The organism is Caulobacter sp. 602-1, assembly GCF_003931565.1.
Classification (GTDB): Bacteria; Pseudomonadota; Alphaproteobacteria; order Caulobacterales; family Caulobacteraceae; genus Caulobacter.
Window position 1 is genome coordinate 1 of record NZ_RRYI01000013.1, and the last position, 43,685, is coordinate 43,685.

The 43,685-nt window shown below is 67.3% G+C and carries 58 protein-coding genes and 1 pseudogene; 11 read left to right on the top strand and 48 right to left on the bottom strand.

Annotated elements, in window-relative coordinates:
• Together EIK80_RS26490 and EIK80_RS24540 are read right to left on the bottom strand one after the other, a co-directional pair.
• On the bottom strand, positions 1–138 hold a 138-nt coding region (locus tag EIK80_RS26490), incomplete at its 3' end, for a hypothetical protein (RefSeq protein ID WP_199743615.1).
• Between the two features lie 129 nt (positions 139–267).
• Positions 268–990, bottom strand: a complete 723-nt coding sequence (locus tag EIK80_RS24540) for an ATP12 family chaperone protein (protein ID WP_125159637.1) — start codon at positions 988–990, stop codon at positions 268–270.
• A gap of 53 nt (positions 991–1,043) precedes the next feature.
• On the opposite strand from EIK80_RS24540, the gene EIK80_RS24545 reads away from it, so the two are divergent.
• The 3 genes from EIK80_RS24545 (at position 1,044) to EIK80_RS24555 (ending at position 4,878) form a co-directional block, all read left to right on the top strand.
• Positions 1,044–2,477 (top strand): DUF1800 family protein, encoded by a 1,434-nt coding sequence (locus tag EIK80_RS24545; protein ID WP_125159638.1) that lies wholly within the window; start codon positions 1,044–1,046, stop codon positions 2,475–2,477.
• The gene (locus EIK80_RS24550; RefSeq protein WP_125159639.1) at positions 2,474–3,751 is read left to right on the top strand and encodes a DUF1501 domain-containing protein; all 1,278 of its coding nucleotides are present in this window, start codon (positions 2,474–2,476) and stop codon (positions 3,749–3,751) included. Before EIK80_RS24545 ends, EIK80_RS24550 begins: the two co-directional genes overlap by 4 nt.
• Positions 3,752–3,840: 89 nt before the next feature.
• Positions 3,841–4,878 (top strand): MerR family transcriptional regulator, encoded by a 1,038-nt coding sequence (locus EIK80_RS24555; RefSeq protein ID WP_125159640.1) that lies wholly within the window; start codon positions 3,841–3,843, stop codon positions 4,876–4,878.
• Between the two features lie 34 nt (positions 4,879–4,912).
• Here the strand turns inward: EIK80_RS24555 and EIK80_RS24560 are convergent, their stop codons facing one another.
• On the bottom strand, positions 4,913–5,908 hold the full coding sequence (locus EIK80_RS24560) for an RluA family pseudouridine synthase (protein ID WP_125159641.1): 996 nt from the start codon (positions 5,906–5,908) through the stop codon (positions 4,913–4,915).
• Complete coding sequence (crcB, locus tag EIK80_RS24565) at positions 5,905–6,288, bottom strand: fluoride efflux transporter CrcB (protein WP_125159642.1); 384 nt, start codon at positions 6,286–6,288, stop codon at positions 5,905–5,907. The genes EIK80_RS24560 and crcB overlap by 4 nt, the downstream gene beginning before the upstream one ends.
• Positions 6,289–6,452: 164 nt before the next feature.
• Here crcB and EIK80_RS24570 point away from each other — a divergent pair, with 164 nt between their 5' ends.
• Positions 6,453–7,685: a hypothetical protein gene (locus tag EIK80_RS24570; RefSeq protein ID WP_125159643.1), complete on the top strand. Its 1,233-nt coding sequence runs from the start codon at positions 6,453–6,455 to the stop codon at positions 7,683–7,685.
• Here the strand turns inward: EIK80_RS24570 and EIK80_RS24575 are convergent, their stop codons facing one another.
• The 10 genes from EIK80_RS24575 to EIK80_RS24620 form a co-directional block, all read right to left on the bottom strand.
• A complete protein-coding gene (locus EIK80_RS24575) occupies positions 7,686–8,195 on the bottom strand; it encodes a hypothetical protein (protein ID WP_125159644.1) in 510 nt (169 codons plus the stop codon).
• An 11-nt stretch (positions 8,196–8,206) separates the two neighbouring features.
• A complete protein-coding gene (locus EIK80_RS24580; RefSeq protein ID WP_125159645.1) occupies positions 8,207–9,022 on the bottom strand; it encodes an RluA family pseudouridine synthase in 816 nt (271 codons plus the stop codon).
• Positions 9,019–10,320, bottom strand: a complete 1,302-nt coding sequence (locus EIK80_RS24585; RefSeq protein ID WP_125159646.1) for a replication-associated recombination protein A — start codon at positions 10,318–10,320, stop codon at positions 9,019–9,021. The genes EIK80_RS24580 and EIK80_RS24585 overlap by 4 nt, the downstream gene beginning before the upstream one ends.
• Before the next feature lie 34 nt (positions 10,321–10,354).
• Positions 10,355–11,791, bottom strand: a complete 1,437-nt coding sequence (locus tag EIK80_RS24590; RefSeq protein ID WP_125159647.1) for a Do family serine endopeptidase — start codon at positions 11,789–11,791, stop codon at positions 10,355–10,357.
• 78 nt (positions 11,792–11,869) lie between these two features.
• Complete coding sequence (locus tag EIK80_RS24595) at positions 11,870–13,120, bottom strand: TCR/Tet family MFS transporter (RefSeq protein WP_125159648.1); 1,251 nt, start codon at positions 13,118–13,120, stop codon at positions 11,870–11,872.
• Positions 13,117–13,611: an SRPBCC domain-containing protein gene (locus EIK80_RS24600; RefSeq protein WP_125159649.1), complete on the bottom strand. Its 495-nt coding sequence runs from the start codon at positions 13,609–13,611 to the stop codon at positions 13,117–13,119. Before EIK80_RS24600 ends, EIK80_RS24595 begins: the two co-directional genes overlap by 4 nt.
• Positions 13,608–13,937 (bottom strand): helix-turn-helix transcriptional regulator, encoded by a 330-nt coding sequence (locus EIK80_RS24605; protein ID WP_125159650.1) that lies wholly within the window; start codon positions 13,935–13,937, stop codon positions 13,608–13,610. Before EIK80_RS24605 ends, EIK80_RS24600 begins: the two co-directional genes overlap by 4 nt.
• Positions 13,934–14,230, bottom strand: coding sequence for an MmcQ/YjbR family DNA-binding protein (locus EIK80_RS24610; RefSeq protein ID WP_233586929.1), 297 nt, complete (start codon positions 14,228–14,230; stop codon positions 13,934–13,936). The genes EIK80_RS24605 and EIK80_RS24610 overlap by 4 nt, the downstream gene beginning before the upstream one ends.
• A 35-nt stretch (positions 14,231–14,265) precedes the next feature.
• Positions 14,266–14,724 carry a VOC family protein gene (locus EIK80_RS24615; protein WP_125159652.1) on the bottom strand — a complete coding sequence of 153 codons (459 nt, stop codon included), beginning with the start codon at positions 14,722–14,724 and terminating at the stop codon, positions 14,266–14,268.
• A gap of 86 nt (positions 14,725–14,810) precedes the next feature.
• Positions 14,811–16,052, bottom strand: a complete 1,242-nt coding sequence (locus EIK80_RS24620; protein WP_125159653.1) for an ectonucleotide pyrophosphatase/phosphodiesterase — start codon at positions 16,050–16,052, stop codon at positions 14,811–14,813.
• Between the two features lie 169 nt (positions 16,053–16,221).
• Between EIK80_RS24620 and EIK80_RS24625 the strand changes: the two genes are divergently transcribed.
• The 4 genes from EIK80_RS24625 (at position 16,222) to EIK80_RS24640 (ending at position 19,179) form a co-directional block, all read left to right on the top strand.
• The gene (locus EIK80_RS24625) at positions 16,222–17,133 is read left to right on the top strand and encodes an ABC transporter ATP-binding protein (RefSeq protein ID WP_125159654.1); all 912 of its coding nucleotides are present in this window, start codon (positions 16,222–16,224) and stop codon (positions 17,131–17,133) included.
• Positions 17,133–17,960: an ABC transporter permease gene (locus EIK80_RS24630; protein ID WP_125159655.1), complete on the top strand. Its 828-nt coding sequence runs from the start codon at positions 17,133–17,135 to the stop codon at positions 17,958–17,960. The genes EIK80_RS24625 and EIK80_RS24630 overlap by 1 nt, the downstream gene beginning before the upstream one ends.
• A 2-nt stretch (positions 17,961–17,962) precedes the next feature.
• Positions 17,963–18,508 (top strand): sugar O-acetyltransferase, encoded by a 546-nt coding sequence (locus tag EIK80_RS24635; protein ID WP_125159656.1) that lies wholly within the window; start codon positions 17,963–17,965, stop codon positions 18,506–18,508.
• 104 nt (positions 18,509–18,612) lie between these two features.
• Complete coding sequence (locus EIK80_RS24640) at positions 18,613–19,179, top strand: hypothetical protein (RefSeq protein WP_233586930.1); 567 nt, start codon at positions 18,613–18,615, stop codon at positions 19,177–19,179.
• Between the two features lie 65 nt (positions 19,180–19,244).
• Here EIK80_RS24640 and rplQ read toward each other — a convergent pair whose 3' ends face one another.
• The 28 genes from rplQ to EIK80_RS24780 form a co-directional block, all read right to left on the bottom strand.
• On the bottom strand, positions 19,245–19,658 hold the full coding sequence (gene rplQ / locus EIK80_RS24645) for a 50S ribosomal protein L17 (protein ID WP_125159657.1): 414 nt from the start codon (positions 19,656–19,658) through the stop codon (positions 19,245–19,247).
• Positions 19,659–19,858: 200 nt separating this feature from the next.
• Positions 19,859–20,875, bottom strand: coding sequence for a DNA-directed RNA polymerase subunit alpha (locus EIK80_RS24650; RefSeq protein ID WP_047413138.1), 1,017 nt, complete (start codon positions 20,873–20,875; stop codon positions 19,859–19,861).
• A gap of 77 nt (positions 20,876–20,952) precedes the next feature.
• The gene (rpsK, locus tag EIK80_RS24655; protein ID WP_004616890.1) at positions 20,953–21,342 is read right to left on the bottom strand and encodes a 30S ribosomal protein S11; all 390 of its coding nucleotides are present in this window, start codon (positions 21,340–21,342) and stop codon (positions 20,953–20,955) included.
• A 12-nt stretch (positions 21,343–21,354) separates the two neighbouring features.
• Positions 21,355–21,723 (bottom strand): 30S ribosomal protein S13, encoded by a 369-nt coding sequence (gene rpsM, locus EIK80_RS24660; RefSeq protein WP_096032935.1) that lies wholly within the window; start codon positions 21,721–21,723, stop codon positions 21,355–21,357.
• A gap of 246 nt (positions 21,724–21,969) precedes the next feature.
• Positions 21,970–22,545: an adenylate kinase gene (locus EIK80_RS24665; protein ID WP_125159658.1), complete on the bottom strand. Its 576-nt coding sequence runs from the start codon at positions 22,543–22,545 to the stop codon at positions 21,970–21,972.
• Between the two features lie 136 nt (positions 22,546–22,681).
• Positions 22,682–24,037 (bottom strand): preprotein translocase subunit SecY, encoded by a 1,356-nt coding sequence (secY, locus tag EIK80_RS24670; RefSeq protein WP_125159659.1) that lies wholly within the window; start codon positions 24,035–24,037, stop codon positions 22,682–22,684.
• A gap of 232 nt (positions 24,038–24,269) precedes the next feature.
• Entirely contained in the window at positions 24,270–24,755 is a 486-nt protein-coding gene (rplO, locus tag EIK80_RS24675; protein ID WP_125159660.1) for a 50S ribosomal protein L15, read from the bottom strand.
• 185 nt (positions 24,756–24,940) lie between these two features.
• Positions 24,941–25,126: a 50S ribosomal protein L30 gene (rpmD, locus tag EIK80_RS24680; RefSeq protein WP_099579521.1), complete on the bottom strand. Its 186-nt coding sequence runs from the start codon at positions 25,124–25,126 to the stop codon at positions 24,941–24,943.
• A gap of 3 nt (positions 25,127–25,129) precedes the next feature.
• Positions 25,130–25,735 (bottom strand): 30S ribosomal protein S5, encoded by a 606-nt coding sequence (gene rpsE / locus EIK80_RS24685; protein ID WP_096051657.1) that lies wholly within the window; start codon positions 25,733–25,735, stop codon positions 25,130–25,132.
• 10 nt (positions 25,736–25,745) lie between these two features.
• Entirely contained in the window at positions 25,746–26,096 is a 351-nt protein-coding gene (rplR, locus tag EIK80_RS24690; protein WP_013078658.1) for a 50S ribosomal protein L18, read from the bottom strand.
• Between the two features lie 3 nt (positions 26,097–26,099).
• Positions 26,100–26,633, bottom strand: a complete 534-nt coding sequence (rplF, locus tag EIK80_RS24695; RefSeq protein ID WP_101719243.1) for a 50S ribosomal protein L6 — start codon at positions 26,631–26,633, stop codon at positions 26,100–26,102.
• Positions 26,634–26,651: 18 nt separating this feature from the next.
• Positions 26,652–27,050 (bottom strand): 30S ribosomal protein S8, encoded by a 399-nt coding sequence (rpsH, locus tag EIK80_RS24700; RefSeq protein ID WP_099579526.1) that lies wholly within the window; start codon positions 27,048–27,050, stop codon positions 26,652–26,654.
• A 10-nt stretch (positions 27,051–27,060) separates the two neighbouring features.
• Complete coding sequence (gene rpsN / locus EIK80_RS24705) at positions 27,061–27,366, bottom strand: 30S ribosomal protein S14 (protein WP_047413112.1); 306 nt, start codon at positions 27,364–27,366, stop codon at positions 27,061–27,063.
• A gap of 21 nt (positions 27,367–27,387) precedes the next feature.
• A complete protein-coding gene (gene rplE, locus EIK80_RS24710) occupies positions 27,388–27,945 on the bottom strand; it encodes a 50S ribosomal protein L5 (RefSeq protein ID WP_125159661.1) in 558 nt (185 codons plus the stop codon).
• Positions 27,938–28,252, bottom strand: coding sequence for a 50S ribosomal protein L24 (gene rplX / locus EIK80_RS24715; RefSeq protein WP_125159662.1), 315 nt, complete (start codon positions 28,250–28,252; stop codon positions 27,938–27,940). The genes rplE and rplX overlap by 8 nt, the downstream gene beginning before the upstream one ends.
• Positions 28,252–28,620 carry a 50S ribosomal protein L14 gene (gene rplN, locus EIK80_RS24720; protein WP_125159663.1) on the bottom strand — a complete coding sequence of 123 codons (369 nt, stop codon included), beginning with the start codon at positions 28,618–28,620 and terminating at the stop codon, positions 28,252–28,254. The genes rplX and rplN overlap by 1 nt, the downstream gene beginning before the upstream one ends.
• A 17-nt stretch (positions 28,621–28,637) precedes the next feature.
• A complete protein-coding gene (gene rpsQ / locus EIK80_RS24725) occupies positions 28,638–28,877 on the bottom strand; it encodes a 30S ribosomal protein S17 (RefSeq protein WP_099579538.1) in 240 nt (79 codons plus the stop codon).
• Positions 28,878–28,887: 10 nt separating this feature from the next.
• Positions 28,888–29,079, bottom strand: coding sequence for a 50S ribosomal protein L29 (gene rpmC, locus EIK80_RS24730; RefSeq protein WP_047413099.1), 192 nt, complete (start codon positions 29,077–29,079; stop codon positions 28,888–28,890).
• Positions 29,080–29,084: 5 nt separating this feature from the next.
• The gene (gene rplP, locus EIK80_RS24735; RefSeq protein WP_125159664.1) at positions 29,085–29,516 is read right to left on the bottom strand and encodes a 50S ribosomal protein L16; all 432 of its coding nucleotides are present in this window, start codon (positions 29,514–29,516) and stop codon (positions 29,085–29,087) included.
• A gap of 13 nt (positions 29,517–29,529) precedes the next feature.
• Positions 29,530–30,282 carry a 30S ribosomal protein S3 gene (gene rpsC, locus EIK80_RS24740; RefSeq protein WP_125159665.1) on the bottom strand — a complete coding sequence of 251 codons (753 nt, stop codon included), beginning with the start codon at positions 30,280–30,282 and terminating at the stop codon, positions 29,530–29,532.
• Positions 30,282–30,662, bottom strand: a complete 381-nt coding sequence (gene rplV / locus EIK80_RS24745) for a 50S ribosomal protein L22 (RefSeq protein WP_010919132.1) — start codon at positions 30,660–30,662, stop codon at positions 30,282–30,284. Before rplV ends, rpsC begins: the two co-directional genes overlap by 1 nt.
• Before the next feature lie 2 nt (positions 30,663–30,664).
• Entirely contained in the window at positions 30,665–30,943 is a 279-nt protein-coding gene (rpsS, locus tag EIK80_RS24750; protein WP_125159666.1) for a 30S ribosomal protein S19, read from the bottom strand.
• A gap of 3 nt (positions 30,944–30,946) precedes the next feature.
• A complete protein-coding gene (gene rplB / locus EIK80_RS24755; RefSeq protein WP_125159667.1) occupies positions 30,947–31,786 on the bottom strand; it encodes a 50S ribosomal protein L2 in 840 nt (279 codons plus the stop codon).
• 4 nt (positions 31,787–31,790) lie between these two features.
• Positions 31,791–32,087 carry a 50S ribosomal protein L23 gene (locus EIK80_RS24760; RefSeq protein ID WP_004616934.1) on the bottom strand — a complete coding sequence of 99 codons (297 nt, stop codon included), beginning with the start codon at positions 32,085–32,087 and terminating at the stop codon, positions 31,791–31,793.
• Complete coding sequence (gene rplD / locus EIK80_RS24765; RefSeq protein ID WP_125159668.1) at positions 32,087–32,725, bottom strand: 50S ribosomal protein L4; 639 nt, start codon at positions 32,723–32,725, stop codon at positions 32,087–32,089. The genes EIK80_RS24760 and rplD overlap by 1 nt, the downstream gene beginning before the upstream one ends.
• Positions 32,725–33,492 (bottom strand): 50S ribosomal protein L3, encoded by a 768-nt coding sequence (gene rplC / locus EIK80_RS24770; RefSeq protein WP_125159669.1) that lies wholly within the window; start codon positions 33,490–33,492, stop codon positions 32,725–32,727. The genes rplD and rplC overlap by 1 nt, the downstream gene beginning before the upstream one ends.
• A 13-nt stretch (positions 33,493–33,505) precedes the next feature.
• Positions 33,506–33,814 carry a 30S ribosomal protein S10 gene (rpsJ, locus tag EIK80_RS24775; RefSeq protein WP_004616952.1) on the bottom strand — a complete coding sequence of 103 codons (309 nt, stop codon included), beginning with the start codon at positions 33,812–33,814 and terminating at the stop codon, positions 33,506–33,508.
• A gap of 13 nt (positions 33,815–33,827) precedes the next feature.
• On the bottom strand, positions 33,828–34,031 hold the full coding sequence (locus EIK80_RS24780; RefSeq protein ID WP_125159670.1) for a hypothetical protein: 204 nt from the start codon (positions 34,029–34,031) through the stop codon (positions 33,828–33,830).
• Positions 34,032–34,435: 404 nt separating this feature from the next.
• Here EIK80_RS24780 and EIK80_RS24785 point away from each other — a divergent pair, with 404 nt between their 5' ends.
• On the top strand, positions 34,436–35,206 hold the full coding sequence (locus EIK80_RS24785) for a hypothetical protein (protein WP_125159671.1): 771 nt from the start codon (positions 34,436–34,438) through the stop codon (positions 35,204–35,206).
• A gap of 92 nt (positions 35,207–35,298) precedes the next feature.
• Here EIK80_RS24785 and EIK80_RS24790 read toward each other — a convergent pair whose 3' ends face one another.
• The 4 genes from EIK80_RS24790 to fdhD all read right to left on the bottom strand — a co-directional run bounded on the left by EIK80_RS24790 (position 35,299) and on the right by fdhD (position 40,587).
• Positions 35,299–36,141 carry a GIN domain-containing protein gene (locus EIK80_RS24790; RefSeq protein WP_125159672.1) on the bottom strand — a complete coding sequence of 281 codons (843 nt, stop codon included), beginning with the start codon at positions 36,139–36,141 and terminating at the stop codon, positions 35,299–35,301.
• A 112-nt stretch (positions 36,142–36,253) separates the two neighbouring features.
• The gene (locus EIK80_RS24795) at positions 36,254–37,399 is read right to left on the bottom strand and encodes a GNAT family N-acetyltransferase (RefSeq protein ID WP_233586931.1); all 1,146 of its coding nucleotides are present in this window, start codon (positions 37,397–37,399) and stop codon (positions 36,254–36,256) included.
• A 54-nt stretch (positions 37,400–37,453) separates the two neighbouring features.
• Positions 37,454–39,772, bottom strand: coding sequence for an FdhF/YdeP family oxidoreductase (locus EIK80_RS24800; RefSeq protein WP_125159674.1), 2,319 nt, complete (start codon positions 39,770–39,772; stop codon positions 37,454–37,456).
• On the bottom strand, positions 39,772–40,587 hold the full coding sequence (fdhD, locus tag EIK80_RS24805) for a formate dehydrogenase accessory sulfurtransferase FdhD (protein WP_125159675.1): 816 nt from the start codon (positions 40,585–40,587) through the stop codon (positions 39,772–39,774). Before fdhD ends, EIK80_RS24800 begins: the two co-directional genes overlap by 1 nt.
• A gap of 170 nt (positions 40,588–40,757) precedes the next feature.
• On the opposite strand from fdhD, the gene EIK80_RS24810 reads away from it, so the two are divergent.
• Positions 40,758–42,374, top strand: coding sequence for an FAD-dependent oxidoreductase (locus tag EIK80_RS24810; protein WP_233586932.1), 1,617 nt, complete (start codon positions 40,758–40,760; stop codon positions 42,372–42,374).
• 13 nt (positions 42,375–42,387) lie between these two features.
• Entirely contained in the window at positions 42,388–42,693 is a 306-nt protein-coding gene (locus tag EIK80_RS24815) for a UBP-type zinc finger domain-containing protein (RefSeq protein WP_125159677.1), read from the top strand.
• On the opposite strand, the gene EIK80_RS24820 is transcribed toward EIK80_RS24815, so the two are convergent.
• Together EIK80_RS24820 and tuf are read right to left on the bottom strand one after the other, a co-directional pair.
• Positions 42,690–43,316 carry a YdeI family protein gene (locus EIK80_RS24820; protein WP_125159678.1) on the bottom strand — a complete coding sequence of 209 codons (627 nt, stop codon included), beginning with the start codon at positions 43,314–43,316 and terminating at the stop codon, positions 42,690–42,692. The genes EIK80_RS24815 and EIK80_RS24820 overlap by 4 nt on opposite strands.
• A gap of 243 nt (positions 43,317–43,559) precedes the next feature.
• Positions 43,560–43,685, bottom strand: a pseudogene (gene tuf, locus EIK80_RS24825) (elongation factor Tu); the annotation flags it as partial.

A 43,685-nucleotide genomic window follows, 5' to 3' on the forward strand; every position in this document is an offset into this window, starting at 1 on the left:
GCCCTCGTCCAGCAGCAAGTCGATCCGCTCGCGCGCCGTCAGCTTGCCCTTGGCGTGCTGGGCGGCCACCCGCGCCTCCCCGCCGCCAGCCCTGGCCTGCTCGCGACGACGGTCGAGTTCCTCGAGAATGTGCTGCAACGCGCTAGCTCCCCTGCCCGGATCTTCATGCTGGTGGTTCGCCCACCTTAGAAAGCCAGCCCTAGCGGGGCCAGGGGGTGCAGGCAAGACGGACCTGGCGGCGCCGCGGAGTGCGGAAGGTCCCGCCCCCTAACGGAGCGCGGCGAACCAGCGGTCGATCATTTCGGCCTCGACCGCCAGGAACGCCACGCGGGCGGTCGCCTCGGCGTCCTCTCCCCACTGCTCGGCCTGGAACGCCTCCTCGAGGCGCGACAGATCCAGGGCCTTGCGGCCGGTCAGCCGGCCGGCGCGAACGGCCAGGGCCAGCACGGTCGAGCCATAGAGACCGGCGGCGAAGGCCACCCCCGCCAGGCCGAAGTCGTCCAGGGTCAGGGCCAGGGCCTCGACAGCCGCCAGGGTGGCCGGCGGCTGCGGCTGATGGATGATCCCGCCGACCGGCGTGAACACCAAGCCATGCTCGGCCTTGGCCCAGTCCAGGACCGCGCCCCACTCGCGCGCCTGGCGCTCGACCAGCGGCGTCGGGTGCTCGGCGCGATAGCAGAGGTGGTCGGACGCGGCGTAGGCGGTGATCTCCCCGGACACCTCGGCGCGGGTCTCGGCGATGCGGTCGATGGCCGTGAAGGCCAGGCGCGTAGCCGGCATCAGACTGTTGTCGATATACTCGACCTGGGCCTCCCACTCGGCGGCGATCAGATCGGCCAGGGCTTGGGTGGGCAGGATCAGCGGCTTCCTGGCCGGCGACCTGGGCGTGCGGCCGTCGAGCTGAACGGCGAAGCCCCCCTCGACCGGCGCCGCGGCGGCCGCCTTGTAGAAGCGCTTGGGTTTCAGCAGCAGCTCGGACTTGTCGGACACGGCGTGAACTCTTTTCCGGGCCGCGCGACGGAACGGCCAATGACCCGCGTTGAATGAGCAAGATCGCGTGTCAGCGCAAGGGAGAGCGCCGCTTGAGCCTACCGTCCAAGGACATGATGGCCGCCATCGCCGTCACCCGCTTCGGCCTGGGCGCCCGCCCCGGCGAGATCGACGCCGCCAAGGCCGATCCGCAAGGCTTCCTGATCGCCCAGATCCGCCGCGACGGCGCCGACGCCCCGCAGGACGGCGGCGAGACCTCGGCCCAGCGCTTCGAGCAGATGCGCGACTACCAGCAGCAGCAGAAGGCCGCTCGGCAGAAAAAGGACGGCGAGGCCAGCGACGACGCGGCCCTGCAAGCCGCAAAGGCCGCTCAGCTCGCCTTGCGGGACAAGGTCAATGCCGACTTCCTGGCCCGCGCGCGCCTGGCGACCAATACGCCGGCGGGCTTCCGCGAGCGCTGGGCGCTGTTCTGGGCCAACCACTTCACGGTCTCGGCCACCAAGCAGATCACCTCGGTGCTGATCGGCCCGTTCGAGCGCGAGGCGATCCGCCCCCACGTGTTCGACAGCTTCGAGACCCTGCTCGTCGCCTCGTCGACCCACCCGGCCATGTTGACCTATCTGGACCAGGCCCAGTCGATTGGTCCCAACAGCCAGATCGGCCTCCGCAGGCGCGGCGCCAGGGCCGGACTGAACGAGAACCTGGCCCGCGAGATCATGGAACTGCACACGGTCGGGGTCGACGCCGGCTACACGCAGAGCGACGTCACCGAGTTCGCGCGGGCCCTGACCGGCTTCTCGGTCGGCCGCGACAACGAGGATCGCCAGGGCCAGTTCGTGTTCCGCGACGCCGCCCACGAGCCGGGCGCTCGCACGATCATGGGTCGCCGATACGCCCAGGGCGACATCCAGCAAGGCATGGCGGTTCTGAAGACCCTGGCCGCCGACAAGCGCACCGCCCGCCACGTCTGCGGCAAGCTCGCCCGCCACTTCGTCTCCGACACGCCCCCGCCCGCCCTCACCGCGCGGCTGGAGAAGCGCTGGATGGACACCGGCGGCGATCTCGCCCAGGTCGCCAAGGCCCTGGTCGAAAGCCCCGAGGCCTGGGATCCGACGCCCGCCAAGTTCAAGACGCCCTACGAATACACCCTGTCGACCTGGCGCCTGATCGGGGCCGAGCCGTCCGCGATCGAACGCCTGGCGCCGATCCTCACGGGCCTTGGCCAGAAGCCCTTCTCGCCCCCCTCCCCCAAGGGCTGGGCCGAGGACGCCCAGACCTGGGCCTCCCCCGATGGCCTCATCAAGCGGATGCAGTGGGCCCAGGGCTTCGCCGCCGTGGTCGCCGACCGCACCGATCCCAACGCCCTGGCCGTCTCGGCCTTGGGCGCGCGCCTGACGCCCCCTGTCGCCAAGGCCGTGTCGCGGGCCGAGACCCGCAAGGAAGCCTTCGCCCTTCTCGTGATGAGCCCGGAGTTCCAACGCCGATGACCGCTCAAATCAACCGCCGCTCCCTGCTGGGCCTGGGCGCCAGCCTCGGGATCACCGTCAACTTCCTGGGCTCGCAGGTCTTCGCCGCCACGGAAGGCGATCTCGCCAGGAAGAAGCTCGTCGTCGTCATCTGCCGGGGCGGCATGGACGGCCTATCCGTCTCGCCGCCGGTCGGCGATGCGAACTACGCCAACCTGCGCGGCTCGATCGCCCTGAGGCCCGACCAGGTGCTGAAGCTGGACGACACCTTCGGCCTGCACCCCGAGCTGAAAGCCGTTCACGCCCTGGCGCTGAAGGGCGAGGCCCGCATCGCGCCCGCCATCGCCAGCCCCGACCGCGCCCGTTCCCACTTCGAGGCCCAGGACGTGCTGGAGACCGGCGCGGCCCATGTCTACGGGACCGAGACCGGCTGGCTGAACCGCACGCTGGAGGCTCTCGCTCCCGTCCGCAAGGTCGAGGGTCTGTCGGTCGGAACCACCGCCCCGTTGATCCTGCGCGGCAAGGTCCAGGCAGCCAGCTGGTCGCCCGGCAAGGGCGTCGACGAGACCGCCCGCCTGCCGACCCTGCTGCAGGACCTCTATCGCAACGACCCGATGCTGGGCCCGGCCTTCGCGCGCGGACTGGAGACCGAGACCATGGCCCAGACGGCCATGACCGCCCTCTCGGCCACGCCGGCCATGAACATCGCGGCGGCCTCGACGCCGACAAGGCCAGGCGCCGCGCGGATGTCGCCCACCATGGCCAACGACCGCCAGAACCGCGCCGGCGGCGAGGCGGCGCGAAAACTGGGCTCGACCCTTGGCGGCTTCATGATCCAGGCCGGCGGTCCCCAGATCGCGGCCATCTCGCTGGACGGTTTCGACACCCACGCCGGCCAGCTGGGCCAGATCGCCACCCGGCTGTCCTATATGGACGCGGTGCTGGACGGCCTGCATGCCGGGCTCGGCGCCGAGTGGAAGAACACGGTGGTCATCGCCGTCACCGAATTCGGCAGAACGGCCCGCGTCAACGGCACCGGCGGCACCGACCACGGCACGGCCTCGACGGGCCTCGTCCTGGGCGGGGCGCTGAAGAAAGGGGGCGGCGTCATCGGCGACTGGCCGGGGCTGGCCGACAACGCCCTGTTCGAGAACCGCGACACCGCCCCGACGCTCGACATGCGCGGCCTGTTCAAGGGCGTGCTGGCCGACCACATCGGCGTCGACCGCGCGATCCTGGAGCGCAAGGTGTTCCCCGACAGCGCGACGGCGAAGCCGGTCACGGGTCTGGTGTAGCTCGACGCCGCCGCCCGCTCGCCAGCCTCTTGACCCGGCCCCTGGGGCCGGTCCCATGGATAGGACGGTCAGCCACAGCGAGGCGAGTCATGCGTGCTTCCGTCGATGTCCTCAGCCCGTCCGAAGCGGCCCGCCATCTGGGCATTTCAACCAAGGCGCTTCGCCTCTACGAGGAGCGCGGCCTGCTTCACCCGACAAGAAGCGCCACCGGCTGGCGCGCCTACGGACCGGACCAGATCCGGCGCGCCGCCGAGATCGTCGCCCTGCGATCGCTGGGCTTCAGCCTCAAGCAGGTGGAACGCGTCGTGAGCGGCGTGGCCGACGGCCTGGAGCCCGCGCTTGGCGCGCTGCAGACCCGACTGGAATCGGAGTTCGACCAACTCAGTCAGCGACTCGAGAAAATCAGCGCCCTGAGGCGCGCCTTGGCGCAAGGCCGGGTCCCCGCGGTGCTGGACCTGGCGGGTTTGACGGCCGCTCCCGACACCCTGGTCGCGGGCTTCAATCTCCCGTGGCCTTGGGGCGGAGAATGGTTCGAGGCGCGCGGCGTTCGGGCGCTCAACTATATCGTCGGACCGCTCGGCAGCGGGAAGACGAGGCTGGCGCGGATGCTTGCCCAGCATCTGCCCGGCGCCCTCTTCATCGGACTCGATCGGATCGAGCGCCATGAGGAGACAAGGCGAGCCATGGAGGCCGACTCCGAGTTGCGCCAACGCGTAGAGGCGTCACTTGCGTGGCTCGTGGAAGACGGCGCGACCGAAGCCGACGCCCTGGTGACGCTCGTGATCCACCTGGAACGGGGGCGGTCGAATATGCTCGTCATCGACATGATCGAGCAGGGGCTGGACGAACCCACACAGCAGGCGGTGATCTCGGATCTGCGCCGGCGAGGATACGCGCGCCCGCCGCTGTTCATGCTGACGCGCTCCTCCAGCATCCTGGACCCGGCGGAAGCCACCCCGGATGAGGCGGTGATCTTCTGTCCGGCCAACCATGCGCCGCCCTTCATGGTCCGGATCACGCCAGGCGCGCCAGGCTATGACGCGATGGTCAGCTGCCTCGGGTCGCCCGACGTCCGGGCCAGGACCGAGGGGATGATCGCAATGATGCCCCGCCAGGAGAAAGCCTGAAGGGCCTTTCCCATGTCCTCCTGGGCCGACGGAACTACCGCCGCTTGGTCTGGCGGCGCGCGAAGGGTTCGGCGTCGGCCTCGTCTTCCGAGAAGCCGAACTTGCGGAAGCCTTCCTTCATCTCGGGGCTCAGCGGCGCCTCGATGTGCAGCATGCCGGCCGAAGGGTGCGGCAGCAGGATCGAGCGGGCGTGCAGCTGCAGCTTCAGCCCCTCCGACAGCGGCGCGGACTTGTCGTCGCCGTACTTGGGGTCGCCGAGGATGGGATGGCCCATGGCCTTCATGTGGGCGCGCAGCTGGTGGGTGCGGCCAGTGTGCGGACGCAGGGCCATCCAGGTGACGCGAGGCCCGGCCCGGCTGATGGTGACGAACTCGGTCTCGGCCGGCTGGGCGTCCGGGTCCTTGGGCTGGGCCGGCACCACCAGTTCGCGATCACCGACCCCGCGCTTGGCCAGGTGCAGCTCCATCACGCCCTCGGTCGGGTGCGGATTGCCGGCGACGATGGCCCAATAGGTCTTCTGCGCCTTGCGCTTGGCGAAGGCGCCCGACAGGCGCGCGGCCGCGGCGGGCGTCTTGCCCAGCAACAGCACGCCCGAGGTGTCGCGGTCCAGGCGATGGACCAGCCGCGGGCGATCGACGCCCTCGCCCCAGGCGCTGAGCAGCTTGTCGACGTGCTTGGTGGTCTTGGTGCCGCCCTGCACGGCCAGGCCGGCGGGCTTGTTCAGCGCCAGGACTTCCTCGTCCTCGTACAGCACCAGCGACTTGGCGTAGGCGATGTCGCGCGGCGACAGCTTGGCCTTGTCCGAAGGATCGGGTGCGTCGGGCAGCGGCGGCACGCGGATCTGGCTGCCGGCGGCCAACTTGGTGTCGGCCTTGGCGCGCGAACCGTCGACCCGGACCTGGCCCGAGCGGAACAGCTTGTTCAGCTGGATGTGGTTGAGGTGCGGCCAGCGTCGCTTGAACCAGCGATCGAGGCGGACCCCGTCCTCGCCGGCGTCGACGTACAGCGTGCGGACTTCCTTGATGCTCATGCGAAAACCTTGCGGGCGATCAGAAGGCCCGCGAACAGGGCCGCCAAGGACAGAAGCACGCTGGCGGCGGCATAGGAGAAGGCTGGCAGATAGTCGCGCTTCTGGATCATCAGCGCGGTCTCCAGCGAGAACGAAGAGAACGTCGTGAAGCCGCCCAGCACGCCCACGCCCAGCAGCACGCGCCACTGTTCGTTGGATCCGCTGCCGCGATGCGCCAGCCACGAGGCCAGGCACCCCATCAGGAAGCCCCCGGCGATGTTCACGGTGAAGGTGCCATACGGCCAGCCCGTCCCCATGACCCGCATGGCGCCGACGCCGACCAGATAGCGCGCGACCGAGCCGACGGCTCCGCCAGCGGCCACCAGAAGCAGCTTGTTCATGAACGCCTTATGCGCCGAGCTGACGCAGACGCCAAGCATCCAACGAAGTTCCCTTGATTTTCCCCGGTTTCTTTCACGGTAAACGCGTTTGGAAACCGTATTTCCGAACGACCGGTTAAGCGCGCTTCCCGCATTCTCCAGGGCGTATCAACAGCGCCAGACCCATGCCCTTCGACACCTCAACCTCTTCGGACGCGACCGAACGCGTGGCCCTCCCGGGCCCGGTGGCTCAGCGCCTGTCGGGCTCGGAGCTGGTCGCGCGCGGCTCGGTCAACGTGATCAGCATCAAGGCCATCCGGCACTGGGCCGGCGAATGGTGGAGCCAGAAGCGCGGCGACGTCTGGACCTATGTCGAGCTGAAGCTGAACGAGCATCTGGACCGCAACGACATGCGGGCCCGCATCTCGGACAGCGAATTCCTGATCGCCATGAACAACGACCAGGGCCTGGCCGCCCAGGCGACCAGCGTGCGGATCCTGGAAGACGTCCTGACCCATCTGCTGGGCGCCGCCTCGCCGAAGGACCTGGGCATCCGTTCGGTGATTGGGGTCGAGAACGGCGAGGCCGTCTGCAAGCCGATCGACCCGACCGTGATCCTGGCCGCCCGCGCCCGCCGCGACTCCGCACGCTCGCCGGTCCGTATCGAAGTGGATCCCGCTGACGAGGCCCGCCGCACCCCGGTGGCCTTCACCACCGCCGGCGGAGCGGCGCTGCGCGTGGACTTCACGCTGGAGCATGTGGTCAGCCTGCGTCGCAACATCACCACCGCCGTGCGGGTCGAGCCGATGGTCACCCACCTGGCCAGCGGTCGCCAGGCCTCGGCCCGCGCCCTGACCAAGCTGTCGGACCGCGATGTGGCCTTCATCGACGAGTCGACGCTGAAATACGCCTCGGTGTTCGCCCGCTCGGCCCAGGGCCACAACGCGCCCGAACTGATCCTGCCGGCCTCGTTCCGCACCCTGGGCACCCAGCGCGGCCGCGACCTGCTGACGGGCACAGCCGGCCTGTCGCTGAGCCTGCTGCGCGGCGGCCTGATGATCGAACTGGTCGATGTCACCCGCGGCACCCCCGCCGGCCGCCTGCTGGAAGTGGTCGGCCTCTTGCGCGCCCTTACCCGCGGCGTCATCGCCCGCGTGCCGCCGGACAAGGAGGCCCTGCGCGTGCTGCGCGACGCTCGTCTGGCCGGCCTGGCGCTGGACGCCTCCGACCTCTCCGGCGAAGCCGGCAAGATCGCCATGGAGATGATGGCCTTTGGTCGCGACGCCCGGGGCCTGGCCCCGATGACCATCCTGCAAGGCCTGCCCCAGGACGGCTATTTCGCCGCCGCCGAGACGGCCGGCCTCACCCACGCGGCGCTGCGCGCGAACTATCCGCTGGGCAAGCGGGCGGCGGCCTAACTAGACTCGCTGGCGTCCGTAGCCGACGTTCTTGACCACGTCCCGCGCGTCATAGGCGTCGCGGTCGCGCGGCGTCGGCCCCCTGCCGAACACCACCTCGATCGAGCGCGAGACCGCCGGGCCCGGGCCGAGATTGAAGCTCGTCCCCAGGCCGACGCCGACGCTCGATCGCCGCCCGAAGCTGGCCGAACCGCCGCCGACCGACACGCGCGGCCCACGGTCGTAACCGCTGATATTGGTCGAGCCGTCGGCGATCCGGAACCAGTCATAGCCGTCACGCAGGGCCAGCTCGGCGGCGCGCAACAGGGCATAGTCGGCGACCTGCGCCTCCTTGGCGCCCGGCCCGCCCTGGAAGGTGACGCGATAACGTCCGGCCTCCAGGCGATATTCCGAATAGCCGACGTCGTTGGGCGCGCCGAGCTGGGCGCGATAAACGGTCGGGGCGGTGGCGCAGGCGGCCAGCAGCAGGCCCGACAGGGCGGCGGCGATCAGGGGCTTGGCGATCTTCATGGCGAATATCCTCAGACCGGATCAACGGCCTCGGAACCGGGCTGTTCCGGAACCGCCAGATCCAGGGCCTGGAGCATGGCTTTGAAATCGGACGGAAGCGGGGCCATGACCTTGCGCTCGCCGCCCAGCGGGTGCGGGAAGGTCAGGCGCGCGGCGTGCAGCATCAGGCGCGGCACGGCCGCGCCGCCCAGCATCAGCGCCCCGCCATAGCGACTGTCGCCCGCGAGCGGCCGGCCGATGGACGCCATATGGACCCGCAGCTGGTGCATGCGGCCGGTGTCGGGCGACAGCTCGACCAGCGCGGCGACACCGTTGCTGGCCAGGGTGCGATAGCGGCTGCGAGCGGTCTCGGCGTCCGGATGATCGGGCGCGCAGACCCGCATATAGGCCTCGCGGCCGATCGACTCGCGGCGCAACGGGCTGTCGATCATGCCGCCCTTGGGCTCGGGCGCGCCCGGCGCGACGATGGCCAGGTAGGACTTGCGGAAGCGCTTGGCCATCATGGCCTCGCCCAGGAAGGCCGCGCCCGGCTTGGTCTTGGCCGTCAGGATCACGCCCGAGGTGTCGCGGTCCAGCCGATGGATCAGGCGCGGCCTGGCCTTGCCCGGCTTGGCGAACGCCCACAGCAGGTCGTCCAGCGTATGGGCCTTGATCCGCCCGCCCTGGCTGGACAGGCCGGCGGGCTTGTCCAGCACGATGATCGCCTCGTCCTCGTACAGCACCCATGACCGCGCCGCCTCGATCTCCTCGGGCGTCAGGGTGATCGGGCATTCGACGGCCTTGGGTTTGGCGACGCCGGGCGGACGGCGGAATTTCGGACTGCTCATTTGCCGTCCTTACGCACCTGGCTCCAGGCTTCCAAGCGCTCGCGCACCTTGGCTTCCGCGCCGACCGACTTGGGGTCGTAGAAACGCCGGCGCTCCATGCCGTCCGGGAAGTAGTTCTGGCCCGACACGCCGCCCTCGACATCGTGGTCGTAAGCGTAGCCGTCGCCATAGCCCAGCGACTTCATCAGCTTGGTCGGCGCGTTGAGGATATGCGACGGCGGCATCAGGCTGCCGGTCTCCTTGGCCGCGCGACGGGCGGCCTTGTAGGCGTTGTAGACGGCGTTGGACTTGGGCGCCGAGGCCATGTGGACCACGGCCTGGGCCAGGGCCAGTTCTCCTTCCGGCGAGCCCAGGAAGTCATAGGCGTCCTTGGCCGCCGTGGTCAGCAGCAGGCTGAGCGGATCGGCCGCGCCGATATCCTCCGACGCCATCCGCACCAGGCGACGGGCGATGAAAAGCGGATCCTCGCCGCCCTCCAGCATCCGCGCCAGCCAGTAGAGCGCCGCGTCCGGATCGCTGCCGCGCACCGACTTATGCAGGGCAGAGATGAGGTTGTAGTGCTCCTCGCGGTCCTTGTCGTAGGCCGGACGGCGCTTCTGCAGGAACTGGCCGAGCTGCGTCGCATTCAACGGGCTGTCGGTCCCGATCGAGAACAGGGTCTCGGCCAGGGTTAGCAGGTAGCGGCCATCACCGTCGGCCATGGCCACCAGCGCCCCGCGCGCCTCGGCGTCGATCGGCAGCGGCCGGTTCTCGGCAGCCTCGGCGCGTTGCAGCAGCTGGTCCAGCGAGTCCTCGCCCAGGCGCCTGAGCACGAAGACCTGGCAGCGCGACAGCAGAGCGCCGTTCAGCTCGAAGGACGGGTTCTCGGTGGTGGCCCCCACAAGCGTGACGATCCCCTCCTCCACGAACGGCAGGAAACCGTCCTGCTGGGCGCGGTTGAAGCGGTGGATCTCGTCGACGAACAGCAGGGTGCTCTGCCCGGCCGCGCGCCGCATGCGGGCCTGTTCGAAGGCCTTCTTCAGGTCGGCGACGCCGGAGAAGACCGCCGAGATCTGCTGGAACTCGTAGCCGCCGGCCTTGGCCAGCAGGCGGGCTATGGTGGTCTTGCCGGTGCCGGGCGGCCCCCACAGGATCATCGAGGCCAGGCGATGGGCCGCGGCCATGCGGCCGATGGGGCCTTCGGGACCCAGGAGATGCTGCTGGCCCACCACCTCGTCGAGGCTTTGGGGCCGCAGGCGGTCGGCCAGCGGCGCCGGCGCGTGGGGCGTCAGGCCGGCGGCCTGGAAGAGATCGGACATGCGACTCTTCTAGCAGGCCGCCGGGCGCAAGTCGTCAGCCCGAGAAGCGGGCCGTGATCCGCTGACCGTTGCGCTCGATCGTCACCACCCAGTTGCGGGTCGGCAGCTTCGCCGCGGCGTTGAGATCGGCCACCGTATTGACCGCGCGGCCATTGACCTCGCGGATGAAATCGCCCGGCTGCAGGCCGATATTGGCCGCGTAGCCGCCGCCGATCTTGGTCACCAGCACGCCCCTGCCAACGAACGGGTCGACGTCCAGGTCCTGGGCGACGGCCGGCGACAGGTTGACCACCGTGGCGCCGTTGAACGGGTTGGCGCCCGACAGGGTGCGCTCGTCGCGGGCGGGAACTTCCGGCGCGGCCTCGGCGCGGACAGTCAGCGTCTGCTCTCGATCGTTGCGATGGATCTGCATCGGCACGCGGTCGCCGACCTTATGGGTGCCGATCGCGAAGGCGCCGCCGCCCTCGTCGTTCACCGCCCGGCCGTCGATCGACAGGATGACGTCGCCTTCCTTGAGGCCGGCGCGATCCGCCGACGAGCCGGGATAGACCTGAGCCACCAGCACGCCGCGCGGGGCGCTCATGCCCAGGCTCTTGGCGATGTCGCCGGTCACCGGCTGGCCCTTCACGCCCAGCCAGGGCCGCACAACGCTGTGGCCCCCGCCGAGGGCCGCCGAGACGACCTGGCGGACCACGGCCGCCGGGATGGCGAAGCCCACCCCGCTGGACGAGCCCGAGCGCGAGATGATGAAGGTGTTGATGCCGACCAGGTCGCCGTCCATGTCCACCAGCGGCCCGCCCGAATTGCCGGGATTGATGGCCGCGTCGGTCTGGATGTAGCTGCCGAAATTGGCCGCGCCGACGTCGGTGCGGGCCAGGGCCGAGACGATGCCGTTGGTCACGGTCTGCCCGACTCCGAACGGATTGCCCAGCGCCAGGACGAGGTCGCCGACCTCCATCTGGTCCTGATCGTCGATGGCCATGACCGGCAGCTTCTCGCCCTTGGTGTCGATCTTCAGCACGGCCAGGTCGGCGCGCGGATCGTCCAGCAGAACCGTGGCCGGGAACTCGCGACGGTCGGCCAGCTGGACGGTGATGTCGCTCATCCCGTCGATATTGTGGTGGTTGGTGATGATCACCCCGTCGGCGCGGACGATGGCGCCCGAGCCCAGCGAGCCCTGCACCTGGCTGCCGCCCTGGCCGCCGCCGCCCATGAAGAAGTCCCAGAAGGGATCGACGCGGCGTTGCACCACCCGGCGGCTGGCGACGTTGACGACCGCCGGGGCGGCCTTTTTCACCACCGGCGAGAACGACAGCTTCATCGACGCCGCGTCGGCCGGGGCGCGGCGGGTCGGCTGCGGCATGTCGGGGACGGGTCCGTTGCCGACCGATTGGGCGTTGGACGGCCCGGCCGGATTCGAGCAGGCGGCCAGGAGGACGACGACGGGCAGCAGGGCGCGAATGGTCTTCAAGAAAAGGCTCCTAACGTTCCTCGGGAACTCAGCCGAGCTTTCTGGCGAGTCTAAGGCGTTTTGCGCGATGGTAAGGCTTCAGGCCGCCCGCGGTTCCGGCGCGGGCAGCGGTCGGGCCTTTGCGTAGGCTAGCACGGTCGAGGCCAGCATCAGCGCCGCGGCGATCAGCACCGGCAGGCCCGGCATGTGCAGGGTCGCGTCGTGGCGGATGGCGAACGCGAACGGAAACAGGAACAGCGGCGGCCCGATGATCGAGGCTATGCCCATCATCGCCGAATTGGCGCCTTGCAGCTGGCCCTGTTCGTTCGGCGCGACGCGGCGGGTCATCAGACCCTGCAGGCCCGGCTGGATCAGGCCCGACAGCGCGAACAGCGGCAGGCCGCACAGGTACAGCATTCCGGTCGGCGCCAGGGCGTAGATCATGAAGCCGGCGAAGCCGGAGAACAGGCCGATCATCAGCGCGCCGCGTTCGCCCACCGCCTTGACGACTCGCCCGACCACCAGGGCCTGGACGATTATGCTGGAAATGCCGCTGGCCATCAGGGTCAGGCCGATGGTCGCCGGCGACCAGCCGTAGCGGAAGCCCATATAGAGCACGAACACGCTGGGCAGGACGTTGTGGGCCAGCTGGAACAGGAAGCCGATGCCGGCCAACCCCAGCAGGCCCGGATGGCGGTTCAGCAGTTGCAGCGAGCCCACGGGATTGGCCTTCGTCCAGTCGAAGCGCGGCTGGCGGCGCTCGGGCGGCAGAGACTCCGGCAGCACGAAGAAGCCGTAGAGCCAGTTGCATAGCGCCAGTGCCGCGCAGACCAGGAACGGCGCCCGATGGTCGAACTGCCACAGCCAGCCGCCCAAGGCCGGACCAAAGGTGAAGCCGACGCCGAACGCCGCGCCCATCAGGCCGAAACCCTTGGCGCGGTTCTCCGGCGTGGTGACGTCGGCGACATAGGCCGAGGCGGTCGAGAAGCTGGCCGCCGTCATGCCGTTGAAGATCCGGCCGACGAACAGCCACCACAGGCTGGGCGCGAAGGCCATGAACAGGAAGTCGACGCCCAGGCCGAAGATCGACGTCAGGATCACGGGCCGGCGGCCGAAGCGGTCGGACATCAAACCCAGGATCGGCGAGCAGAAGAACTGCATCACGCCCCAGACCGTGGCGAACAGGATGTTCCAGTCGGCCGCCACGGCCGTGTCGCCGCCGCCGAACTGCTTCACCAGGTTGGGCAGGACGGGGATCATCACGCCTAGCGACAGCACGTCCATGATCGCGGTGACGAAGATGAAGCCCAGCGCGGCCTGACGTTTGGCCCCGGTGATCGGTTGGTTCATGGATCGCCCTCCCCGGCCGCCCCTAGTTGGACGCTGTTCGCCCGGCTCGCAAGACCCGCCAGCAGCGCCCGCCACCATTCCCCGTGCCGTTGCAGGAAGACGCCGTCCGGAAAGCTGTGCCGCGCCACGTGCGGGGCCGGCACGCTGTCCCAGCCGCGATGCTCGACGGTGACGCGAGTCCCCGCCTCCACCGCTTCGAACCGGACGTCGACCTCGGTGTCCATGCCCGGCGCGAAGGTCGCCTGCCGCCAGCCGAACACCAGGCGCGCGCCGCGCTCCCAGACCCGGACCTTGCCCACCTCGAACACCTGGCCGGTCGGCAGACGCTCCACCAGCCGGCCGTCTTCGAAGGCCATCACGCCCGGCGAACGCGGGGTGAAGGAGAACAGGGCGTTGGGACGCCACCACAGAGCGATGTCGTCGGTGAAGGCGTCGAACACCACCTCCGGCGGGGCGGCGATGCGCAGGGCGACCAGGATCCTGGAGTTCACTTCGATCTGCCCTCGACGTGCGCCTTCAGGGCCGACAGCTGGTCGACCCAGTGATCCTCGGCCGCCTCCAGCCAGGCCTTGAGCTGGTCCATCGGTTCGGCCCGCAGACGGTAGACCCGGACGCGGGCGTCGAAGTCCGGATGGCTCTCCTCGACGAGGCCCGACTGGCGCAGGGCGCGCAGATGCCGACTCATCGCCGGAGGCGTCAGGCCCAGACTTTCGGCCAGTTCTCCGGCCCGCCGGGGCCGTTCGCGCAGCAGGTCGACCGCCCTACGGCGGTGCGGGTCGGCAAGGGCCGCCAGGGTGCGGTCGAGCGCTTCGCTCAAGGCTGGGCGCCCAGCAGCTTCTTGGGCGCGACATTGCGCCAGGCGTCGTTCAGCGCGCCGCGCGCCGTGGCCTCGTCGCAGGCGGCCAGACGCAGACGCGTAGCCCCGCCCTTGCCCCAGCCGCCCGGCACGGGGACGAACACCTCGGGCTCAGCCGCAACACGCATCTCCTGCTGATCCGGCGTCAACTTGACCATCGCCCAGGCCGCGTCGGGATTGCCCAGGGTCGCGAAGATCTTCCCGCACCGAAAGTCGACCGTACCCATGTGCGAGCTCTCGATCGCCTGGGGCATCGACAAGGCCAACCGACGAAAGTCCTCCGGCGTGATCATTCCGCGCCGACCGCGATCTTGAGGCCGCTGCGCTTCTCCATCTCGTCTGTCGAGACCGTCTCGACATCGGCCGAGACGGTCCAGATGTGCCCCTCGGGATCGCGGCAGCGATAGGTGCGCGCGCCGTAGAACTGGGTTTCGGGCGGCGCGATGATCTCGGCCCCGGCCGCCCTGGCCCGCTCGCAGTGGGCGTCGACGTCGGCGGCGATGTAGATGTGAACCGACTGGGTGTTCTTTCCGCCCACCGAAGCCGGGCTGGCGTGGTGCTCGCTCCACTCGTTGCCGACCATGATCCGCGTGTCGGCATAGTCCATCTGCGAGTGGGCCAGATTGCCGTCGGCGTCCTCGATCAGCAGGGTCAAGTCGAAGCCGAACGCCTTTTCCAGAAAGGCGATCGCGGCCTTGGGATCACGATAGACGACGGCCGAAACCAGGCCAGGGCGGGAGTCGGACATGACGGCGATCCTTGCGATATGAGGAAATATTTAACGCATATCGAAACTATCTCGGCAAGCCTCTTCAGAGCGCCTCTCCGTTGTGGCTAGCGCAGCGCCTGACCTATCACCTTCAGCGAACCGTCGCCCTTCTCGGGCTTCACGCCGGTCACCTTCGCCAGCAGCGGATAGACGTCGACATTGTCGAACACGGGCAGCACGACGCCCGGCCTGAACGAGGGGCCGTGAGCCACGAACACCGCGCGCATCCTGACGTCATAGGGGTCGAAGCCGTGCGCCCCGCCGTCCTTGCCGTCCCACTTGCCGGGCTTCTTCCGAGCTTCCAGCGTCGTCGTGTACCAGCCGGTCTCCGACAGGCAGACGATGGCCGGCACGCGCCTGTTGCGGCCGTAGTGGAAACGCGCCGGGATCCGTCCCTTCTTCCAGCAGGTCATGTGCGGCGGCGCGGACTTGAGAAACGCCGCCTCGACCGCCTTGGCCTGGCCCGGCAGGGGCGAGAAGCTGGTCACCGCGCCCTTGGCGACAAGATGGATCTTCGAGACGTCGATCAGGTCGTCCAGCACCACGCGATGAGCGGCCGGCAGCGGCGCCATGCCGTGATCGGCGACGATGATGAGGTCGGTCGTCTCGAAACGTCCCCGCGCCTTGAGCCCCTCGACCAGACGGCCGATGCAGCGGTCCAGTTCGACCAGCGCCGCCGTCAGCTCCGGCGAGTCCGGACCATAGTGGTGCCCCTCCGTATCGGCGGCGTCGAAATAGAGGGTGGCGAAAGCCAGCGGCGGGCCGTCGGCGCTGTCCACCCAGGCCAGCACCTGGTCGATCCGCGCGTCGTACGGCAGGTCGTGCTGATACTTCATCCAGTGGCTGGGCCGGACGCCGTCGATCGCCGTCTCTGAGCCCGGCCAGAACATGGCGGCGCTCTTCTTGCCCTGCTGCTCGGCCGAGACCCAGAACGGCTTGGCCTGGTTCCACCAGCGCGGGTCGTTGGCGGTCGGGCCGTTCATCACGAACTTGGGCCCGCCGATCACGACGTCCTCCATCTCGTTGCCGACCACGCCGTTGCGGTCGGGGCGCTTGCCGGTCACCAGGGTGTAGTGGTTGGGATAGGTCAGGCTGGGAAACGAGGGTCGCATGGACCCGCGCGCGCCGTCGTCGGCCAGGACCTTCAGGTTCGGCGTCACGCCACGATCCAGATAGTCGGCGCGGAAACCGTCCATCGACACCAGAAGAGTCAGGTGCGGGGCCGTCTCGCGCGCCAGGACCGCCCCCGCGGACGTCAGCGCCAGGCCTAGGGCGAAAACCAGGGACAGGACGCGGCGGAACAACATCGACGCACTCTCGAAACCGAAACAGGCCTCCTGATCGACGCAAGGGATTGCAGTCGTATGACAATCAGCGTTCGCCGACACCATGACCGCCTCTTAACTTGGCGGGGGCGAGCCGTCTCGCCATAGTCCCTTCGCCTGCCGACTCGTTTCGGCGCTCGGAACCCCCCGCATGTCGATCGCCCTCGAGGCCGACCGCCTCACCAAGACCTACGGGGCGGTGCGCGCCCTCGACGACTTCTCCATCGCCATTCCGGCCGGCGGCGTGTTCGGGGTGCTGGGTCCCAACGGCGCGGGCAAGAGCACCCTGTTTCGCATCGCGCTGGGCCTCGTGCGGCCCACCACCGGCTCGGCCCGGCTGTTCGGCGCCGCGCCCGGCGACATCACCGCCCTGCGCAAGGTCGGGGCGATGATCGAGACGCCGCGCTACCCCGCCTATCTGACCGGTCGCGACACCCTGAAGATGCTGGCCCTGGAGAGCGGGGCCAAGAACGCGGATGTCGACGGCTGGCTGGAGCGGGTCGGCATCGCCCATGCCGCCGACCGCTCGACCGCCGGCTATTCGGTCGGCATGAAGCAGCGCCTGGGCCTGGCGGCCGCCTTCTTCACCAAGCCCGAGCTCGTCATCCTGGACGAGCCGACCAGCGGCATGGACCCGGCCGGCATCCAGGAGATCCGGGCCCTGATCGTGGATCTGGCCAAGCGCGAGGGCGTCACCGTCATCCTGGCCAGCCACCAGCTGGACGAGGTGCGGCGCGTCTGCGAGCGCGTGGCCATCCTGTCCAAGGGCAAGGTCGTGGCCGAGGGCGGCGTGGCCGAACTGACCGCCGGCGAGGCCCGCCTGCGCATCACCGCCGCCTCGCCCATCGCCCAGGTCCTGGGCGTGCTGGGCGCCAAGGGCGTCGCCGACGGCGCGGACGCGGCCCTGGCCGACATCCGCCGCGAGGAGGCGCCCGCCCTGATCCGCGCCCTGGTCGAGGCCGGGGTCGAGATCACCGAGGCGCGCTGGCGCGACGCCGACCTGGAGGGCGTCTACCTCCGGACCCTCGAAACGGCCCAGCCGTCGAACGAAGGAGCGCTCTGATGCTCGCCGACGCCATCGCCGCCGAACGCTTCCGCCTGCTGCGCGACCGTTCGGCCCTGTTCTGGGGGTTCTGCTTCGCCCCGATCGTGGGCTTCCTGCTCAGCATCGGCGGCGACCTCTTCCTGCACTATGTGGTCAAGAAGCCGATGCCCGGCCTGGGGATCGGCCTGCTCGACCAGATGATCAAGGCCCTGGCGGGCGGGGCCTCGACCTTCGGGGCGCTGTTCCTGATGATCGGCGCGGCCGCCATCCTGGCCGGCGACTATCGCTGGGAGACCTGGCGGCTGCTGACCCCGCGCAACACCCGCCAGAACCTGCTGCTGGCCAAGCTGGTCGTGGTCGGCGAGGCGGTGTTCTGGAGCCTGGCGCTGACCGCCGTGCTGTCGGCCGCCGCGGCGGTGATCGGCGCGGGGATCAACGGCAAGGCCCTGGCCGTGTCGATGTTCGATCGCAACCTGTTCGACGTGCTCGGCGTCCTGGCCATCACCTGGCTTGAGGCCATGACCCTGGCGGCCCTGTCCGCCTGCATCGGGGTGCTCTCGCGCTCGACCATGGGCGTGGTCGTCGCCTGCCTGGGCGTCCGGTTCGTGCAGACCGTGCTGGCCAGCTCGCTACGGATGATGGAACAGGGCCAGTCGAGTTGGAAGCTGCTGGCCATCCCCGTCTATGACGCCGACCTGCTGCGCGCGACCTTGCTGGAGCCGACCATGCTGGGTCAGACCGCCAGCTCGGCCGGCGCGGCCCTGGCCATGCTCGCCGTCTGGACGGCCCTCTTGACGACCGGCGCGGTGCTGCTGTTCCGCCGCCAGGACCTGACCAAGGAGTAGGCGTGAAGACCCAGAAGCAACGGATGCTGGCCGGCGAGCTCTATACCGTCGACGCCGAGCTGCAGGCCGACCAGCGCGTCGCCCAGAGCTGGATGGATCGCTACAACAGCGCCGGGCTCGACGAGCGCCCGATGCTGCTGGCCCAGGGCCTGGGCGCGGTCGGAGAGAACGTGGCCGTCCGCGCGCCGTTCTTCGTCGACTACGGCTACAACATCCGCCTGGCCGACGGCGTGTTCATGAACTTCAACTGCGTGATCCTGGACGTCGTCGAGGTCACCATCGGCGCGGCCACGGCCATCGGCCCGGGCGTGCAGATCCTGACCGCCGACCATCCGCGCGATCCGGCCCTGCGCCGCACGGGCCAGGAGTCCGGCAAGCCCATCCATATCGGCGCCAATGTCTGGATCGGCGGCGGCGCGATCATCCTGCCCGGCGTGACCATCGGCGACGACGCGGTGATCGGAGCCGGCGCGGTGGTGACGCGGGACGTGGCGGCCGGGGCGACGGTGGTGGGAAATCCGGCGCGGCCGGTGAAGCCGAAGGGCTAGCGGCGGAACTCCAAGATCCACCTCAAGACGCGGACTGCCATATCGCATCTCTAGAGGAGTCTATGCCATGGTGGCTGCAAGCTTTGCCACGCTTGGAAGACTCTATGACGCTGCGCATGTCTCTGCTCGCCCTGATCAGCCTGCTTCTTCTCGCTGACCCTGCGCATGCCCGTTCGCTGGCGGCGCCAACCACCTCGAACGCCGAGATGACCCGCCTCTACAACGAGGACCAGAGCGATCGGGAGCCTGACGAAATAGATTGGGACAAGGTCACCGCTCGCGACGAACAGCGACGCTTGGCCACCCGCGCGTTGCTCACGGCCGGCGCTCTACACACGGCCGAAGACTACGAGCACGCTGCTTTCATCTTCCAGCACGGCTCGAAGGCGGACGACTACCTGCTGGCCCACACCCTGGCGATGGTGGCGGTCGGCAAGGGTGACAAGTCGTCTCTGTGGATCGCTAGCGCGACGCTCGACCGCTACCTGATGATGATCGGCAAACCGCAGGTTTACGGCACACAGTTCAGGGGCTCGATGGGCCAGGAGCCTTATGATCGTAACCTGGTCTCCGACGCCCTCCGCAGCGAACTTGGCGTCCCCGCCCTAGCCCGCCAAGCCGAGCAACTCGAAGCTCTGCGCGCGGCTCGGGCGGCGGCCGTCAAGCCCTGAGCGCAGAAACGACAAAGGCCCCGGATTTCTCCGGGGCCTTCGCGTTCAGCTGGCGCTGAAAGATCTTAGTCTTCGGCGTCGTTGACGTAGACCGGACCCGAGTCCTTGCCCTTTTCCGAGACGTCGCGGTCGACGAACTCGATCACGGCCATGGCGGCGTTGTCGCCGTAGCGGTAGCCGGCCTTCAGGACGCGGATGTAGCCGCCCTGACGGTCCTTGTAGCGCGGGCCGAGGACCGCGAAGAGCTTGCCGACTTGTTCGACGTCGCGAACCGAGCTGATGGCCTGACGACGAGCGTGCAGGTCGCCGCGCTTGGCCAGGGTGACCAGCTTTTCGACGATCGGACGCAGTTCCTTGGCCTTGGGCAGGGTGGTGACGATCTGCTCGTGCTTGATCAGCGAAGCCGACATGTTGGCGAACATGGCGGTGCGGTGAGCCGAGGTGCGGCCGAGTTTGCGGTGGGCGTTACCGTGACGCATGTCTTAGTCTCCTGGGCATCGAGCCCGAGCGGCGCAAAATATGTCGAGCGCCTGATTGTCACCAATCCTGGTCCGTCCCGACCGGGTCAGAGCGAAGCGCCGGGGCCCTCGACCGCGTGAGCGGCTTCAAAAGGCCCAGGCCGCCTCCCCTTCCGAGGAAGGAGAAGCGGCCCGGATTAAGCGCGGTGGCGAAGAGGTTCTTAGATTTGGTCTTCGAACTTCTTGGCCAGGTCTTCGATGTTCTCCGGCGGCCAGTTCGGCACGTCCATGCCGAGGTGCAGGCCCATGCCGGCGAGAACTTCCTTGATCTCGTTCAGCGACTTGCGGCCGAAGTTCGGGGTGCGGAGCATCTCGGCTTCGGTCTTCTGGATCAGATCGCCGATGTAGACGATGTTGTCGTTCTTCAGGCAGTTGGCCGAACGGACCGACAGTTCCAGCTCGTCGACCTTCTTCAGCAGGGCCGGGTTGAACGGCAGTTCCGGCTTGGACTCGTCGGCCGACTTGGCCTTCGGTTCCTCGAAGGTGATGAAGATCTGCAGTTGGTCCTGCAGGATCCGGGCGGCGTAGGCCACGGCGTCCACCGGAGTGACGGCGCCGTTGGTTTCCACTTCCAGGACCAGCTTGTCATAGTCCAGCGACTGGCCTTGACGGGTCGGCTCGACGCGGTAGGCGACGCGCTTGACCGGCGAGTAGAGCGCGTCGACGGCGATGAGGCCGATCGGCGCGTCTTCCGGACGGTTGCGGTCGGCCGGGACGTAGCCCTTGCCGTTGTTGACCGTGAACTCCATCCGCACCGAAGCGCCGTCGTCCAGCGTGCAGAGCACGTGGTCGGGGTTCAGGATTTCGATGTCGGCCGGGGTTTCGATCTGACCGGCGGTCACCGGGCCGGGGCCCGTGGCGCGCAGGGTCATGCGCTTCGGGCCTTCGGCGTGCATCCGAACGGCCAGTTGCTTGATGTTCAGAACGATATCAACGACGTCCTCGCGGACGCCTTCGAGCGAGGAGAATTCGTGCACCACGCCATCGATCTGGATGGCGGTGACGGCGGCGCCTTGCAGCGACGAGAGCAGAACGCGACGCAGGGCGTTGCCGAGCGTCACACCGAAACCGCGCTCGAGGGGCTCGGCGACGATACGGGCCTTGCGGGTCGCATCGGCTCCGGTTTCGATCTGCGGCTTCTCAGGACGGATCAGCTCGTTCCAGTTTCTTTCGATCACGTGGTCGGGTCCCTTGAACGCGGCTCGCCGGCCGCGTTTTGCGCAGCCGGCGAAGGAGATTAGTGGTCTAAAAAGTACTAGACGCGACGGCGCTTGGGCGGACGGCAGCCGTTGTGCGGGATCGGCGTGACGTCGCGGATGGTCGTGATCGTCATGCCCGCGGCTTGCAGCGCGCGAAGAGCCGATTCACGGCCCGAACCCGGACCCGAAACGTTGACTTCCAGGGTCTTGACGCCGTGCTCGGCGGCCTTCTTGCCCGCGTCTTCCGCAGCCATCTGGGCGGCGTACGGCGTCGACTTGCGCGAACCCTTGAAGCCCATCATGCCGGCCGAGGACCACGAGATCGTGTTGCCTTGGGCGTCGGTGATGGTGATCATGGTGTTGTTGAACGAGGCGTTCACGTGCGCCACGCCCGAGGTGATGTTCTTGCGTTCGCGCTTTTTAACGCGACCCGGTTCCTTGGCCATCGTCAAGCTACCTTATTTCTTCTTGCCGGCGATCGGCTTGGCCGGACCCTTGCGGGTGCGAGCGTTCGTGTGGGTGCGCTGACCGCGGACCGGCAGGCCCTTACGGTGACGCAGGCCGCGATAGCAGGCCAGGTCCATCAGACGCTTGATGTTCATCGAGTTCTCGCGACGCAGGTCGCCCTCGACGGTGTAGTCACGGTCGATCGTCTCGCGGATCTGCAGGACTTCCGCGTCGGTCAATTGATTGACGCGACGGGCTTCCTCGATGCCCACCTTGGTGATGATCTCACGAGCCGACTTTTGGCCGATGCCGTGAATGTACTGAAGCGCGATCAAAACGCGCTTGTTCGTCGGGATGTTGACGCCTGCGATACGGGCCACGTCTAATGTTCTCCTAGTCACGCACTAAAGACGCGAACGGCGCGCCCGGCCGGGTCGGAGACCCAAACCGGCGCGCACGGATCGCGCCCTTTCGCGGAAGCGCCCCGTTATAGGGATCGTTTCGCTTCCGTCAACAACTGAATCCACCAGACATCCAGTGAATCAGGGCTTCTTTAAGCGACGACGCTCCGCGTGACGAATGTCACGCTACCTTTCGGTATTTGGAGCCTGTTTATCTCTGTCGGATCAACCGACCGAGACAGGCGCCAAGGCCTCGTCGATGGAACTGGCGACGGCTTCGACCGAACCCATTCCGTCCAGTTCCGTGAGCTTCCCCTGCCCTTCATAGTAAGGCAGCAGCGGCGCGGTCTGGGCATTGTACTGAGCCAGGCGAGTCACGAAGACTTCGGGATTGTCGTCCGGCCGTCCCTGTTCTTCGAACCGCTTCTTGATCCGCTCGATCAGGGCTGGCTCGTCTACCTTGAGTCGGAGAACAGAGTCGATCTTCTGTCCACGGGCCGCCAACATCTTATCCAGAGCTTGCGCCTGGGCGACCGTGCGCGGGAAACCGTCGAAGATCGCGCCGCCGGCCGCCTCGGCCTCGGGCAGACGATCCTCGATCAGCGCGATGACGATCTCGTCGGTGACCAGCTCGCCGCGGTCCAGCACGCCCTTCACCTTCAGGCCCAGCTCCGAGCCCGAGGCGATGGCGGCGCGCAGCATGTCGCCGGTCGAGAGCTGGACCATGCCACGCTCGGTGACCAGGCGCTTGGCCTGAGTGCCCTTCCCCGCCGCTGGCGGACCGAACAGGATCAAGTTCATGTAAGCCCCTTCGCGCGTCTGCCGAGTCTGCGCCCGGCTGATCTCCCGGAGCAGACCTAGAGCCCCGGGAAAGAAAACGGAAGCCGGTTTTGTGACAAACCGGCTTCCGACGCTTCCAATAAATTTGAAGCTCGGCTTAGCGGCTACGGCCGCCGCGCAGCTTCGACTTCTTGATGAGGCCCTCGTACTGGTGGGCCAGCAGGTGCGACTGGATCTGCGCCACGGTGTCCATGGTCACCGTCACGACGATCAGGATCGAGGTGCCGCCCAGGGCGAACTGGTTCGACTTGACCGCCATCATCACCAGCTCCGGCGCCACGCAGACGGCCGTGATGTAGGCCGCGCCGATCACCGTCAGGCGGGTCAGCACGTAGTCCAGGTACTCGGCGGTGCGCTTGCCCGGGCGGATGCCGGGCAGGAAGCCGCCGTACTTGCGCAGGTTCTCGGCCGTCTCCTCGGGGTTGAACACGACCGAGGTGTAGAAGAACGAGAAGAAGATGATCAGCAGGGCGTAGAACACCAGGAACGCCGGGTGGCCGTGCTGCAGCGCGCCGACCACGCCCGGCAGCCACTGGGCCCAGGACGGCAGGTTGGCCGCGTTGATGAACTGCAGGGCCGTCGTCGGCAGCAGCAGCAGGCTGGAGGCGAAGATCGGCGGGATGACGCCCGCGGTGTTGATCTTCAGCGGCATGAACGAGCTCTCGCCGCCGACCATGCGGTTGCCCTGCTGGCGCTTGGGATAGTGGACCAGCAGGCGGCGCTGCGAGCGCTCCATGAACACGATGGCCAGGATGGCGGCCACGGCGCCGATCAGGATCAGGAACAGCGGCGTGTAGTTGCCCGAGGTCTGCGACTGGACCAGCAGCTGGCCCAGGCTCATCGGCAGGTGGGCCACGATGCCGGCGAAGATGATCAGGCTGACGCCGTTGCCGACGCCGCGGCTGGTGATCTGCTCGCCCAGCCACATCAGGAACAGGGTGCCGCCGGTCAGGGCCACGACGGTCGAGACGACGAAGAACACCGGGCCGACGCCGCCGGCCACCAGGCCGGGCTGGGCCGACAGGCCGATGGCGATCGAGGCCGACTGGACCACGGCCAGCACCACGGCCAGATAGCGGGTGTATTGGTTGAGGGTCTTGCGCCCCGCCTCCCCGCCTTCCTTCTTCAGCTTCTCCCACGGCGGATACACCGTGCCCATCAGCTGCACGATGATCGAGGCGCTGATGTAGGGCATCACGTTCAGCGAGAAGATGGCCATGCGCTGCACGGCGCCGCCCGAGAACGTGTTGAACATGCCGAGGATGCCCTCGGCGTTGCCGCTGAACAGGCGCGAGAACGCGGCCGGATCGATGCCGGGGATCGGCACATAGGTGCCCAGGCGGTAGACGACCAGAGCGATGATCGTGAACCAGATGCGCTTGTGAAGTTCGGTCGCCTTTTGGAACGACGCGAAATTCATGTTGGCTGCGAGTTGTTCGGCGGCCGAGGCCATTCAGATCCCCACGACTCTGGAGCGTGACGGCCGGACACGATCCGGCGACTCCAACGAAATTTGGCGCGGAGCCTGCTTATCCGTTTCAAAGGATTTGAAAAGGGCAGGCCCAGGTAGAGGGCACAAATAGGTGAGGCTCGCCGTGATGTCACGGCGAGCCTCCTATTTCTGTCATCCCGGTCGAAACGAAGTCCCGAAAAGCGCCAGGCGCTCACCGGGATGACATATGGCCTTAGGCTTCGGCTTGCGCCTTGGCCTTCTTGGTCACGGTGACCGAACCACCGGCGGCCTCGACGGCCTTGATGGCGGCTTCCGTGGCCGAATAGACAGTCAGCTTCAGGGCGGTCTTGATCTCGCCCTTGCCCAGCAGCTTCACGCCGTCGAGTTCACGACGGATGACGCCGGCGGCGACCAGGTCGGCGGGAGCCAGCTCGGCGCCGGCCTTGAACTTGCCGGCGGCGACGGCCTGTTCCAGGCGCCACAGGTTCACTTCGGCGAACTCGAGGCGGAAGGGGTTGTTGAAGCCGCGCTTAGGCATACGCATGTGGAGCGGCATCTGGCCGCCTTCGAAGCCGGCGATGGCGACGCCCGAGCGCGCCTTCTGGCCCTTCACACCGCGACCGGCGGTCTTGCCCTTGCCCGAACCCGGGCCGCGGCCGACGCGCATGCGGCCCTTGGTCGAGCCTTCCTGCGGGGCCAGTTCGTTCAGCTTGGTCATATGTGCCTCTCCTTGGAGATCTGCGCCCAGCCAGCGGCTGGACTCGGCTTGAGAAATCAGAGCGCGCTTAAAACCCTAAAACGCTCCAAAACTCAATGGTGAAATGAGTTTGGGCCAGGCAGGATTTCAAACGAAAACCACCCCGGCTTTCACCGGGGTGGCGTATTTCGTCGTCGCGTAGCGGACTACTCGACGATTTCCAGCAGGTGCGCGACCTTGCGGATCATGCCGCGGACCGACGGGGTGTCTTCCAGCGTGGACGTGCGGCCCAGCTTGTTGAGACCCAGACCGGCGAGCGTGGCGCGCTGGTCCTTTTCACGACGGATCGGGCTGCCCGTTTGGCGGACCGTGACTTGCTTAGCTTCAGCCATGACTTAGCCCTCGATGGCTTCCGGCGACGACGCGCCGTCGGCGCGACGGCCGAGGATGTCGCCAACCTTCTTGCCGCGCTTGGCGGCGATCTGGCGGGGCGACGACTGGACCTTCAGGGCCTCGAACGTGGCGCGAACCATGTTGTACGGGTTCGAGGAACCCGTCGACTTGGCCACGACGTCCTGGACGCCCAGGGTTTCGAGAACCGCGCGCATCGGACCGCCGGCGATGACGCCGGTGCCGGGAGGCGCCGCGCGCATCATCACCTTGCCAGCGCCCCAACGGCCAGCGCCGTCGTGGTGCAGGGTGCGGGATTCGCGCAGCGGAACGCGGATCATCGTCTTCTTGGCTTCTTCGGTCGCCTTGCGGATGGCTTCCGGCACTTCACGCGCCTTGCCATGACCGAAGCCGACGCGGCCCTTTTGGTCGCCAACGACCATCAGAGCGGCGAAGCTGAAGCGACGACCACCCTTCACGGTGGCGGCGACGCGGTTGATGTGGACGAGCTTTTCGACGATGTCGCTGTCGACCCGCTCTTCGGGGGCGTTGCGGTCGCGACGGTCACGGCGTTGACCGCCTTCACCGCGCTGTTGTTCACCACGAGCCATTCTGTTTCCCTTAGAAGTTCAGGCCGGCTTCGCGCGCGGCGTCGGCCAGGGCTTTCACCCGGCCGTGGAAGATGTAACCACCACGATCGAAGACGACGTCCTTGACGCCCTTTTCGATAGCGCGCTCGGCGACGAGCTTGCCGACAGCGGCGGCGGCATCCTTGTCCGCGCCCTTGCCTTCGGCTTCCAGGGTGGAAGCCGACGCCAGGGTCACGCCGCGTTCATCATCGATGACCTGGGCGTAGATGTTCTTCGACGAACGGAAGACCGACAGACGCGGACGACCGTTGGCGAGGCTCTTGAGGCGGGTGCGAACGCGCTGAGCGCGCTTGGCCGCCGATTCACGAGGAGAGAGCGCCATGGCTTACTTCTTCTTGCCTTCCTTGCGGCGAACCTTCTCGCCAGCATAACGCACGCCCTTGCCCTTGTACGGCTCAGGCGGACGAATGCGGCGGATCTTCGCGGCAATCTCGCCGACCGCCTGCTTGTCGATGCCGGCGATCTTGATTTCGGTCTGCTTCGGCACAGCGAAGGTGACGCCGGCCGGAGCCTCAACGTCCACGTCGTGGCTGAAACCGAGCTGGAGGCTCAGGGCGGTGCCCTTCATGGCCGCGCGGTAACCAACGCCGACCAGTTCGAGGCTTTCCTCGAACCCGGCGGTGACGCCATGCACCATGTTGGCCACCAGCGTGCGGGACAGACCCCACATGCCCTTGGCGCGCTTCGTGTCGACGCGCGGAGTCAGAAGGAGCTCGGCGCCCTCTTGCTTGACTTCGACTTCGTCGGCGATCGTCCACGACAACTGACCCTTGGGGCCCTTCACCGTGACCGTCTGACCCGCGAGCGTGACTTGCACGCCCGAGGGGATTGCGACGGCTTTCTTACCGATACGTGACATGCTCTTTCCCTCCCGCGCCTAGTAGACGCGGCAGAGGACTTCGCCGCCGACATTAGCGTCGCGTGCAGCGGTGTCCGACATGACGCCCTTCGGCGTCGAAAGGATCGAGATGCCCAGGCCGTTCTTGATCGGCTTCAGGTCCTTGATCGACGAATAGACGCGACGGCCAGGCTTGGACACGCGGCTGATCTCGGCGATCACGGGCTCACCGTCAAAATACTTGAGCTCGATCTCGAATTCGGGGAACGCGCCGGGCTTCTCGATCAGCGAGTAGCCGCGGATGTAGCCTTCATCGGCCAGCACGTCGAGGACGCGGGCGCGCAGCTTGGAAGCCGGCGTCGAGACCTTGTTGCGCTTGCGCGTGGCGGCGTTCTTGATGCGAGCGATCAGGTCGCTCAGGGGATCGTTCATCGACATCTGATCGTCCTTACCAGCTCGACTTGACGAGGCCGGGGATCTGACCCTGCGAACCCAGTTCGCGGAGCGCGATACGGCTCATCTTCAGCTTGCGGTAGTAGGCGCGCGGACGGCCCGTGACTTCGCAGCGGTTGCGGATGCGGATCGCCGAGCTGCTGCGGGGCAGCTTGGCGAGCTTGAGGCGGGCCTCGAAGCGTTCCTCGAGCGGCAGGCTTTCGTCGTTGGCGGTCGCCTTGAGCGCGGCGCGCTTCTCGGCGAACTTCTTGACGAGGGCCTTGACGGCTTCGTTGCGGTTGACGGCGCTTTTCTTTGCCATGGTGCTTTTCCCTGCCCGCTCTTAATTGGTGAACGGGAACTGGAATTCCTTCAGGAGAGCCTTGGCTTCCTGGTCGGACTTCGCAGTGGTGCAGACGATGATGTCCATGCCCCAGATCTGCTCGATCTGGTCATAGTTGATTTCCGGGAACACCAGGTGCTCCTTCAGGCCCATGGCGTAGTTGCCACGGCCGTCGAAGCTCTTGCCGTTCAGACCACGGAAGTCCTTCACGCGCGGCAGCGCGATCGTGACCAGGCGGTCCAGGAACTCGTACATCCGGTCCTTGCGCAGGGTGACCTTGCCACCGACCACCATGCCTTCGCGCAGCTTGAAGCCGGCGATCGACTTGCGGGCCTTGGTGGCGACGGGCTTTTGGCCGGCGATCGCCTGCAGGTCCTTCAGAGCGACTTGGGCCTTCTTGGAGTCGGCCACAGCCTCGCCGATACCCATGTTCAGGACGATCTTGTCCAGCTTGGGGATCTGCATCTCGTTGGTATAGCCGAACTGCTCCTTCATCGCGGCGCGGATGCGCTCGCGATAAACGGTCTTCAGCCGGGGCTCGTAAGCTTGATCAGCCATTGATCACCTCGCCGGTCGTCTTGGCGACACGCACCTTCTTGTCGCCTTCGATCTTGAAGCCGACGCGGGTGGGCTTGCCCTTGGAGTCCACGATGGCGACGTTCGAGACGTGCAGCGCGGCTTCCTTTTGCTTGATGCCGCCTTGCGGCTCGGCCTGGGTCGGCTTGGTGTGACGCGAAACCATGTTCACGCCTTCCACGACAACCCGGTTTTCCTTCGGAAGAACCTGGGTCACAGCGCCTTGCTTGCCCTTGTCCTTGCCGGCCAGAACGACGACGCGGTCGCCCTTCTTGATCTTAGCGGCCATTACAGCACCTCCGGAGCGAGGGAGATGATCTTCATGTGGTTCTTGGCGCGCAGTTCACGGGGAACCGGGCCGAAGATCCGCGTGCCGACCGGCTCGCTCGCCTTGTTCACGATGACCGCGGCGTTCTTATCGAAGCGGATGACCGAGCCATCCTTGCGCTTCAGATTTTGATTCACGCGAACGACGACGGCGCGAAGCACGTCACCCTTCTTCACGCGGCCACGCGGGATGGCTTCCTTCACGGAGACGACGATGACGTCGCCCACGCTGGCGTAGCGACGGCCTGCGCCGCCCAACACCTTGATGCACATGACCCGGCGAGCGCCAGAATTGTCAGCGACTTCCAGGTTAGTTTGCATCTGGATCATGGTCTAAACCTTCCAGATTAAGCCGAAGCCTTGGGAAGCACTTCCCAGGTCTTCAGCTTGGACTTCGGAGCGCACTCGACGATGCGAATAGCTTCGCCGGCCTTGTACGCGTTGGATTCGTCGTGCGCGTGGTACTTTTTGGACTGACGCACGATCTTCTTAAGAACCGGGTGAACGATGGTCCGTTCGACCTTCACCACCACGGTCTTGTCGCCCTTATCGGAGACGACCACCCCTTCGAGGATACGCTTGGGCATATCGTTCTCCTTAAGCCGCGGCCTTGGCGCGCAGCACGGTCTTGATCCGCGCGATATCCTTGCGGATCTCGTTGACGCGGTGGGTCTTCTCGACCTGGCCCGTGGCGGCCTGGAAGCGCAGGTTGAACTGCTCTTTCTTCAGGCTGATCAGGGTGTCGGCCAGCTGGTCGGGGGTCAGGCCCCGGATGTCAGCGATCTTCATGAGCCTCAAGCCTCCTGGGCCACGCCCGCGTCGAGGCGGGTGACAACACGAGTGCGGATCGGCAGCTTGGCGGCGCCCAGGCGAAGCGCTTCACGCGCGATATCGTCCGGCACGCCGTCGATTTCGAACATGATGCGGCCCGGAGCCACGCGAGCGGCCCAGTAATCCACGGCGCCCTTACCCTTACCCATCCGGACTTCGGCCGGCTTGCCGGTGACCGGCACGTCCGGGAAGATACGGATCCAGACGCGGCCTTGACGCTTCATCTGGCGGGTGATGGCGCGACGGGCGGCTTCGATCTGGCGAGCCGTGATGCGTTCCGGCTCGACGGCCTTCAGGCCGTACGAACCGAAGTTCAGCAGGGTGCCGCCCTTCGAAGCGCCGTGGATGCGGCCCTTGAACTGCTTGCGGAATTTGGTCTTTTTCGGAGACAGCATGGCGATCTAATCCTTAGGCGCGATCGCGACGGTCACGACGGTCGCCCCGGTCGGGACGATCGCCGCGCTCACGGCCGCCACCTTCGCCGGCGGGGCCGGACTCGGTGGCCAGGCGCTTGTCGAGCGCCATCGGATCATGCTCCAGCACCTCGCCCTTGAAGATCCAGGTCTTCACGCCGATGATGCCGTAGGTGGTCTTGGCTTCGGCGAAACCGAAGTCGATGTCGGCGCGCAGGGTATGCAGCGGCACGCGGCCTTCGCGATACCACTCCATCCGAGCGATTTCAGCGCCGCCCAGACGACCCGAGACGTTGATCCGGATGCCCTTGGCGCCGAGGCGCACGGCCGACTGGATCGAACGCTTCATGGCGCGACGGAAGGCGATACGGCGCTCGAGTTGCTGAGCGATCGACTCGGCCACCAGCTGAGCGTCGGTTTCCGGCTTGCGGATCTCGACGATGTTCAGGTGGACTTCGCCCTCGGTCTGAACCGACAGGTCCTTGCGGAGCTTGTCGATGTCAGCGCCCTTCTTGCCGATGATGACGCCCGGACGAGCGGCATAGATCGTGATGCGGCACTTCTTGTGCGGACGCTCGATGATGATGCGCGAGACACCGGCTTGGTACAGGCGCTTCTTCAGGGCGGCGCGGATCGCGAGATCCTGGTGCAGCATCTTGCCGTACTGGGCGCCGTCGGCGAACCAACGGCTGTCCCAGGTGCGGTTTACGCCGAGCCGCAGCCCGACCGGATTGACTTTCTGACCCATTAGGCGGCCTCACCCAGTTCGCGGACCACGATCGTGATCTCGGAGAACGGCTTCTCAACGCGCGTCGCGCGACCGCGAGCGCGGGGCGAGAAACGCTTCATGATCAGGTTCTTGCCCACATAGGCCTCGGCGACGACCAGGGAGTCGATGTCGAGGTTGTGGTTGTTCTCGGCGTTCGAAATCGCCGAGTACAGCGCCTTGCGGACGTCCTGGGCGATACGCTTGTGGCTGAACTCGAGCTCGTTGAGAGCGCGCTGGACGTTCAGGCCACGGATGGACTGAGCGACCAGGTTCAGCTTCCGCGGGCTGGTGCGCAGGGTGCGCACCTTGCACATCGCTTCGGCGGCCGGCAGGCGGCGTTCTTGCTTCTGCTTGGCCATGATTACTTCCTCTTGGCCTTCTTGTCGGCGGCGTGGCCGGGGAAGTTGCGGGTCGGAGCGAACTCGCCGAACTTCATGCCGACCATGTCTTCCGACACGGAGACCGGGATGTGCTTCTGGCCGTTGTGGACGCCGAAGGTCAGGCCGACGAATTGCGGCATGATCGTCGAGCGACGTGACCAGGTCTTGATGACATCCTTGCGGCCCGACGACAGAGCGGCGTCGGCCTTCTTCAGGAGGTACCCGTCGACAAACGGGCCTTTCCAGACGGAGCGGGTCATGGCTTAGCGGCCCTTCTTCGCTTTGTGGCGCGAACGGATGATGAACTTGTCCGTGGCCTTGTTGACGCGGGTCTTGGCGCCCTTGGTCGGCTTACCAGCCGGGGTCACCGGGTGGCGGCCGCCCGAGGTGCGACCTTCACCACCACCGTGGGGGTGGTCGACCGGGTTCATGGCGACACCGCGGACGTGCGGGCGACGGCCCATGTGACGAGAACGACCGGCCTTGCCGAGGTTCTGGTTCATGTGGTCGGGGTTCGAAACGGCGCCGACGGTGGCCATGCACGAGTCGAGCACCATGCGCAGCTCGCCCGAGTTCAGGCGGATCTGGGCGTAGCCGGCGTCACGACCGACCAGCTGGGCGTAGGCGCCAGCCGAACGGGCGATCTGACCACCCTTGGCGGGCTTCAGCTCGATGTTGTGAATGATCGTGCCGATCGGCAGCGTGCGCAGCGGCGAGGCGTTGCCCGGCTTCACGTCGACCTTCTCGCCGGTGACGACTTCGTCACCAACCTTCAGGCGTTGCGGGGCCAGGATGTAGGCCAGCTCGCCGTCGGCCTGATACTTGATCAGGGCGATGAAGGCGGTGCGGTTCGGATCGTACTCAAGGCGAACGACCGAGGCCACGCCTTGCTTACGACGCTTGAAGTCGACCAGACGGTACAGGCGCTTGGCGCCGCCGCCGCGGAAACGGACCGCGATACGGCCATTGCCGCCGCGACCGCCCGACTTGGTCAGGCCTTCAACGAGCTTCTTCTCGGGCTTGCCCTTGTGAAGTTCGCTGCGGTCGATCAGCACCAGGCCGCGCTGGCCGGGGCTGGTCGGGTTGAAATGCTTCAAGGCCATCTGATTAGAGCCCCGTCGTGATGTCGATCGACTGGCCGTCGGCCAGGGTCACGATCGCTTTTTTGACGTCGTTGCGACGCCCGACGATGCCGCGGAAGCGCTTGGTCTTGCCCTTGGTCACGATGGTGTTGACCTTGGTCACCTTGACCTTGAACAGCTCTTCGACGGCGGCGGCGATTTCGTCCTTGGTCGCGTCGTTGGCCACCTTGAAGACAACCTTGTTCTGCTCGCTGAGCAGGGTCGTCTTTTCGGTGATCACCGGCGACAGGATCGTGTCGTAGTGGCGAGCGGTGGCGGCCATTAGGCGGCTTCCTTCTCAGCGAAACGGGCCGAGATCGCTTCGACCGCGTCCTTGGTCAGGACGAGGGTCTGGCGACGCAGCACGTCGTAGACGTTCAGGCCGGCGTTCGGCAGGACATCCACGTTCGGGATGTTGCGGGCGGCGAGCTTGAAGTTCGCGTCCACTTCCGGACCGGCGATGACCAGGGCGTTCTTCAGACCGATCTTGTCGAAGTTGGCGCGCAGGGCGGCCGTCTTCGCTTCGGTCAGAATGGCGCTGTCCAGGACGACCAGCGCGCCCGACTTGGCCTTGGACGACAGGGCGTGGCGCAGAGCCAGGGCCCGGATCTTCTTCGGCAGGTCGAAAGCGTGGCTACGGACGACAGGGCCGTGGGCCTTGGCGCCGCCGACGAACTGAGCCGCACGGCGCGAGCCGTGACGAGCGCCGCCGGTGCCCTTTTGCTTGTACATCTTCTTGCTCGTGCGAGAGACCTCGTTACGAACCTGAATCTTGTGGTTGCCCGAGCGGCGCTTGGCCAGCTGCCAGGTCACGACGCGCTGCAGGATGTCGCCGCGGATTTCGTCGATGCCGAAGATGGCGTCGTCGAGATCAACGGAACCGGCCTTGCCGCCGTCCAGTTTGATGACGTCGAGTTTCATTAGCCTTCGCCCTCTTCGGTCGCAGCCGCGGGGGCCTCTTCAGCGGGGGTCTCAGCGGCGGCCGGAGCAGCCTCGCCAGCCTTGCGGAAGGCGCCCGGACGCGGAGCGTCGGCAGGCAGAGCCTTCTTCACGGCGTCGCGAACCTTCACGTAGCTGCCTTCGTGGCCCGGGACGGCGCCCTTGATCAGGATCAGGCCGCGTTCGACGTCGACCTTCCAGACCGTGACGTTCAGCGTCGTGACGGTTTCCTGACCGAGGTGACCCGCCATCTTCTTGCCCGGGAACGTACGACCCGGATCCTGGCGGTTACCGGTCGAGCCGTGCGAACGGTGCGAGACCGAGACGCCGTGGGTGGCGCGCAGACCACCGAAGTTCCAGCGCTTCATGGCGCCGGCGAAGCCCTTACCGACGGTCACGCCTTGGATGTCGACCTTCTGGCCGGCGACGAAGTGGTCGGCCGTCAGTTCGGCGCCGACTTCGATCAGGGCGTTCTCTTCGACGCGGAATTCGGCGACGACGCGCTTCGGCTCGACGGCCGCCTTCGCGAAGTGACCGCGCATGGCGTTCGAGGTGTTCTTGGCCTTCTTGGCGCCAGCGCCGAGTTGCAGGGCGGTGTAGCCGTCCTTCTCAACGGTGCGCACGCCCGTGACCTGGCAACCGTCGAGCGACAGGACGGTGACCGGCACGTGCTGACCGGCTTCGTCGAAGAAGCGGGTCATGCCGAGCTTCTTGGCGAGGACGCCAGTGCGTTGGGTGGGGAGAGTCATGGATCGGCCCTCCTTACAGCTTGATTTCGACGTCAACGCCGGCCGACAGGTCGAGCTTCATCAGCGCGTCCACGGTCTGCGGAGTCGGGTCAACGATGTCGAGAACGCGCTTGTGCGTACGGATCTCGAACTGCTCGCGCGACTTCTTGTCGACGTGCGGCGAACGGTTGACGGTGAATTTCTCGATAAGCGTGGGCAGGGGGATGGGGCCCCGCACCGTCGCACCCGTGCGCTTGGCCGTGTTGACGATCTCGCGCGTGGAATGATCCAACACGCGGTGATCGAAGGCCTTGAGCCGGATGCGGATGTTCTGACGATCCATATCGCTCGGTTTCCTAGTGGGCTGCGCCCGCGTCTCGAACCATTTCAAAGACCAACTCGAACTCCCGAGAGAGCTCGTACGCAGCGTCCGCAAAACAAATGACCCCCGCGGTTTCCCGCCGGGGCTGATGACCAGATATTGCACCACCCTCTCGAGAGAAGGCTTGAGGCGCTATGTCCGGGCGTCTCGCGAACCGCGTTTGAGCCCGAGAGCTCACAGCCGGTCCAACAGAGGCGCGCTTGTACGTTCCAGAATCGGTTTCGTCAAGCGCTGTGCCCGGCTCGTCGCGACTTTGTGGAACGCGACTCGTCGGGCCGGTTCTGAATAGGCGCCCTCCCCCCGCCACGCAAGGCCTTCGGAAAGATAACGTCGGTCCGCTTTTAACCCAATTGTCCCGATGGCTAGCAAGAACGTGCGCCCGCTCGCGCGTAGGCGAAATGCCACCCCGCGCAAGTGTCACAAATTTGTATAAATCCGCCTCGAAGCGTCGCCGACGGCCTTGAGGCCAAGGTCGAACCTCCATAGATGCCGCCCCTCACCGACGGACTGGGCGGCCCCTCCCCCCAACAACGACCGTCCAGCCAGCCGGTGAGCCACTCTTGTGTAAGGGGATACCCCACTATGAATACGAAGCTTTTCGCCACCGCCGCCCTGATCGCCGCCGCCGTCTCGGCCCCGGCCTTCGCCCAAAGCACCAACGGGAACATCGGTTCGGTCGGCGCCGCCGTGAACTACACGGACCTGAACACCCGCTTCGGCGGCAATGACGGCACCTCGGCCGTGCTCGACGGCTCGGTCGCCATCCCGCTCTCGGGCGCCTGGACCGTGACCGCCAACGGCGACGTCTCGATCTCGGACAACGACCTGTCGGACGAAACCGTCGCGTCGGGCGCCGTGCACCTGACCACCAAGCTGGGCGACACCGTGCGCGTCGGCGGCTTCACCGCCCTGTCGCGTCCGTCGAACGACACCCTGTGGGCCGTCGGCGCCGAGGCCCAGAAGTACCTGAACAACGTCACGCTGACGGGCCTGGTCGCCTATGGCCAGTCGAATGACCTGGACGCCGATCTGTACGCCGTCCGCGGCGAAGCCCGCTACTTCGTGTCGGACAACTTCCGCCTGAACGCGGGCGCCGGCTGGTCGCGCATCGACACCAACGTCAACGCCGACCTGTGGGACGTGAACGCCGGCGGCGAATACAAGTTCGCCAACACCGGCTGGTCGACCTTCGCCAAGTACACCCACGCGGAATCGAAGGACCTGGCCAAGCTGAACTCGGACGCCGTGAAGGTCGGCTTCCGCTACACGTTCGGCGGCAGCCTGAAGGACCGCGATCGCGCCGGCGCCGACCTGGCCACGGCCAGCGACCTGTTCGGCTTCGGCGTCCGCTAAGGACGACCCGGGCCCAAGGTCCGGACATGAAGAAGGCCCCGGGAGCGATCCCGGGGCCTTCGCTCATTATATATATGTAGCGGCGCTCGCGATCAGCGGCCGCCGATGATCACGTCGCCCGAACCGGCCACGTGCTTCTTGACCGCGCCGTTGACCTTGGCGATGCGCACGTCGCCCGAGCCGGCGACCGAGACGTCGACATCGTCGGCCTCGCCATTGAAGGCCACGTCGCCCGAGCCCATCACATTGACCTCGACCATGCGGCTGCGGCCGCCCAGGACGGTGATGTTGCCCGAGCCGGCGATATTGCCTTCCAGCTTGCCGGCGATGCTGGCCACCTTGATGTCACCCGAGCCCGCGATATTGGCTTCCATGTCGCCAGAGATCGCCTGGGTCGTCACGTCGCCCGAGCCGGCGATGCTGATCTCGACCGACGCGGCGGAACCGGCCTTGGTGTCGCCCGAACCAGCCTGGCTGACATGCAGTTCGCCTCTGGTGTTGGCCACGGTCCAGTCGCCGCAGCCAGCATTGGCCAGGTTGACGCTGTCCGAGCGACCGATGTCGCCGAACACGGCGCCGCCGGCCTGGACCTTGACGTTCATCGGGACGCGCACGGCCACCTGGGGGAAGTTGTCGTAGGACACCTGACCCACGCCGCGGACCTTCACCCAGGTCTTGCCGTCGCGGCTGTTGCAGCTGTTGATCCGGTTCATTCGCAGGTCGCCGTCGACGATCACCTCGTCGCCGTTCTGGCGCACGCTTAGCGGCAGGTCGGCATTGGTGGTGATGAACTCGACCTTCACATCCGAGCGGTTCTCGGGGATGATCACCACGCGCGCGACGGCGTCCTTGATCTTCACGGACGGGGCGGCCTGGGCGGCGCCGGCGGCGGTAACGGCGGCGGCCAGAACGGCCAGGGTGGTCAGAGCGCGCATCGATGTTCTCCCCTCGATTGCGTGTAATTCGATGAGGGGAAGCTAGCGGGGGCCTGACAAGGTTTCGACTTAATTCGAGGTCATGACCGCGATGTCATATAACACGGGTCGACTAGTCGACCATCAGCGCGGCCAGAGTCAGCCCCAATCCCAGCCCTAGACCCACGCCAGCCCCCAGCCTGGGATGGCGCCGCGCCATGGCGGCCATGAAGCCGGTCCCGCCCCGGATCTGACCGACCAGGCCAGGCTCGCACGCCACGATGCGGTCGAACCGCCGCGCCAGCCGAGAGACGCCGAAGCCGCGCATCGACAGCCCCCGTGAGGAGGCTCGCCGCTCGATCAGCCCTTCGAACACCGCCTCGGCCGGGTCTGCGAAGTCGCGCTTGTAGACGTCGGCGTCGACGCCGAAGTCAACGCGTGCGATTCCGCGCGCGGCGGCGGCCTCCAGGGTGTCCAGCGTCATCAGGCTGCCTGGCGAGTACTTGGCGAAGGCCGGGTCATAGATCGGGAACCACAGGTGATGCCGCGCGCCCGAACTCAGGCCCAACTCCGCCGCGACGAGCGTATCGCCAGCCTTCAAGGTCGCGAGCCGCAGGCCAAAGTCCGGGGCGCAGATCTCGGCCAGCCGATGCAGCAGCGCGACCGTCCACCCGCAGGCGAAGACATCGTACTGGTGCGTGCGGGACAGCTGGGCGCGCTTGCGGCCGATGACGAGGTCGATCTCGGCCTTTGTCGGTCGCTCGAAAGCGAACGACAGCGGTCCATGATCGCGCTCCAGGGCGCGGCGGCGGCGGCGCTTGTCCTTCAGGAACCGCGTGTCGCGACTGGCGAGGTAGGCGTTGAAGCCTTGCGAGAGATCCGCGGCCATCGCCCGACGAGCTCTCAACCCCGGCCGGTCCGCCTCCCCCGCGCCGATCAGGCCGCTGACCCGCGCCCGGCGTACGCCCTCCAGGCGCGGCAGCAGCCCGCCGACGGAGAGATTCGGCCCGGCGATCAGACCGTGGAAGTCGCTGAGCGGCGCCGCCAGGGGCTGCAGCAGGCCGCCCCGCTGCTGGAACGGCAGGAAGCCGCGAACCACTCCGCCCTCGCGAATGACGGCGACCCGGGCGTTCGGCGCGACCTGGCTGGCGGCCTCCACGAAGCGCAGGTCGAAATAGGGACTGGCTAGGGCGGGGTCTTCCTCGCGGAAGCGGCTCCAGAGCGCGCGCTCGGCCGCTCCCAGCTCTGAAACCGCCACGGTCTCGACATCCACGCCCACGCGCCCTCTCCCTTGGGTTGGGCGCATTAGACATAGCGGCTCCTAACAACCGCTTTAGTTGCGCGCCGCCGCGCCTTGCCAAGCGGTCTGGTGAGGACGCAGACGCACGGGCGCGGATTTGTAGGCCGGCGTGCCCGAACGCTGGTCGTGGTCATCCAGCGACACCACCACATTCGTCTCCGGATAGTAGGCGGCCAGGCATCCCGGCGGGATGTCGCGCGCCACCACGGTGAAGGCTCGGACGATCCGCTCGCCCGTCTCGTCGAACGCCGCGCCCAGGTCGACGAGATCGCCTTGCGAGAGACCCAGTCGCGCCATGTCGTCGGGGTTGGCGAAGATCACGTCGCGCCGGCCGAACACGCCGCGATAGCGGTCGTTCATGCCGTAGATGGTGGTGTTGTACTGGTCGTGACTGCGCAGGGTGGTCAGGATCATGACGTCGGGATCGCCCCGGCGCGGATCGCCGCCCCTGGGGTCGAACGGCAGGAAATTGGCCTTGCCGCTGGCGGTCCTCCACACCCGGTTCGACGGTCCGACCTCAAGGCGGAAGCCGCCGGGAACGCGAACCCTGTCATTATAGTCGTCGAAGGCCGGGAAAACCCGGGCGATCAGGTCGCGGATGGCGTCGTAGTCGTCGGCCAGGCCCAGCCAGTCGACATGCGGATCGTCGCCAAAGGTGGCGTGGGCGATCCCCGACACGATGGCCGGTTCGGACATCAGGTGCTCGGACGCCGGCGGGTTGAGCCCGCGCGAGGCGTGGACCATCGACATCGAGTCCTCGACCGTCACCGACTGGCGCACGCCGCCGCGGACGTCCATCTCGGTGCGGCCCAGGCACGGCAGCAGGATCGCTGCCTTGCCGACCAGCAGGTGTGTGCGGTTCGGCTTGGTGGCGACATGGACGGCCATGTCCAGCTTGCGCATGGCCGCGAAGGTTCGCACCGGGTCGGGCGCGGCCACCGCGAAATTGCCGCCCAGGCCCAGAAACATCTTGGACCGGCCGGCTTCCATCGCCTCGATCGTCTCGACCACCGTATGGCCGTGCGCGCGCGGCGGCTCGAAGCCGAAGACGGTCTGGATCGCGTCCGACAGCGCCTTGGACGGTTTTTCCCAGATGCCGACCGTGCGGTTGCCCTGCACGTTGGAGTGGCCGCGCAACGGGCAGATCCCCGCCCCTTCCCGCCCGATATTGCCCTTCAGCAGCAGCAGGTTGACCAGCTGCTGCACCGTGCCGGAACTGTCGCGATGCTGGGTCAGGCCCATGCCGTAGCAGAGGATGGTGGCCTTGGCCTGGGCGTAGACCGCCGCCGCCTCTTCGATCCGTTCGCGGGACATGCCGCTGCCGGCCTCGATCTCGGCCCAGTCCATGGCCTCGAGCTGGGCGGCCAGGATCTCGAAGCCGGCGGTGTGTTCCGCGATGAAGGCGCGGTCCAGGACCCCGCCATCGCGGGCCTCCATGGCCAGCACCGCCTTCATCATGCCCTGCACGAAGGCCGCGTCGCCGCCGATCTTCAGCTGGAAATAGGCCGAGGCGATCGGGGTCGAGCTCAGGGTCGCCATCTCGACCGGATCCTGCGGCGAGGCGAATTTCTCCAGCGCCCGCTCGCGTAGCGGATTGAAGGCCAGGATCGTCGCGCCGCGCCGGCTGGCCTCGCGCAGGGTGGCCATCATCCGCGGGTGATTGGTGCCGGGATTGTGCCCGAAGCACAGGATCAGGTCGGCGTGGTCGAAGTCCTCCAGGGTCACCGACCCCTTGCCCAGGCCGATCGAGTCCGGCAAGCCGACGCTGGTCGGCTCGTGGCACATGTTCGAGCAGTCCGGGAAATTGTTGGTCCCGAACCGCCGGCCCAGCAGCTGATAGAGAAAGGCCGCCTCGTTGCTGGCCCGGCCCGAGGCGTAAAACTCCGCCTCGTCCGGATGAGCCAGAGCCTTCAGGGCCGCGCCGGCGCGGGCGAAGGCCTCGTCCCATGAGATCGGTTTATAATGGTCGTCGGCCGGGTCATAGGCCATCGGCTCGGTCAGTCGGCCCAGATCCTCGATCGCGTGGTCGGTCCAGGTCAGCAGCTCGCTGACCGTGTGCCGCGCGAAGACCTCGGGCGTGGCGCGCTTGGTCGTCGCCTCCCAGGCCACGGCCTTGGCCCCGTTCTCGCAGAACTCGAACGAACTGGTGTGCTTGGGGTCGGGCCAGGCGCAGCCGGGGCAGTCGAAGCCCTCCGGCTGGTTGGCCCGCATCAGGGTCTTGCCGCCCTCGACCACCGTCTCCTGGTCGACAAGCGCGCCGGCCACGGCCTTCAGCGCATCCCAACCGCCGGCCGGATGGGTGTAGGGGCGAACGCCCTGAACCTTGCCAGGCGCGGCCGTATCATCCGCCATCAGACCGACTCCAACTCAGACTCGACAAGACGCTCGCCGCCGGCGAACACCGCGTGGCCGTCGGCCCGGGCCAGGGCGACCAGAGTCAGGTTGGCCTCCTGAGCCTTGCTCACCGCCAGCTCGGTCGGGGCCGACACCGCGACCAGGATCGAACAGCCCATCCGCGCGGTCTTCTCGACCATCTCGAACGAGGCCCGGCTGGTGACGACGACGAAGCCGTCAGCCGCTGAGATCTTTTCGCGCGCCATCAGGCCGGCCAGCTTGTCGAGGGCGTTGTGCCGGCCGACGTCCTCGCGCACCGCGACCAGGCCGCCCACTCTATTGAAGAAGGCCGCCGCGTGGGTGGCGCGGGTCAGGCGACCCAGGGCCTGCTCGGCCTCCAGCGCCGCCAGGGCGCGAGGGATGGCGGCGTGTTCAATCCGCGCGCCCGTGTCCACCACCGGCAGGGGCCGCACCGCGTCCGCCAGGCGCTGCACGCCGCAGAGCCCGCAGCTGGAGCGGCCTTCCAGGTTGCGTGGCCGGGCCTTCCGGGCCAGGGCGCCGGGCGCCAGGCGGATATCGACCAGTATGCCCAGCGCCTCGTCCTTGCGGACGATGTCCAGCACGTCGGCGGCGCTGGCGATCCCCTCGGTGATCACGAAGCCCAGGGCTAGATCCTCGACATCCCGCGGCGTGGCCATCAGCACCGTATGTGGACGGCCATCGAACGAGAGGCCCACGGCGGTCTCGCGCGGCAGGGGCCGCTCGAGGGCCTGGACGGGGGTCCCCGCGCGCCATTGCAGGACGGGGCGTGGAGTGGCGGACGAACGCGACATGGCCGGAGTCTAGGCCTCGCATCGCGCGAAAGGAACCATTCGATCGAATGGCTCCGTCACGCCACCGCACGAATGTTCAAATTCGTCATCGTTCGGCGGATGACCGCGCGCCGATCCTGACGCAATCTCTCCCCATGGCAGGCTCCACGTTCGACACCCGACGCGCTCAGATGTTTCCCCGGCTTGAGCCGGCCGAGATCGATCGGCTGCGCCGCTTCGGCCAGGTTGTCCACGCCGAGCCCGGCGCGGCCCTGGCCACGGCCGGCGTCGCTTCGCCCGGCCTGTTCGTGATCCTGGCCGGCCGGGTGGCGATCAGCCGCCGCGACGCCCACGACGAGAGCCAGCCGATCGTCGAGCACGCCGCCGGCCAGTTCGTCGGCGAGATCGCCCAGCTGTCGGGCCGCCCGTCGCTGGTCGACGTCAAGGCCCTCACCCAGGTCGAGGCGCTGTTGATCGCCCCGGAGCGCCTACGCGCCGTACTGGTCGCCGAGGCCGAGCTGGGCGAACAGATCATGCGCGCCCTGATCCTGCGCCGCGTCAGCCTGATCGAGACCGGCGCCGGCGGCCCGATCATCATCGGCCGCGAAGCCGACGCCGAGGTCATCCGCCTGTCGGGCTTCCTGGCGCGCAACGGCCATCCCTACCAGCACCTCGACCCCGACCAGATGGACTGCGCCAAGGTGCTGATCGAGCGCTTCCAGGTCGACGACAGCGAACTGCCGATCGTGCTGTGTCCGAACGGCGAGATTCTGCGAAAGCCCACCAATCACCAGCTGGGCCGCTGTATCGGCCTGGTCGGACCGATCGACGCCAACCGCCTCTATGACGTCGCCATCGTCGGGGCCGGCCCCGCGGGTCTCGCCACCGCCGTCTACGCCGCATCCGAGGGGCTCTCGGTGCTGGTGCTGGACACCCGCGCCTTCGGCGGCCAGGCCGGAGCCTCGGCGCGGATCGAGAACTATCTGGGCTTCCCCACCGGGATCACCGGCATGGCCCTGATGGGCCGCGCCTACGGCCAGGCCCAGAAGTTCGGCGCCGAGCTGGCCATTCCCGACGAGGTCGCCTCCCTCGTCTGCGAGGACGACGGCCAGCATCGCTACCGCCTGGCCCTCGCCAGCGGCGAGACCGCGCAAGCCAAGACCGTCGTCATCGCCAGCGGCGCCCGTTACCGCCGGCTGGAGGTCGAGAACCTGGATCGCTTCGAAGGCGCCTGCGTCCACTACTGGGCCTCGCCGCTGGAGGCCAAGCTGTGCGCCGGCCAGGAGGTCGCCCTGGTCGGGGCCGGCAACTCCGCGGGCCAGGCGGCGGTCTATCTGGCCAGCCAGGTCAAGAAGGTCTGGATGATCGTGCGCGGCGAGAGCCTGGCGGCGACCATGTCCCGCTACCTGATCGACCGCATCGAGAGCACGCCCAATATCGAGGTCATCGTCAAAAGCGCGATCGTCGACCTCGAAAGCGAGGACGGCAAGCCGAACCAGCTGTCGGCCGTGCGCTGGCGCGGTCCGGACGGCGTCGAGACCGTCCAGGCGATCAGCCACCTCTTCCTGTTCATCGGCGCCGCGCCCAACACCGCCTGGCTGACCCATTGCCATGTGGAGCTGGACAATCACGGCTTCGTCCGCACCGGCGCCGACCTCGCGCCCGGCCATCCGTTGCTGCAGACCAGCCGCAAGGGCGTGTTCGCGATCGGCGACGTGCGGGCCGGCTCGGTCAAGCGGGTCGGCGCCGCGATCGGCGAAGGCGCCCAGGCCGTCGCCGCCATCCACGCCTATCTCGCCGAAGCCTGAGAGGATTCCCCCCATGACCTGCACGCACGGCGACTCCATCCATCATGTCACGCCCGGCTCCAAGGGCTGCGAGGAATGCCTGAAGACCGGCGGCTGGTGGGTGCATCTGCGCCTGTGCCGGACCTGCGGCCATGTCGGCTGCTGCGACGACAGCCCCAGCAGGCACGCCACCGCCCATTTCCGCGCGACCAGACACCCGATCATCGAGGGCTACGACCCGCCGGAGGGCTGGGGCTGGTGCTTCATGGACGAGGAATTCGTCGAACTGCCGGACCAGACCCCGCAGGTCGGACCGATCCCGAGGTTCGTGGAGGGTTAGCGCTCGAGCGCGCCCTTGCCGGCGATGATCTTGTCGCGGAACTTCTCGATCCGCGCCGCGCGCGTCGCCGGCTGCTTGGCTTGGTTCAGCGCGAACAGATAGCTCTTCTGGCGGCCTGGCGTCAGCGCGTGGAAGGCCTCGGCCAGCGCCGGATCGGCGTCCAGCGCCTCGGTCAGCTCGTCCGGCACGTCGATCTCGCGCTCGGTCTTTGGCGGCTTGGTTCCGGCTACGGCGTGGTCCATCAGCTGGCGCAGATAGGCCCGGATCACCGGCTCCAGCTCGGCGACCTGTTCGCTGGCCGTGAAGCGGATCATGCCCGGCGTCTGGCTGTTGGGCCCCTGCGGTTCCAGCACGCCCTCGCTGTCGGTCAACAGCCCCGGGTTCAGAAAGCTGAGCCGGAAATCGCCTCGGAACGCACCGAAGATCGCGATGTTGCGCCCGGCGTGCATGTAGCAAGGGTGCGCCCACTTCACCGTTTCCTCCAGCCCGACATCCAGACAGATCCGGCGCAGCGCATTCAGCCCCTCAACCCAAGGCCGGATCGAGCAGTCCGGCGTCGCGAAGCGCTCGCACCGGCCGCAGCCCAGGGTGAAGAAGTCGTCGGGATCGGTGATCATCGCCATGGCCTTCTCCTTCCACCTTTTGCCCGTTTCCAGAACTCAATTGAGTCCGCTAGTCGCGCACATGAGACAACGTACGCCCGCACCCAAGTCAGACATTAGCCCAAGCAAAAGGCCCCGGAGATCGCTCCCCGGGGCCTTCGCTTAGATCAGTTCAGCTGACGCTGAGATCGGTCGATTACTCGACGATCCTGGCCCACCAGAAGCGCTTGCGCTTCTGGTCACCAAACACTGTCGTGAAAATCGTTATTCAACGATCTTGGCGACGACGCCGGCGCCGACCGTGCGGCCGCCTTCGCGGATGGCGAAGCGCAGGCCTTGGTCCATGGCGATCGGGGTGATCAGCTCGACGTCCAGCTCGGCGTTGTCGCC

Coding starts and splice junctions, on each gene's coding strand:
- EIK80_RS24545 (WP_125159638.1), top strand. CDS start 1,044: ATGAGCAAGATCGCGTGTCAGCGCAAGGGAGAGCGCCGCTTGAGCCTA.
- EIK80_RS24550 (WP_125159639.1), top strand. CDS start 2,474: ATGACCGCTCAAATCAACCGCCGCTCCCTGCTGGGCCTGGGCGCCAGC.
- EIK80_RS24555 (WP_125159640.1), top strand. CDS start 3,841: ATGCGTGCTTCCGTCGATGTCCTCAGCCCGTCCGAAGCGGCCCGCCAT.
- EIK80_RS24560 (WP_125159641.1), bottom strand. CDS start 5,908: ATGAGCATCAAGGAAGTCCGCACGCTGTACGTCGACGCCGGCGAGGAC.
- crcB (WP_125159642.1), bottom strand. CDS start 6,288: ATGAACAAGCTGCTTCTGGTGGCCGCTGGCGGAGCCGTCGGCTCGGTC.
- EIK80_RS24570 (WP_125159643.1), top strand. CDS start 6,453: ATGCCCTTCGACACCTCAACCTCTTCGGACGCGACCGAACGCGTGGCC.
- EIK80_RS24575 (WP_125159644.1), bottom strand. CDS start 8,195: ATGAAGATCGCCAAGCCCCTGATCGCCGCCGCCCTGTCGGGCCTGCTG.
- EIK80_RS24580 (WP_125159645.1), bottom strand. CDS start 9,022: ATGAGCAGTCCGAAATTCCGCCGTCCGCCCGGCGTCGCCAAACCCAAG.
- EIK80_RS24585 (WP_125159646.1), bottom strand. CDS start 10,320: ATGTCCGATCTCTTCCAGGCCGCCGGCCTGACGCCCCACGCGCCGGCG.
- EIK80_RS24595 (WP_125159648.1), bottom strand. CDS start 13,120: ATGAACCAACCGATCACCGGGGCCAAACGTCAGGCCGCGCTGGGCTTC.
- EIK80_RS24610 (WP_233586929.1), bottom strand. CDS start 14,230: ATGCCCCAGGCGATCGAGAGCTCGCACATGGGTACGGTCGACTTTCGG.
- EIK80_RS24615 (WP_125159652.1), bottom strand. CDS start 14,724: ATGTCCGACTCCCGCCCTGGCCTGGTTTCGGCCGTCGTCTATCGTGAT.
- EIK80_RS24620 (WP_125159653.1), bottom strand. CDS start 16,052: ATGTTGTTCCGCCGCGTCCTGTCCCTGGTTTTCGCCCTAGGCCTGGCG.
- EIK80_RS24625 (WP_125159654.1), top strand. CDS start 16,222: ATGTCGATCGCCCTCGAGGCCGACCGCCTCACCAAGACCTACGGGGCG.
- EIK80_RS24630 (WP_125159655.1), top strand. CDS start 17,133: ATGCTCGCCGACGCCATCGCCGCCGAACGCTTCCGCCTGCTGCGCGAC.
- EIK80_RS24640 (WP_233586930.1), top strand. CDS start 18,613: ATGACGCTGCGCATGTCTCTGCTCGCCCTGATCAGCCTGCTTCTTCTC.
- rplQ (WP_125159657.1), bottom strand. CDS start 19,658: ATGCGTCACGGTAACGCCCACCGCAAACTCGGCCGCACCTCGGCTCAC.
- rpsK (WP_004616890.1), bottom strand. CDS start 21,342: ATGGCCAAGGAACCGGGTCGCGTTAAAAAGCGCGAACGCAAGAACATC.
- EIK80_RS24665 (WP_125159658.1), bottom strand. CDS start 22,545: ATGAACTTGATCCTGTTCGGTCCGCCAGCGGCGGGGAAGGGCACTCAG.
- secY (WP_125159659.1), bottom strand. CDS start 24,037: ATGGCCTCGGCCGCCGAACAACTCGCAGCCAACATGAATTTCGCGTCG.
- rplO (WP_125159660.1), bottom strand. CDS start 24,755: ATGACCAAGCTGAACGAACTGGCCCCGCAGGAAGGCTCGACCAAGGGC.
- rpmD (WP_099579521.1), bottom strand. CDS start 25,126: ATGGCTGAAGCTAAGCAAGTCACGGTCCGCCAAACGGGCAGCCCGATC.
- rpsE (WP_096051657.1), bottom strand. CDS start 25,735: ATGGCTCGTGGTGAACAACAGCGCGGTGAAGGCGGTCAACGCCGTGAC.
- rplR (WP_013078658.1), bottom strand. CDS start 26,096: ATGGCGCTCTCTCCTCGTGAATCGGCGGCCAAGCGCGCTCAGCGCGTT.
- rplF (WP_101719243.1), bottom strand. CDS start 26,633: ATGTCACGTATCGGTAAGAAAGCCGTCGCAATCCCCTCGGGCGTGCAA.
- rpsH (WP_099579526.1), bottom strand. CDS start 27,050: ATGTCGATGAACGATCCCCTGAGCGACCTGATCGCTCGCATCAAGAAC.
- rpsN (WP_047413112.1), bottom strand. CDS start 27,366: ATGGCAAAGAAAAGCGCCGTCAACCGCAACGAAGCCGTCAAGGCCCTC.
- rplE (WP_125159661.1), bottom strand. CDS start 27,945: ATGGCTGATCAAGCTTACGAGCCCCGGCTGAAGACCGTTTATCGCGAG.
- rplX (WP_125159662.1), bottom strand. CDS start 28,252: ATGGCCGCTAAGATCAAGAAGGGCGACCGCGTCGTCGTTCTGGCCGGC.
- rplN (WP_125159663.1), bottom strand. CDS start 28,620: ATGATCCAGATGCAAACTAACCTGGAAGTCGCTGACAATTCTGGCGCT.
- rpsQ (WP_099579538.1), bottom strand. CDS start 28,877: ATGCCCAAGCGTATCCTCGAAGGGGTGGTCGTCTCCGATAAGGGCGAC.
- rpmC (WP_047413099.1), bottom strand. CDS start 29,079: ATGAAGATCGCTGACATCCGGGGCCTGACCCCCGACCAGCTGGCCGAC.
- rplP (WP_125159664.1), bottom strand. CDS start 29,516: ATGCTGTCTCCGAAAAAGACCAAATTCCGCAAGCAGTTCAAGGGCCGC.
- rpsC (WP_125159665.1), bottom strand. CDS start 30,282: ATGGGTCAGAAAGTCAATCCGGTCGGGCTGCGGCTCGGCGTAAACCGC.
- rplV (WP_010919132.1), bottom strand. CDS start 30,662: ATGGCCAAGCAGAAGCAAGAACGCCGCCTGCCGGCCGCCGAAGCGATG.
- rpsS (WP_125159666.1), bottom strand. CDS start 30,943: ATGACCCGCTCCGTCTGGAAAGGCCCGTTTGTCGACGGGTACCTCCTG.
- rplB (WP_125159667.1), bottom strand. CDS start 31,786: ATGGCCTTGAAGCATTTCAACCCGACCAGCCCCGGCCAGCGCGGCCTG.
- EIK80_RS24760 (WP_004616934.1), bottom strand. CDS start 32,087: ATGGCCGCCACCGCTCGCCACTACGACACGATCCTGTCGCCGGTGATC.
- rplD (WP_125159668.1), bottom strand. CDS start 32,725: ATGAAACTCGACGTCATCAAACTGGACGGCGGCAAGGCCGGTTCCGTT.
- rplC (WP_125159669.1), bottom strand. CDS start 33,492: ATGACTCTCCCCACCCAACGCACTGGCGTCCTCGCCAAGAAGCTCGGC.
- rpsJ (WP_004616952.1), bottom strand. CDS start 33,814: ATGGATCGTCAGAACATCCGCATCCGGCTCAAGGCCTTCGATCACCGC.
- EIK80_RS24785 (WP_125159671.1), top strand. CDS start 34,436: ATGAATACGAAGCTTTTCGCCACCGCCGCCCTGATCGCCGCCGCCGTC.
- EIK80_RS24790 (WP_125159672.1), bottom strand. CDS start 36,141: ATGCGCGCTCTGACCACCCTGGCCGTTCTGGCCGCCGCCGTTACCGCC.
- EIK80_RS24800 (WP_125159674.1), bottom strand. CDS start 39,772: ATGGCGGATGATACGGCCGCGCCTGGCAAGGTTCAGGGCGTTCGCCCC.
- fdhD (WP_125159675.1), bottom strand. CDS start 40,587: ATGTCGCGTTCGTCCGCCACTCCACGCCCCGTCCTGCAATGGCGCGCG.
- EIK80_RS24810 (WP_233586932.1), top strand. CDS start 40,758: ATGTTTCCCCGGCTTGAGCCGGCCGAGATCGATCGGCTGCGCCGCTTC.
- EIK80_RS24815 (WP_125159677.1), top strand. CDS start 42,388: ATGACCTGCACGCACGGCGACTCCATCCATCATGTCACGCCCGGCTCC.
- EIK80_RS24820 (WP_125159678.1), bottom strand. CDS start 43,316: ATGGCGATGATCACCGATCCCGACGACTTCTTCACCCTGGGCTGCGGC.